The sequence below is a fragment of the Streptomyces sp. WM6378 genome (assembly GCF_001279695.1).
Lineage (GTDB): Bacteria > Actinomycetota > Actinomycetes > Streptomycetales > Streptomycetaceae > Streptomyces.
The window spans coordinates 170,694-228,364 of the sequence record NZ_LGDD01000328.1; the positions used below are offsets into that span (position 1 = coordinate 170,694).

The following is a 57,671-nucleotide window of genomic DNA, read 5'->3' on the forward strand; positions in this document are numbered from 1 at the left end:
GCCGACCTTGATCTGGTCGTAGACCGGGACGCTGAAGGGGTTCAGCGAGACGTTGGAGATCCGGGTCGAGTAGCCCGCGCTGCCGTTCTGGTACCAGAGCGGGATGGCCGCCATCTGGTCCCGTACGACGCCTTCGGCCTGCTGGAAGTCGGCGACCGCTTTCGCCTTGTCGGTGTCGGCGTTGGCCTGGTCGACCAGCTTGTCGAACTCGGCGTTGGACCACTTGCCGTCGTTGGAGGAGGCGCCGGTGTAGTACAGCGGCTGGAGGAAGTTCTGGATCAGCGGGTAGTCCATCTGCCAGCCCGCCCGGAAGGGGCCGGACATCTTGGACTGGGTGATCTGGCTGCGGAAGTCGGCGAAGGTGCCGACCGGCCCGCCGACGCACGCCTTGTCGTTGCCCAGCGCGTTGTTGATGCTGTTGCAGACGGCGTCGACCCATTCCTTGTGCGAGCCGGTGTCCGCGTTGTACGAGATCTTCAGCTGCCCGCCGGGGATGCCGCCGCCCTCGGTGATGAGCTTCTTGGCCTCGGTGGGGTTGTAGGTGCAGCCGTCCCCGCAGAGCCCGGCCTTGTAGCCGCCGGCGTCGCCGAGCACCGGCGAGGTCCAGTCGGTGGCGGGGGTGCGGGTCTTCTGGAAGATGGTGTCGGTGATCTGCTGCCGGTTGATCGCCATGGAGATGCCCTTGCGGACCTTGACCGCGTTCGGGGTGTTCCAGACGGCGTCGTAGTACGGGAAGGCGAGCGTCTGGATGATGCCGGCCGGGGTGTTGATGTACCGGTCGCCGAGGTCGGCCTTCACGTTCTTGAGCTGGGAGGCGGGCACGTCGTCGACGAGGTCGAGGTTGCCGGCCGTCAGGTCGGTGTAGGCGGTGTTGTTGTCGGTGTAGACCTTGAGGTCGATGCCGCCGTTCTGCGCCTTGTCCGCGCCCATGTACCCGGCCCACTTGCGCATCGACAGCTTGGAGCCCTTGGTGTACGAGTCCACCGTGTACGGGCCGTTGCCGACGGGCTTGGACAGCCAGGCCGCGTGGTTGTCGAAGAAGGCCCTGGGCAGCGGCGCGAACGCGGGATAGCCGAGGGTGTCGGGCCAGGTGGAGAACTTCTGGTTGAGCTTGACCGTGAAGGTCTTGTCGTCGACGACCTTCAGGCCGGACATGGTGTCGGCGGCCGGGGACCCGGTCTTGGGGTGGATCTGGGCGTACCCGTCGATGTAGGAGAACATCGACGCGTTCTTCTGATTGTTCTTCAGGTTGGCGCCGTAGTTCCAGGCGTCCACGAAGGACTTGGCGGTGACCTTCTCGCCGTTGGAGAACGTCCAGCCGTCCTTGAGGGTGACCTTGAAGTTCTCCGAGTCGGTCGTCTCGATCTTGTCGGCGAGCATGTCCTTGGCCTCGCCGGTCTTCGGGTCGTACCGCTTGAGACCGCGCATCAGCATGTCGAGGACCTTGCCGCCCTGCACCTCGTTGGTGTTGGCCGGCTCCAGCGGGTTCTGCGGGTCGCCCCAGGAGGAGCTGACGATCCCGGCCGCGCCACCACCGCCACCGCTCCCTCCGCCACCGCAGGCCGTCGCCGCGAGGGCGACGACCACCGCACCTGCGGCCCACTTGGCGTGCGTGGCTCCGCGCATGGAGTCCTCCTAGAGTCCCGCTTGAGTCCCAAGTCCCACTTAGGCCCAAATATCACCCCAGAAGCGCGGATACCGCACCTTCACCAGCGCCGTATGGGCGCACAAACGGGTGGGCCCGCGATTCCGAAGAGGAACCGCGGGCCCACCCGTATGTGAACCTGTCAGGCCGCGCCGACGACGTCCTTCTCCTCGGCGAAGTGGCAGGCCGACTCGTGCGCCACCGGGCTGTCCAGACCCTGGAAGCGCTCCGGGATCGCGAGCAGCGGGACCTCGGTCGAGCAGCGGTCCTCCGCCTTCCAGCAGCGGGTGCGGAAGCGGCAGCCCGACGGCGGGTTGGCGGGCGAGGGGACGTCACCGGTGAGGATGATCCGCTCGCGGTGCTCGCGCGCGTCCGGGTCGGGGACCGGGACGGCGGAGAGCAGCGCCTGGGTGTAGGGGTGCGTCGGGTGCTCGTAGATCTGCTGGTCGGTGCCGATCTCGGCCATCTTGCCGAGGTACATGACGCCGACCCGGTCGGAGATGTGCCGAACGATCGACAGGTCGTGCGCGATGAACACGTACGACAGGTTGAACTCGTTCTGCAGCTTCTCCATCAGGTTGATGACCTGGGCCTGGACGGACACGTCCAGGGCGGAGACCGGCTCGTCGCAGATGATGATCTCGGGGTTCAGCGCGAGGCCGCGGGCGATGCCGATGCGCTGGCGCTGACCGCCGGAGAACTGGTGCGGGTACCGGTTGATGTACTCCGGGTTCAGACCCACGACGTCCAGGAGCTCCTGGACCTTGCGCCGCCGGTCGCCCTTGGGAGCCACCTCGGGGTGGATCTCGTACGGCTCCCCGATGATGTCGCCGACCGTCATGCGCGGGTTCAGCGAGGTGTACGGGTCCTGGAACACCATCTGGATGTTGCGGCGCACGGCCTTCAGGGCGCGCCCGGACAGCTTGGTGATGTCCTGGCCCTTGTAGAAGACCTCGCCGGCGGTCGCCCGCTCCAGCGTCATCAGGAGCCTGGCGACGGTGGACTTGCCACAGCCGGACTCGCCGACGATGCCCAGGGTCTCGCCCTGGTACAGGTCGAAGGAGATCCCGTCGACGGCCTTGACCGCGCCGACCTGCTTGCGGAACAGGATGCCGCTGGTCAGCGGGAAGTGCTTGACCAGATTGCGGACCTGGAGGATCGGCTCGCCCCGGTCGACCGGAGCGTCGAGGATCGCCTCGACCTCGGTGGTCGTGGAGGCGTCCACCTTGACGACGTCGGTGACGTTGGGGGTGGCGTCCACGGCCTCGTCCTTCTTGTCGAGCTCAGCCATGGATCGTCTCCTTCCAGAAGTGGCAGGCGCTGCCGCGGCCGACCAGGTCGGTGCCGTCCTGCTCGGTGACCGGCAGCAGGGCCGGGACCTCGGTACGGCAGATGTCCTGCGCCTGGGGGCAGCGCGGGTTGAACGCGCAACCGGCCGGGATCTTCAGGAGGTTGGGCGGCAGGCCCTTGATCGCGTAGAGCTCCTGGCCCTTCTGGTCCAGGCGCGGGATCGAGGCGAGCAGTCCCTTGGTGTACGGGTGCGCGGGGCGCTTGTAGATCTCGTGCACCGGGGCCTGCTCGACGATCCGGCCCGCGTACATCACGGCGATCTTGTCCGCGACGTCGGCGACCACGCCGAGGTCGTGGGTGATCAGGATCAGGCCCATGTTGTACTCGCGCTGGAGCTCCGCGAGCAGGTCCATGACCTGGGCCTGGACGGTCACGTCGAGCGCGGTGGTCGGCTCGTCCGCGATGATCAGGTCCGGCTCCAGGGCGAGCGCCATGGCGATCATGATGCGCTGGCGCATGCCGCCGGAGAACTGGTGGGGGTAGTCGGTGACCCGGGCCTTGGCGGCCGGGATCTTGACCTTGTCCATCAGCTCGATGGCCTTGAGCTTGGCGTCCTTGCGGGACAGGCCCTGGTGCACCTGGAACATCTCGCCGAGCTGGTAGCCGACGTTGAGGACCGGGTTGAGCGCGGAGAGCGCGTCCTGGAAGATCATCGCGATCTTCTGGCCACGGATCTTGCGGCGCTCCTCGTTGGACATCTTGAGCATGTCCTGGCCGTGGAAGAGGATCTCGCCCTGCGGGATCCTCCCCGGCGGCATGTCGAGGATGCCCATGATGGCCTGGGCGGTCACGGACTTGCCGGAGCCGGACTCGCCGAGCACGGCGAGCGTCTCGCCCGCGTTCACCGAGTAGTTGACACCGTTGACCGCCTTGGCCACACCCTCCCGGGTGTGGAACTCCACGTGCAGGTCACGGACTTCGAGCAGCGCGCCGGACTCGTCCCCGGAGGGACGCTGTGCCGGGACGTTGAGGGTCTTGTCGATAGTGGTCACGTCGTACGCCCTCCTCAGCGCAGCTTGGGGTCGAGGGCGTCGCGCACCGCGTCGCCGAGCATGATGAACGCGAGAACGGTGAGGCTCAGCATGCCCGCGGGGAAGAACAGTGCGTGCGGGGCCGTGCGGATCACGCGCTGGGCCGACGAGATGTCGATGCCCCAGCTGATCGTCGGGTCCTGGAGACCGATGCCGAGGTAGCTCAGCGTCGCCTCGGCGCCGATGTAGCCGCCGAGCGCGATCGTGGCGACCACGATCACAGGGGCGACCGCGTTCGGCAGGATGTGCCGGAGCATGATCCGGAACGTGCCGGCGCCGAGCGCCCGGGCCGCGGTGACGTAGTCGGCGGCCTTGGCGGTGATGACGGCGCCGCGCATGACGCGGGTCATCTGCGTCCAGCCGAGCACCGCGAGGGCGAACACCACGGTCCACACGGTGCGGTTGGTGAACGCGTTGAGGATCACCAGCGAACCGAGCAGCAGCGGGATGCCGAAGAAGATGTCGGTGATGCGCGAGACCAGCGTGTCGACCCAGCCACCGAAGTAGCCGGCCACCATGCCGGTGATGCCGCCGACGATGGTGACCGCGGCGGTCACGCAGATGCCGACGGTGATCGAGGCCCGGGCGCCGTAGAGCGTACGGGCGTAGATGCTGCGGCCCTGACCGTCGTAGCCGAACCAGTCGGGCTGGAACAGGTGACCCCAGTTGGGGGTGGTCAGGTAGTGGTTGCGCAGGTCACCGGCGCGCGGGTCCACCGAGGTGAACAGGCTCGGCGCGATGGAGATCGCGATCAGCAGCACGATGAGCAGTGCCGAGAGGATGAAGACCGGGCGGCGGCGCAGGTCGCCCCATGCGTCCGACCAGAGGCTGCGCGGCTTGTCGACCTGGTCCACCGGGGCGTTTACGGCCGACGATCCGGGGGCGGAGGTCTTCTCGATGGTGTCAGGCATACCGGATCCTCGGGTCCAGGACCGCGTAGAGCAGGTCGACGATCAGGCTGGAGAGGAGGTAGACGACGACCAGGACGGTCACGAAACCGACCACCGTCGCACCTTCCTTGCCGTTGATGGCGCGGTAGAGCGCGTTTCCGACACCCTGCACGTTGAAGATTCCCTCGGTGACGATCGCGCCGCCCATCAGGGCGCCGAGGTCGGTTCCGAGGAAGGTCACCACCGGGATCAGCGAGTTGCGCAGCAGGTGGCGGGTGATGATGCGGCGCTTGGGCAGGCCCTTGGCGACGGCGGTGCGGATGTAGTCCGCGCGCAGGTTCTCGACGATCGAGGTGCGCGAGAGCCGCGCCACGTACGCGAGCGAAAGGGAGCCGAGCACGATGGCCGGCAGCATCAACTCGCCCAGGTTCATGGAGTCCTGGACCGTCGGCTTCACCCATCCGAGGCCGTCGGCGAAGATCGCCTGGCAGACGTAGGCCAGGACGAAGATCGGCACGGAGATCACCAGCAGGGTGATCACCAGGACGAGCTTGTCCATGAGCTTGTTGCGGCGCAGGCCCGAGAGGACACCGAGCAGCACGCCGAGGACGAGCTCGATGGAGAACGCCATGAGCGCGAGCCGGACGGTCACCGGCAGGGCCTCGCCCATCACGTCGGTGACCTTGCGGCCCGACATGGTCATGCCGAAGTCGAAGTGGGCCAGGTTGGAGATGTAGTCCCAGTACTGCTTCCACAGCGGCTGGTCCAGGCCCAGTTGGTGCTTGATGGCGGCGAGCTGGGCGGGGTCCGCCGCCTTGTCGCCCCACATGGCTCTGACGGGGTCGCCCGGCAGGGCGTACACCATCAGGAAGATGAGCAGGGTCGTCCCGAGGAATACCGGGATCATCTGGAGCAGTCGCCTCGCGACATAACGCCCCATGGTGCCTCCATAGATGGGTCGGCGCGACGGCGGCCGGACAGCTCCCCCCAAAGGTAGGGGGGAGCGTCCGGCCGCGTCTTCACTGTGCCTGCTCCGCGATCGCGGAGCTTGGGGGTGGGCCGGATGCCGACCTGGTTACTTCTTCTTGACCTCGACCTGCGTGAACACCGGGTCGCCGAAGGAGTCGTACTTGACGTTCTGGACGTTGTTCGACCAGCCCGCGTTGGTCTTGTAGTACCAGAGCGGGATGGACGGCATGTCCTTGGCGAGCACGCCCTCGGCCTGCTGGTACAGGGCCACGGTCTGGTCGACGCTGGTCGCCTTGTCGGCGGCCTGGGAGAACTTGTCGAACTCCGGGCTGGAGTAGACCGAGTCGTTCGCCGAGGCGCCGGTGCCGTAGATGTCCCGCAGGAAGTTGGCGTTCAGCGGGTAGTCCTGCTGCCACGCCGACCGCATGATGCTGGTGACCTTGTGACCGTCGATCAGGTCACGGGCGGTCTTGAAGTCGGGCTTCGGGTCGCCGGTGCACTCGACGCCGGTGGCCTGGCGGATGGAGTTGCAGACCGCGTCCACCCACTCCTTGTGACCACCGTCGGCGTTGTAGAGGATGGTGACCTTGTTGTTCGGGACGCCGTGGCCCTCGGCGATCAGCTGCTTGGCCTTGGCCGGGTTGTACGTGCAGGCCTCGCCACAGGCGCCCTGCTTGTAGCCGGCGACACCCGGGGCGACCCAGCTGTCGGCGGGCTGACGCGAACCCTGCAGCACCGTCTTGGTGATGGTGTCGCGGTCGATCGCCATCGACAGACCCTGGCGGACCTTGGCCTTCTCCGGGGCCTTCCAGTCCGGCGAGTACATGGCGAAGGCGATGGAGGTGATGCCACCCATCGGCTGGTCGACGGCACGGTCGCCGAGGTCCGCCTTGTACTTCGGGAGGTCGGTCGGGTCGACCTGGTCGAGCACGTCCAGGGTGTCCGAGGTGAGCTCCTTGTAGGCAGCCTCGGCCTGGGTGTAGTTCTTGAAGACGATGCCGCCGTTCTTCGGCTTGTCCTCGCCCTTGTAGTTGGCGTACGTCTTCAGCGTGACGGCCTTGTTGTGCTCCCAGCTGACGAACTGGTAAGGGCCGTTGCCGATGGGGGCCTCGCCGTACTTCTTCGGGTCGGTGAAGAAGACCTTCGGCAGCGGCGAGAAGGCGGTGTAGCCGAGCTTGTACGGGAAGTACGAAACCGGCGCGACCAGGTCGATCTGGATCGTCTTGTCGTCGATCGCCTTCAGACCGGACATCTTGTCGGTCGTCGGGTCGCCCTTGCCCTTCTCGGGGTGGACGTCGGTGTAACCGGCGATGTCCGAGAACCAGTTGGAGTTGACCTGGTTGTTCTTGGTGTTGGCCGACCAGTTCCACGAGTCCACGAAGGACGAGGCGGTCACCGGGGTGCCGTCGTGGAAGGTCCAGCCGGTCTTGATGGTGATCTTGTAGTGCTGGGAGTCAGTGGTCTCGATCTTCTCGGCCATCTGGTTCCGCAGCTTGCCCGTCGCCGGGTCGTAGTCCGTCAGCCCGCGGAACAGGTTCTTGACGATACGGCCGCCGCCGACCTCCATCGCATTGGCCGGCTGCAACGGGTGCTGCGGCTCGCTGCTCTGGTAGCTGTAGACGCCGTTGGCGTCCACCGCGGCCGATCCGGAGCCCTTGCTGCCGCCGCCACCGCAAGCGGTGACGCCCAGGGCGATGATTGCCGCTCCCGCGACCCACTTGGCGCTCGTAGCACCACGCATGGGTTTCCTCCTCATGAGTCCACTTGTCACTACAAGAGGGGTACTTCTACGCGCGCTGACACCCCTGACAGCGCTGTGACGTCAAGTACCCCGAGTGTGCTCGTGAGTCGGCACTCCCCACAGTGCGTGACCCATTGACCCGAGCTCAATGGAGCCAACTATTAAGTACGGCCGGGCTGTAAACCACACTTAAAGGGTCTCGTTTTGACAACATCGGTACCGGTCAACAGCCCGAAATCCGGACAAAATGAGCACAGACAGACACCCCCGAAACGGACCGTTAATACATCTTCCGGAGAGCGACGGTCGATATCCGAACAGCGTGCCCGTTAAAACAACTTGACCGTAGAGGGCCGCACCCGCCGTTCACGAGGCTCTTTGACAGTCCTTTGAACTTGATCGCCCGCGCGTGTGTACGCGGCCGTCCAAACCCGGCCGGCAACGCCGAAGGCCCGGCTCCGCGACCTGCGCGGAACCGGGCCTTCTGGACGTACGGGGTACGTCAGTTGCGCTTGGCGCGGGAGGCGGTGCGGCCGCGCTCCTTGGCGTCCAGGACGACCTTGCGGATGCGCACGGCCTCCGGGGTCACCTCGACGCACTCGTCGTCGCGGCAGAACTCCAGGGACTGCTCCAGGGAGAGCTTGCGCGCCGGCACCACGTTCTCGGTGTTGTCGGCGGAAGCGGCACGCATGTTGGTGAGCTTCTTCTCCTTGGTGATGTTCACGTCCATGTCGTCGGCGCGCGAGTTCTCACCGACGATCATGCCCTCGTAGACCTCGGTGCCGGGCTCGGTGAACAGCACACCGCGCTCCTGCAGGTTGATCATGGCGAAGGGGGTGACCGAACCGGCGCGGTCGGCGACAAGCGAGCCGTTGTTACGGGTCGTCAGCGTGCCGAACCACGGCTCGTGGCCCTCGTGGATCGAGTGGGCGATGCCGGTGCCGCGGGTGTTCGTCAGGAACTCCGTACGGAAGCCGATGAGGCCACGGGACGGGACGACGAACTCCATGCGGACCCAGCCGGAGCCGTGGTTGGACATGTTGTCCATGCGGCCCTTGCGGACGCCCATGAGCTGCGTGACCGCGCCCATGTGCTCCTCGGGGACGTCCACCGTGAGGCGCTCGACCGGCTCGTGCGTCTTGCCGTCGACCTGCTTGGTGACCACCTGCGGCTTGCCGATGGTCAGCTCGAAGCCCTCGCGGCGCATCTGCTCGACGAGGATCGCCAGCGCGAGCTCACCGCGGCCCTGGACCTCCCAGGCGTCGGGGCGCTCGGTGTCGAGGACGCGCAGCGAGACGTTGCCGATGAGCTCGCGGTCGAGGCGGTCCTTGACCTGACGAGCCGTCACCTTGCGGTCCTTGACGGTCGCCTTGGCGTCCGCGCCCTTGCCGGAACCACCGCGGCCGACCAGCGGCGAGGTGTTCGTGCCGATGGTCATGGAGATCGCCGGCTGGTCGACCGTGATCAGCGGGAGCGCGATCGGGTTCTCCGGATCGGCCAGGGTCTCGCCGATCATGATGTCGGGGATGCCCGCGACCGCGCAGATGTCACCGGGGCCGGCCACCTCGGCCGGCTTGCGGGTGAGCGCCTCGGTCATCATCAGCTCGGTGATGCGGACGTTGGAGATCGTGCCGTCCCGCTTGATCCACGCGACCGTCTGGCCCTTGCGCAGCTCGCCCTGCTCGACGCGGAGCAGCGCGATGCGGCCGAGGAAGTTGTCGGCGTCGAGGTTGGTGACGTGCGCCTGCAGCGGGGCGGCCTCGTCGTACTCGGGGGCCGGGACGTGGGAGAGGATCGTCGAGAAGAACGGCTCCAGGTTGTCGCTGTCGGCCGGGACCGTACCGTTCTCCGGCTTGGTCAGCGACGCGACACCGTCACGGGCGCAGGCGTAGACGATCGGGAACTCGATCTGGTCCTCGTCCGCGTCCAGGTCCAGGAACAGGTCGTACGTCTCGTTGACGACCTCGTCGATCCGGGAGTCCGGGCGGTCCGTCTTGTTGATGCAGAGGATGACGGGCATCCGGGCCTGCAGCGCCTTGCGGAGCACGAAGCGGGTCTGCGGCAGCGGGCCCTCGGACGCGTCCACGAGCAGGACGACCGCGTCCACCATCGACAGACCGCGCTCGACCTCGCCACCGAAGTCGGCGTGGCCCGGGGTGTCGATGATGTTGATGGTGATGACGTCGCCGCCATCCTTGGGGTGGTACTTGACGGCCGTGTTCTTGGCCAGGATCGTGATGCCCTTCTCACGCTCCAGGTCGTTGCTGTCCATCATGCGGTCGTCGAGCGACTCGGCGGCGTGCGCGGCGAAGGCACCGGCCTGCTTGAGCATGGCGTCGACCAGGGTGGTCTTGCCGTGGTCGACGTGGGCGACGATGGCGACGTTACGAATGTCGTGGCGCGTGGGCATGCTGGCTAGCGCTTCTCTCGATCGTGGGATCAGGCGTCTGACGCGGTCGAGTCCTCGTCCGCCCGCCGGGCAGACAGGCCACGGCTGCCTCCCATGGTACGGGGCCGCCGCGCCGACGGCCTCCCGGGCCGATTCTGCCGATCTTGAGCAGGGAGCTTCGTCGTGATTGAGCCTGGGTCAGGGGCGTACACGACCTTGCCCGCCGGCGGGGCCGGCGGGCAAGTGACTTGAGCAGGTTCTGAGCTTGGGGCCGTTTGACGCCTCCGGCTCTGACCTGCTGGTTTTCCCTTCTACTTCTTACTGTTCTTCGATGCGTTGGGTGCCGTTTCCGGCTTCTTGAACCCGATGTCCTGGAAGTGCGGGGCGCCGAAGCCGAAAGCGCCTGCGTTGGCCACGTTCGGCTTCACGGCGACCAGCTGCGGACGCTGGTAGAGGGGAATCGAGCCGGCCGCCGCCCAGATCCTGGCGTCGGCCTTCTGGACGAGGTCGCGGGCCTCGTCCTCGTCCAGCTCACCGGCCGCCTGCTCGAAGAGCTGGTCGATGTGGTCGGTGCCGACCCGGCTGTAGTTCTGTTCGACGAGCAGCGAGCCGTCGGAGGCGGGCTCCGGCTTGGCGAAGATCGGCCGGTCGTCGGTGGCCGGATAGGCGGTGCCGGGCCACGAGTACAGGGCCAGGTCGAAGTCGCCGGACGCGACGTGGTCCTTGAAGTAGCTGTCGTCGGCGACCTTGACGATCTCGGTGTTGATGCCGACGGCCTTCAGCTCGGCCGCGACCTTGTCGCCGACGCCGCGCAGCGCCTGCGAGCCGGGGCCCGAGGGCAGCACGAAGCGCAGGGTGAGCGGCTTGCCGTCCTTGCCGAGCGGGCCGCCCTGCGGCGCCGGGGCGGCGGTCCCCTTCGGGGCGTACGCGCCGGGGGCGCCGCCCTTGGGCCGGGCCTCGGTCTTGGTGTTCTTGTCGGCGGCCTGCTTGCCCTGCTCGGCCGGCTCGGTGTCGAAGACGCGGGCCTGCTTGAGCAGCGCGGCCTGCTGGACGGCGGCGGCGCGGGCCGGGGTCAGCCCGTACGAGCCGGGTCCGGCGCTGCCGGGCTTGTCGTCGCCGACGATGTAGGTGCCCTCGTCGTTGGGGTGGTTGCCGGTGGTGGGGCGGGTCCCGGTCGCCAGGCGCTTGCCGTCGTCGGAGTCCTCGCCGTCGGCCTCGCTGCCCGCCTTGGCCGGCGCCTGCTTCGGTTTCATCCGGGCGCCGTCGGTCGTCCACCCGGCGTCGGCGAGCAGCGCCCGCGCCTCCTTCGTGTCCTGGCTGCCGAGCGCGTCACTGCTGTCGGTGTACGCGTCCTGGCCGGCCAGCGCGAGGTGGCTGCCGGGGGGCTGGGCGGGCAGCCCGAGCGGCTTGAGGACCTCTTCGGCGATCTCCCGGCGGTTCAGCGCGCGGGCCACCGCGCGCCGGACCCGCTCGTCGGCCAGCGGCCCGGAAGCGCCGTTGAGGGCGAGCTGGGTGTACGCGGGCTCCAGGGTCTTGCGGATCTCGAAGCCGCGCAGCCCGGCCTGCTCCCCGGCGTACTTCTCGATGGCGGCCCGGCTCTCCTTGCGGGCCTCCTGCTCCGCCTCGGCCTTGTCGTCCTCGCCGCTGTGGGCGATGGCCCAGGAGCGCAGCGCGGAGGCGGGCGTGATCGCGGCGGCCGGGCCGTGGGTGACGGCCTGGCCCTTGTCGCGTTCGGCGAGCGTGATGCGGTCGGCGTCCGCCCGGTCGATCTCGGCCATGTCGACGGTGCCCGCGGCGAGCGCCGCGGCCCTCTTGTCGCGCGGCACCGCCTGCAGGACCAGGGTGTCGAGTTTGGCCGGGTGGCCCCACCAGCGCGGGTTGCGCTCCAGGGTGACGACGCCCTTGGCGCGGTCGGCCTCCTTGAGCCGGAAGGCCCCCGCGGTCGCCTTCAGCTTCGTACGGGCGCCGTCGTTGAAGGCGTCGGGGGTGCCCGTGACGTCCTTCGGGTAGAGCGGGCTGAACAAGGAGCGCCAGTCGGCGTACGGCTTGGCGAAGGTGACCTTGACCTCCAGGTCGTTGGCGCCCTTCTCGATCTTCTCGATGCGCTCGTACCCGGCGTTGCGGGCGGTCCAGTACGCCGAGTCCTTGCCGCTGAGCGCGCGCCACTGGGCGACGAAGTCGGGGGCGCCGATCTCGCGGCCGTCGCTCCACACCGCCTTCTGGTTCAGCTTGTAGAGCACGACCTGCTTGGGCTCGCGATTGACCACCTCGGCGGACTCCAGGTAGTCGGCGTTGCGCTGCGGCCGGCCCCGCTCGTCCAGCGTGAACAGCGCGGGCAGCACGGCCTGGGCTACCCGCTGGGTCGCGGTGTCGGCATCGGCCTGGAAGGTGTTGAGCGTCTCGGGCATCGCGTCGACGGCCCACTTCAGGGTGCCCCCGTCGGCGACTTGCGGCCGCTCTGCGACCCCGATGTCCTGGGGCGCGGCTCCGGCCGTGGTCCCGCTGTCGGCGGAGCCGCAGCCGGTCAGCAGCACGGGGAGCACGAGCACCCCGGTGGTCAGGAGCGCGACGGAGCGCGACCGGACGGAGGCCGCGGTCCGGATCGCCGTGACGATCCGGGGCGCCCTCCCGTTCGGGTCACCGACGTGGGACATGGCTTGTACCTCTTCGTCAGATTTGTGGGACTTGATGCCATTTCGCGATGATCACACCTATCCCAGCCACTGAAGAGGACGGTTCCGCCGCCCGGGCGGCGACACGGCGCAGCGAGCCCCGAACCCCACCCGTGCGGCCGAACGCACCCGCGAAGACAGCCGCTCCGCTCGCGACACCTCATAGGGGGCGCGCCCCGATTCCGCAACCCCACAACGTCGTGCACGCACCTTCACAACCGCGCATGTGAGGCGCGACACTCTCAGGCGCATGAACATTGCCACCCGCTCCGGCGAAAGGCAGGCAAGTCATGTCCCTGCAGGACGAGTTGACGGCGGCTCAGCGCTGCCTGGACGACCTCGTGAAGTGCGTCGGACGACTGGAGAAACAGGTCGGGCACGGCCTGGAGATCAGGCGGGTGAAGACCGACGCCGACCATCTGCGCGAGAGCCTCGCACTGCTCCGCGAGACGGCCCCCGGCGCCACGGCGGCCCGGCCCGACCTGGTCACCATTCCCGACACCCCGTACGACACCTCGCTCTGGACCGATGCGGACGACGAAGGGCTCGGGAGCACCCGGTCCCGCGGCCGACGCGCCCCCTGACCTCCACTGGAGCCACTCTTGGCCACAGGCACGGAACCCTCTCCCCCGGCGGGGACCGGCACCGGCGTCCACGACGCCTCGCGCGCCGCCATCGCGCCCCGCCATCTGCGCACCGACCGCTGGTGGCTGGCGCCGGCCGTGACCGCCGCGGGACTGCTCGCCTTCATCGCCTACTCGACCTGGCGGGCGTTCGCGAACGCGGACTACTACCACGCGCCCTACGTCTCGCCGTTCTACTCCCCGTGCCTCGCCGACAACTGCGCACCCATGCGGCACGGCCCGAACGCGGACGTCTTCGGCAGCTGGTGGGGCCTGTCCCCCGCGCTGCTCATCCTGATCTTCCCGCTCGGCTTCCGGCTGACCTGCTACTACTACCGCAAGGCGTACTACCGGGGCTTCTGGGCCTCGCCGCCCGCCTGCGCGGTGGCCGAGCCGCACGAGAAGTACTCCGGCGAGACCCGCTTCCCGCTCATCCTGCAGAACGTTCACCGGTACTTCTTCTACTTCGCGGTCCTGGTCGCCGGCGTCCTGACGTACGACACGGCGCTCTCGTTCCGCGACGAGCACTACCGGTGGGGCCACATGGGGCTCGGCAGCCTGGTGTTCCTGGTCAACATCGCGCTGATCTGGACGTACACCCTGTCCTGCCACTCCTGCCGGCACATCATCGGCGGCCGGCTTCGGCACTTCTCCAAGCATCCGGTGCGCTACCGGCTCTGGGGCTGGGTCGGAAAGCTGAATGAGCGTCACATGCTGCTCGCCTGGGCGTCACTGATCAGCGTCGCGCTCGCCGACTTCTATGTGTATCTGCTCGCCACCGGGGCGTTCGACGATCCGAGGTTCTTCTAGACATGACACAACTCGAACGGCAGCAGTGGGACGTCGTCGTGGTGGGCGCGGGCGGGGCGGGCCTGCGGGCCGCCATCGAGGCGCGGGAGCGGGGCGCCCGTACCGCGGTGATCTGCAAGTCCCTCTTCGGCAAGGCGCACACCGTCATGGCCGAGGGCGGCATCGCCGCCTCCATGGGCAACGTCAACTCCGGCGACAACTGGCAGGTGCACTTCCGCGACACCATGCGCGGCGGCAAGTTCCTCAACCAGTGGCGGATGGCGGAGCTGCACGCGCGTGAAGCGCCCGAGCGGGTATGGGAGTTGGAGACCTGGGGTGCCCTGTTCGACCGCACCGCCGACGGCCGGATCTCGCAGCGCAACTTCGGCGGCCACGAGTACCCGCGCCTCGCCCACGTCGGCGACCGTACGGGCCTCGAACTCATCCGCACCCTCCAGCAGAAGATCGTCAGTCTTCAGCAGGAGGACAAGAAGGAGTTCGGGGACTACGAGGCACGGCTGAAGGTCTTTCAGGAGTGCACGGTCACACGGGTGTTGAAGGAGGAGGACCGGGTCTCGGGCGCCTTCTGCTACGAGCGCGAGAGCGGCCGCTTCTTCGTCCTGGAGGCCCCAGCGGTCGTGCTCGCGACCGGCGGCATCGGCAAGTCCTTCAAGGTGACGTCCAACTCGTGGGAGTACACCGGCGACGGGCACGCGCTCGCGCTGCTCGCCGGGGCGCCGCTCCTGAACATGGAGTTCGTGCAGTTCCACCCCACGGGCATGGTCTGGCCGCCGTCGGTCAAGGGGATCCTGGTCACCGAGTCGGTGCGGGGCGACGGCGGGGTGCTCAGGAACTCCGACGGCAAGCGCTTCATGTTCGACTACGTGCCGGACGTCTTCAAGGAGAAGTACGCGGAGTCGGAGGAGGAGGGCGACCGCTGGTACGAGGACCCGGACCACAACCGCCGCCCGCCCGAGCTGCTCCCGCGTGACGAGGTCGCCCGGGCCATCAACGCCGAGGTCAAGGCGGGCCGCGGGACCCCGCACGGCGGCGTCTTCCTTGACGTGTCCACGCGAATGCCCGCCGAGGTGATCCGGCGTCGGCTGCCGTCCATGTACCACCAGTTCAAGGAGCTGGCGGACGTGGACATCACGGCCGAGGCGATGGAGGTCGGGCCCACCTGTCACTACGTGATGGGCGGCATCGCGGTCGAGTCCGACACCGCGGCGGCCCGCGGCGTGCCGGGACTGTTCGCGGCCGGTGAGGTCGCGGGCGGCATGCACGGCTCCAACCGGCTGGGCGGCAACTCGCTCTCCGACCTGCTGGTCTTCGGCCGGCGGGCCGGGCTGCACGCCGCCGAGTACGCGGCCTCGCTCGCCGCGCGCCCCGCCGTGGACGAGATCCAGGTCGACACGGCGGCCGCGGAGGCCCTGCGCCCGTTCAGCGCGGAGGCCCCCGAGGACGGCTCGCCCGTCGAGAACCCGTACACCCTGCACCAGGAGCTCCAGCAGGCCATGAACGACCTGGTCGGCATCATCCGCCGGGAGGGCGAGATGGACCAGGCGCTGCGCAAGCTCGCCGAGCTGCGCATGCGGGCGCGGCGCGCCGGGGTCGAGGGGCACCGCCAGTTCAACCCGGGCTGGCACCTCTCGCTCGACCTGCGCAACATGCTGCTGGTCAGCGAGTGCGTGGCGCGGGCGGCCCTGGAGCGCACCGAGAGCCGCGGCGGGCACACCCGCGAGGACTGGCCCGGGATGGACCGCACCTGGCGCCGGGTGAACCTGCTGTGCCACCTCGCCGACCCGACCGAGGGCCTGGCGCCGCCCGACTCCGAGCGCGGCCAGATCAGGCTGGTGCGCGAGGAGACCGACCCCATCCGTGCCGATCTGCTCTCCCTCTTCGAGAAGGAGGAGCTGGTCAAGTACCTCGCCGAAGAGGAGCTCAAGAGTTGAGTACGTACGATGCGAGCTTCCGGGTCTGGCGGGGCGACACCGGCGGCGGTGAGCTCACCGACTTCACGGTCGAGGTGAACGACGGCGAGGTGGTCCTCGACATCATCCACCGCCTCCAGGCCACCCAGGCCCCCGACCTCGCGGTCCGCTGGAACTGCAAGGCGGGCAAGTGCGGTTCGTGCAGCGCGGAGATCAACGGGCGGCCGCGGCTGATGTGCATGACGCGGATGTCGGTGTTCGACCCCGGGGACGTCATCACGGTGACTCCCCTGCGGGCGTTCCCGGTTGTGCGCGACCTGGTCACCGACGTGTCCTTCAACTACGCCAAGGCGCGGGAGGTGCCGGCGTTCGTGCCGCCCAAGGGGGTGGCGCCGGGCGAGTACCGGATGCAGCAGATCGACGTGGAGCGCTCGCAGGAGTTCCGCAAGTGCATCGAGTGCTTCCTGTGCCAGGACACCTGCCATGTGGTGCGCGACCACGAGGAGAACAAGGGGGCCTTCGCGGGCCCGCGCTTCCTGATGCGCGTCGCCGAGCTCGACATGCACCCGCTGGACGCGGCGTCCGAGGCGGGCCTGGACCGCAAGACGACCGCCCAGGACGAGCACGGGCTCGGCTATTGCAACATCACCAAGTGCTGTACGGAGGTCTGCCCCGAGCACATCAAGATCACCGACAATGCGCTGATCCCGCTGAAGGAGCGGGCGGCGGACCGCAAGTACGACCCACTGGTGTGGCTGGGGAGCCGGATCCGGCGCCGCGATTCCTGACGATACGTCAACTCTGCGGAGGGCTCCAGCCCTTGCGATAGGCGGCCCAGTCCTCATCACGCTCGGCGAAGTCGACGTACAGGGCGACGCCGAAGTGCTGGCGGTGGCGGTCGGTGCGGGCCAGGCCCAGGCGGGCGCCGCGCACGGCCGCCTCGACCGTCTCGGCGGAGCCGTGGTGGGACATGCTCTCGTCCTCGTAGAACGGAAGCCCCATCAGCAAGTCGGTCTGTTTCGGGGTGACTTGGAGGGCGAGGGCGGTCTGGCGGGCGACGTAGCCGCCGTACAGGCTCTGCACGGGCATCGCCGTGTCGTACGACATCACGGCGATCTGGTCGACGCGGCGGGCCACCTGTCCGAAGTAGGCCTGCGCCCACCACTTGCCGTGGCCGGTGAGGCCTTCGGCCGCCGAGTGCAGTGCGGGCAGCGGGTCTATCTGGTGCGCGGCCACCGAGAGCAGGGCGCCGCGGGGCTTGGTGAGCGCGTGCAGCGAGTCCAGCAGGGCGAGGTAGTTCTTGTCGCCCGAGGGCAGCGGCTCCAGGTCGAAGTGGACGCCGTCGAAGTGTGCGCCGTCCAGGACCTGGCGGGCGGTGGTGACGACCGCCGTGCGGGTCACGGGGTTGTTCAGGCGCAGCCCGACGGGGCCCTCGCTGGCCAACTGGTCACCCAGCCAGGCCTGTACGCGCACGTCCGGCAGCCTGCGGTGCACGCCCTCCACCAGCCAGCGGGCCTTGGGATAGCGGGTGGCGGGCAGGGTGCCGTCGTGGTCGAGCGGGCCGGTGTGCACGAAGAGGTCCTTTATGCCGCTGCCGCGCAGTTTGGCCGCGAAGGCGTCGAGGTCCTTGTCGTTCTTGCGGCCGTCGACCCAGGCGTGGCCGAGCCAGTACGCGTCCCGGCCGCGGGTGCGGGTGTCCTGGCCGGGGGCGCCGGCGTACTGGGCGCGGAGCGCCACTCCGGCGGCGGCGACGGTGACGGCGACGACCAGCACGGCCGCGAGCAGGGTGCGTCGCGTCCAGCGCCCTCCGCGGCCGGTCCACCAGCTACGTATCCCGCCCACGCGCACGTCTCCCCCTCCGAAACCCTGCGCCCCAGATTAGCTGGCCCCCTGCTCAAGGGGTCCCACCCCTGGACGCCGGCCCCTCCAGACGCCCGAGGGGCGCAGAGGGGCTTTCCGGTCGCCAGGGTTCTGTTCCAGCCATACGCTCGGAGCGTGACGCCGCCCGTCGGAAGAGCTCGGCGGCGTGCCGCCCGGGGCACGCTCGCCGCTCTGTGCTGGAGTCTGATCCCCGCCACCCCCGCCCTCGCCAACAGCACGCACGACTCCGGGAGTTCGGCCAGCGATCTGGTGCTGCCCGTCGTTGTGATCGTCGTGGCGGGCGTGTCGGCGGCGTACGCGTACCTCAAGAGAAGGCGCCGGACCCACACCCGCACCACCCCCGGCCAGGGTCGGCCACCGCCCCGGACACCGCCGGCGCCCTAGGGGCGCGGTCAGAACATGCTCAGGAGTTGCTCCTCCGTCAGTTCCGGCGGGGCCGACTCCCCGTCCGGCAGGGCGAGTTCGAACCAGACCGTCTTGCCGCGCGGGGTGCGGCGGGCGCCCCAGGCCGCGCTCAGGAGGCCCACCAGCTGGAGGCCGCGGCCGCCCTCGTCCGTGTCGCGGGCGCGGCGGCGCCGGGGCTGGACCAGGCCCGCGTCCCACACCTCGCACACGAGCGTGCGGTCGCGCAGCAGGCGGAGCCGGATCTCGCCGTCGCCGTAGCGCAGCGCGTTGGTGACCAGCTCGCTGACCAGGAGCTCGGTGGTGTCGACGAGGTCGTCGAGGTCCCAGGCGAGCAGCTGGGTGCGGGCGAGCTCGCGGGCGCGGCCCACCGAGCGGGGTTCGCGCGGGAGCCGCCAGTCGCCGACCGCGTCCGCGGGCAGGCCCTGGATGCGGGCGAGGAGCAGCGCGATGTCGTCCTCGCCGTGCCGGGTGTCGAGGGAGCCGAGGACCTGGTCGCAGACGTCCTCAAGGGGACGGTCCGGGTCGGTGAGGGTCTTGCGGAAGGCGTTGAGGCCCTCGTCGAGCGGATGGTCCCGGGACTCGACGAGGCCGTCGGTGTAGAGGGCGAGCAGCGCGCCCTCGGGCAGGTCGACCTCCACCTCCTCGAAGGGCTCGCCGCCGACGCCGAGCGGCAGCCCGGGTGGCACGTCCAGGAGCATGGCGGGCTCGCCCGGGTCGTCGCCGGGTTCGACCAGGACGGGCGGCAGGTGCCCGGCGTTGGCGAACGTACAGCGCCGGGTGACCGGGTCGTAGACCGCGTACACACAGGTCGCGAGGTACACCTCGGAGAGGTCGGCGTCGCGGGACTTGTGGGCGACGCGGGAGGCCTGCTGGCTGCCGCCGGGCGCGCCGAGCCCGCGGGCGATCTCGTCGAGGTGGGAGAGGACCTCGGCCGGTTCGAGGTCGAGCAGCGCCAACGTCCGCACCGCGGTGCGCAGTTCACCCATGGCAACGGCGGCGCGCAGGCCGCGGCCCATCACGTCGCCGATGACGAGCGCGGTGCGGTGGCCGGGCAGCTCGATGACGTCGAACCAGTCGCCGCCGACCTCGGACTCGGCGCTGCCCGGCAGGTAGCGGCAGGCGATGTCGAGCCCGGCGGCCTCGGGGTCGCCGGGTGGGAGCAGGGAGCGCTGGAGGATCAGCGCGCGCTCGTGCTCCCTTCGGTAGAGGCGGGCGTTGTCGATGCAGACGGCGGCGCGCGAGGCGAGCTCGGTGGCGAGCGCCCGGTCGCGCTCGCCGAACGGTTCGCTGCCCTTGGCGCGGGCGAACTGCACCAGGCCGACGACGGTGTCGTGGGCGACCATCGGGACGGCGAGGATGGTGTGCACGAGGCCCCCGTCGGCGCCCCGCACGGTGTGCACGCGGGCGGTGCGCAGCGCGCTCGCGTACGGCGAGTGGAACCGGTAGCGGTGCACGTCGCCCACGCCCACCTCCCGTTCGCCGCCCTCACTTCCTTCGGCGCCTTCGCCGCCGGCCAGCGGGCCGTCGGAGACGGCGCTCGCGAAGGCGACCCGGCGCAGTTCTCCGCGCCCGTCGGAGGACCCGGAGGCGGGGTCGTCGCCGGCGAGCAGGGCCTGGTAGAGGTCGACGGAGGCGAGGTCGCAGAAGCCGGGGACGGTGATGTCGAGGAGTTCGCGGGCGGTGGTCTCCAGGTCGAGGGAGTTGCCCATGCGGGCGCCCGCCTCGTTCAGGAGGGCGAGGTTACGGCGGGCGTCGGCGGCCTCGCGGGCCGCGTTGTGACGGCGGGTCACATCGATGCCGAGGCCCGCGACGCCGATCGGGCGCCCGGTGCCGCTGTGCACCCGGTACAGGTTGATGGACCAGTGCCTGCGGTCCGCGCCGCCGGGCGCCGAGCCCACTATCTGCAGGTCGGTGACGGACTCCCCGGTGTCCAGGACCCGTTGCAGCGCGGCGGACATCCGGTCGGCCTCGGGGCGGGAGAGGTAGTCGTGGACGGTGTGGCCGCGGTGTTCCTCCGGGGCCCCTCCGAAGACGGTGGCGAAGCGCCGGTTGGCGCGCAGCACGGTGAGATCCGTACCGAACAGCAGGAAGCCATAGGGAGATTGACCAAATATGGCCTGCGAGGCGGCCAGGTCGGTCTCGATGCCGCGCAGGGCGCGTACGTCGACGACGATACAGAGGGCGGCCCGTTCGTCGGCCGCCGTTCGGCTCGGCATGACGTAGAGCTCGGCGAGTCCCTGGGCGCGCTCGCCCCCGTCGGGCGACGGCATGCGGAAGGGGACGACGCCGGTCCATTCCTTGCCGTCCAGGATCTCGGCGACCCGGCGGTGGCCGCGCGCGCGCAGCTCGGGGGGCATGAACGCCTCGACGGGGTCGCGGCCGATCACAGTGGCCGCGGCCAGGCCGAACTGCTCCTCGGCCCGCAGGCTCCACTGCTCGATCAGCCCGTCGGGCCCGATCGAGAACGAGGCGACGCGGATGTAGTCATAGATCGAGCCAGGCGGGCTGCTCTGCCACACGACATCGCCAGCCGTCTCAGGTATCTCGCTCACGCGACCGTCCCCTCCAGCTCACCGCACCGGACCGGCCTTGACCGCAGTATTCAGCACTACGGCCCCAGCCGACACGGCGTTCACGATCACATCCCGGTCTCGTTCTTTTCCAGCCGTTGTCGGCCGGTTCTCAACCGGGGCTTGTGATCGTCCGTCCCTCCCTCCTTCTAACCATGCAGAGCCAGCTCGAACCACACGGTCTTGCCTGTTCTGCCGTGGCGCGTTCCCCAGCGCCGGGCGGAACAGGCCACGAGCTGCATGCCCCGGCCCCCTTCGTCGTCGATTCCGGCTGTACGTTCGACCGGCGGATCCGGAAGCGGATCGGACACCTCCACCAGCAGGGTGGTGATGTCGAGCCGGTCGAGCCGGACTCCGATGGGCCCTTCGGCGTACCGCAGGGAGTTGGTCACCAGCTCGCTGACCAGGAGCACTGCCACGTCCACGGTCCCGTGGTCGAGGGCCCAGCCGCTCAGGGCGTCCCGGACGGCATGCCTGGCGGTCCGTACGGCTCCTGGTTCAGCAGGGAAGGTCCACTCGGCGCACTCGCCCGAGGTGTCGATCACGCCGATCACCCGCATCCGATGGTTCGGGGGGTTTAGAAACGATTAATAGGCACATACCCGATATTTGGTACGGCCTATCCCCAAGTGGGGCGTATGGCGGCACGAAAGCGCTCCCCGGGGAGGGCGGGCCCCGCTCAGCGGCTCAAGGCTCCCAGGATGCGCATCGCTTCCGCCACCGCCGGGCGGTCCTGGGGGAGCCAGTCGACGGCGTCGGCCTCTTCGGGGGCCAGCCACCGGAGTTCGTCGTGGTCCTGGAGCGGGCGGGGCTCGCCGTCGAGGAGTCGCGCGGTCCAGGCGTGCAGGACCAGGCCGGGCTTGAGGGGCCACTCACCCGCGATGCGTTCCAGCGGCTCGGTCTCGATGCCGAGTTCCTCGCGGAGTTCGCGCACGAGGGCCTGCTGCGGGCTCTCGCCCTGTTCCACCTTGCCGCCGGGCAGTTCCCAGCGGCCGGCCAGCTCGGGCGGGGCGCTGCGGCGGGCGGCGAGCAGGCGCCCGCGGTCGTACACGGCTCCGGCCACCACCACGGTCTCGTTCATGCGCCGGAGCGTAACGCGCCCCCTCCGGCCGTCCCGCATCCTGCCTGGCGGGGGGTTACTGCTGGGCGGGGGTGCCGATCCGCTCGACCCAGTAGAGCTGCTTGTGCCCCCGGACGTCGAGGCGGTCCGCTATCTGCTCGGCCTCGGCGCGCGTGGCGTACTTGCCGACGCGGTACTGGTTGCCGTTGTCGTCCTGGCGGATCACCTGCCAGGCGAGCACAGCCCCACTGTCGTTCATCGCACCTCTCCCGGCGTCGGCGTGCAGGTCAGTAAGCATCCCCAGGAAACCGCAATCCGCATATGCCCGAGCCTACGCCTGACCTTTACTCAGCGGATACGGGTTTTCACAAAGAGATACGAATTCGGTCATCGGCGGCACACGCCGAAGGGGGCGCACCAGCTGGGTGCGCCCCCTTCTCCCCTGTGATCGGGGCTGCTATTTCACGGGCAGGTGGTACGCGATCCGGTAACGGTCGGCCGGGACGACGACGTCGGCCGTCTCGACCGCGAGCCCCGAGGCGTAGTACGTCCGCTCGATGACGAGGACGACATGGCCGGGGACCCCGCCGAGCGCCAGGAGCTCCTCCGCGAGCCCCGGGCGGGCGCCGACCTCCTCGACCACGTTGTCCACCACGACGTCGATCGCGCCCATCCGCTCGACCACCCCGCAGCCGCCGAGCGGCCCCTCCTCGGGCAGCATCACCGGCGTGCGGCCGGTGACGGAAAGGGGCTCCCACGACGTGGACAGCATCATCTGCTCGCCCGCGTCGCGGAACACGTACCGCGTGCGCATGACGCGGTCGCCGGGACGGATGCCGAGCCGCTTGGCGATCTCCGCGGTCGCCTCCTCCTGTTCGCTGCGGGACTCCCACGTCCCGCGCGCCGCCTCCTCGGCCTGCTCCTGGCGGAAGGGGCTGGCGCCCTTCGTGGGCCGGTAGCCGGAGCGGGCGACCCGGCGGGGCACCGGGCGCTCGCGCACGTACGTCCCCGACCCGGAGCGGCCCTCGACCAGGCCCTCGGCCATCAGGACCTTGCGGGCTTCGAGCGCCACGGTGTCCGAGACCCCGTACTCCTCGCGGATCCTGGCCTGCGAGGGGAGCCGGGTGTGCGGCGGCAGCGAACCGTCCACGATCTTCTGCCTCAGATCGCCGGCTACGCGCAGATAGGCGGGCTGCTCACCGAATGTCACGGGCCACTCCCATCAGGTTGACAGACTGCAACAGCGTGGCAACCGTGGGTTGGCGACCGCAAGCAAAGGCCAGACATTCACTCGAAGTGATGAAGCGCCTCTGCCCAAGGCGTACCCGCGGTACAGCGGGTACGTTCTGCCCTCCCCGAGACCGTCTCAGACGCTTTTGGAACCACCGGTTCCGGAACCGGTCCCGCTGCCGCCGCCGCTTCCGCCGCTGCCGCCGCCGGAGTGGCCGTCGTCGGTCGACGGCGGGGTCGTCGCGAGGCCGAGGGCGCCGCGCGCCGCGATCTCGTCGGCCTGCTTCATCGCCTTGTCCGCCGCCCCGGAGTGCAGGTAGAACGCGTTCGCGTCGGAGGCGCCCGCCGCTCGCACCCACTCGTCCTGCGCGGCCTTCATGCCGTTGATGTACGCCTGCACGGACGCGAGCTTCCCCGCCGCCCAGGTGTGCGCGCTCAAGTCCTCGGCGTCCAGGCCCAGTGAGCCGGTCATCTCCCCCGCCCACTTCTTGAACCCGGGCAGGTCGTCCTCGACCCGGTCCTCGTCGGGGGCCTTGGCCAGGGTGCGCTCCACGTCGTTGGCGGCCTTCAGGAACGCGAGCTGGTCGGCGTCGAGGGTGGCCGCGTCATTGCGCACCGACCCTTCGAGCTTGCCGCCCTCCGAAGCGAACGCGCAGGTGACGGTGTGGTCGCCGAGCCCCCAGCTCTTCGGGCTCGGGGTGTAGTAGTACGGCCCCGCGCCCGCCGGGAGCTTCCAGCTGTCCATGGCGTACGCCTGCTCCACGTCCCAGCACCGCGCGTCGGCCTGGGTCGAGATGGCGTCCGCGCCCGGATAGGCACCGCTGTCGGCCAGCACGAACGAGCCGGAGACCTCGGCGTCGTGCTTGCCCTTGCACGGCACGACCCGCACGGAGACGACCTCGCGCTCCAGCTTGCCGCCGGGCACGTCGAAGCAGTCGCCCTTGCGCAGGTCCAGGGTGTTGCGCGTGGAGGTGGAGCTGTTCCAGCCGTCCTTGAAGTTCTGCCAGCCGCCGGAGATTCCGCCCGTCGCGATGGAGACGATCAGCAGGAGCGTGCCGATCGTCGAGAACACGATCCCGGTGACGGCCATGCCCTTGCCGCGCTGCCCCTTCTTCTTGATCTGCCCGAGCGCGACGGCGCCCAGGATCAGGCCGAGCGGAGGTATGCAGCACAGGATGCCGGTGATGAGGGAGCCGACGGCCAGACCGCTCACGGGCGGCAGCTGCGGCGCCTGCGGATACGGATACCAGGGCCCGCCGTTCATCGGCTGCCCCGGGTACGGGACCGGGGCCGGACCCGGGTAAGGACCCGAATGTCCCCCCGGCGCCCGAGGCGGCGCCGGCCAGCCGTACCCCTGCCCCGGTTGCGGCTGCTGGGGCTGCCCGGGTGCGGGCGGCGGCGGTATCTCCACGGGTACGGTGCTCCTCGTAAGGCTGGGGCGAACTGTTGCGCGAATGCGCATCGTACGCGGGCGCGTACGGGGGGATGAGGAGCGGGATGGCATCCAGGGCTGCCGCGATCGAAGCGGCCAACGCGCTGACTGCACGGTGGGGAAGCATCCACGCGGGCACGGCCGGCACCGTTTTCTCCGCGGCCGGCGTCTGGCCGCTGCTCGCCCTCCTCGCGGCGGGTGCGCACGGCCCGGCGCGCGGCGAGCTGGCGGACGCCGTGGGCCTGCGGCCCGAGGACGCGGCCGGCTGCGCCCGCGAGTTCCTGGCCCACGTCGGCGCGATCGGCGGCGTGCACGCGGCGACCGGGCTGTGGACCAAGCGGACGCTGCCGCTGCGCCCCGAGTGGTCGGCCGAACTGCCGCCGGGCACGCGCGGGGTGCTCACCTCGGATCCCGTGACGGACCGCAAGGCCCTGGACGCCTGGGCCGCGGAGCACACGGGCGGTCTGATCGAGGCCATGCCGGTCGCGGTGGACCACGACACCGAGCTGATCCTCGCGGCGGCCCAGGCGGTACGGACGCAGTGGCTCCAGCCCTTCCGGGAGTTCCCCCTGGAGCCCGTGTCCGGACCCTGGGCCGGTCGCGCACTGGCCGGCCTGTCCCGCAGCACCTCGCTTCTGGACCGGGTGGCGGTGGCGGAGACCGCGAACGGCCCGCTGACCGTGCTCAAGGTGCTCGGCGACACCGGCGTCGACGTCCATCTCCTGCTCGGGGAACAGGAGTTGACGGCGGGTCAGGTGCTGGCGGGCGGCGTCGACGTCCTCGCGGGGCGCTGCCCGGTCGTGCCCGGCGACCGCCTGGTGCAGGGCGCGGTGGGCCCGGGCCTCACCGTGGGGAACGTGCGCAGCCGCAGCCGCGATCCCCAACTCGACGTCACCACCGTGCCGTTCGACCTATCCGCCGAGCACGACCTGCTGGCATCGGCGCGGCTGTTCGGCCTGGAAGCGGCGAGCGACCTGACGGGCGGCCACTTCGACGGCATCAGCGCGGACCCGCTGGCCATCGGCTCGGCGCGGCAGGCGGCCAGGGCGACCTTCGGTGAACTCGGCTTCCGCGCCGGCACGGTGACCGCCGTCGCGATGTACGCGGGCAGCGCCCCGCTTCCCCCGTCCTACCTCGTGAGGCGGATAGAGGCGGCCTTCGACCGCCCCTTCGGCTTCCTGGCGGTGCACCGCACCTCACGCCTGGTCCTCACCGCGGGCTGGGTGGCGGAGCCCACCCCGTGGGTCGACTGAGCCGTTGGCCCGTCCAGTACGGCACTTCACCAGCGGGTTACCGGGCTGGAGCCGTTCCCAGGACCGTGCGCGGCTCGGCCCCCGTGTCGTGCAGGTCGCGCAGCATCGGCTCCGCCTCGCGGGCCGCGCGCAGATGTTCCGGGAGCAGGTCGGCGAAGACGAGTTCCTCGTCCGTGGGGCCGGCCTCGGCGACGACGCGCCCGTCGGGACCCCACACCGCGCTGCTCCCGCAGGCGCGCCAGCCCCCGGTCACACCGACGTGGTTGGCGAGCACCGCGTACACGGTGTTGTCGAAGGCCCGGGCCGGGAACCAGATCCGGGACTCGTGGTAGCCACTGCCCTCGCCGAACAGGGCGCCCACGACGTACGCGTGGCAGCCGTCGAGCGCGGCGGCGCGGGCGTGCTCGGGAAACCCGGAGTCGTAGCAGACCCCCAACCCGAGCCGCCAGCCGCCCACTTGGAGGGTGGCTCCGGCGCGGCCCTGGCGGTAGAGCGTCCGCTCGTGCTTGAACAGGGTCTGCTTGTCGTAGCGGCCGACGACGCCGGTCGCGTCGATGGCGAGGGCGGACACGTACAGTTCCCCGCCGTCCCGCACGGCGGCCCCGACCACGGCGGTGACCCCGCTCGCCCGGCAGGCCTCGGCGAGCGGGGCGAGCCGGGGGTCGTCGGGCCGTACGGCACAGCGCTCGGGGTCGGCGCGGATCAGCTCCATCTCGTATCCGCTGAGGAACTTCTCGGGGAGGACGACCACGCGCGCGCCGCCGTCCCCGGCGCCTCGCACCAGCCGCGCCACGGCGGCCACGTTGGCCTCGACCTCCCCGGGAACGGCCTGCGCCTGCGCGGCGGCGATACGGAGAGGGGCATCGGGAAGCTCGAATTCGATCACGGACCTCGACCCTACCGCGCGCGCCCATGCCCGAGCACTGTCCGTAACCGCTGGACATGCGTGGAATGTCCCTCCGTGCCACGCTGGTCGAGGCCCGGGGGAGCCGCGGGAACGGCCCCGGCTCCTCGCCCCTCACACCCCAGTAGGAGTGAACCCAGATGGGCAGCATGAAGGACCAGTTCGACGACAAGTCGCAGGAGCTCAAGAACAAGGCCAAGCAGGCGACGGGCGCCAAGAAGGACCAGGCGCAGGAGCAGGCTCGCCAGGCCCAGCAGAAGGGCCGGAGCGAGACGGACCGCGCCCAGCAGGAGGCTCAGGACCGCTTCGACCAGGACTACGACATCTGACGTGAAGCGCTCGGCCCAGCGAGAGCGGCGCACCCGCGGCACCGGGTGCGCCGCTTTCGCACGCCTGCGCCGCCGCGGGGTGTCAGCCCCCTGTCAGCCGCCCGCCGGATCATGGACCGCGCGTATGCGGAGCCATGCCGCACGGGTCTTGGGGGCAACAAATGGTCTGGATACAACGCGTCGCGCCTCAGCCGTTCGCGGCGCGGCGAGTGGTCTGTTTCCCGCATGCCGGGGGATCGCCGTATTTCTTCCGGGGCTGGGGCAAGGCGCTCGGAGATTTCGACGTCCGTGCGGTGTGCTATCCCGGGCGGGCGGAGCGGATTGCCGAGAAGCCCGCCGATGAGTTGATCCCCATGGCGCGGGAAATCGCCCGGGAAGCGGTTCAGTTGATGGGTGAGGATGGGCGGCCCACGGTGTTCTTCGGACACAGCATGGGGGCCATCGTCGCGTACGAAGCCGCTGTGGAAATGGCGAGCCGGGGGTTCGAGCTCGATCATTTCTTTGCCTCGGGGGCGCAGGCCCCGCATCTGATGCGGCCCGATCCCGGTGCGCGGTGGGACGACGAATCCATCGCGGCCACTCTGGTGGAACTCGGCGGCACCGATGCGGAGCTTCTGCGCAATCCCGCTTTCGTCGAACTCGTCATGCCCTATATCGGGGCCGATTTCCGCATGCTTGCCTCGTACGACGCGCCGCCGCGCACCCCGCTGGACTGCGCCGTGACCGCCCTGGTCGGGGCCGACGACCCCCGGGTGACCCTCCAACAGGCGGCCGCCTGGCGGGAGTCGACCCGGGGTGCGTTCGACGTGCGGGCGCTGCCCGGGGACCACTTCTATCTGGCCCAGAACCCGCCGTTCGACATCATCGAAGGCTCCGCGGCCGGGCGTTGACCCGGCCGCGCTCGCGGTACATCCGGGCCAGTTGGAAGGCGAGGTCCAGGGACTGGGTGTGGTTGAGCCGGGGATCGCACGCCGTCTCGTAGCGGTGGTGCAGCTCCTCGGCGAGGACCGCGTTGCCGCCACCCACGCACTCGGTGACGTCGTCGCCGGTCAGCTCCACGTGGATGCCGCCCGGGTGGCTGCCCAGCGCGTCGTGCACCTCGACGAAGCCGCGCACCTCGTCCAGGATCGCGTCGAACCGGCGGGTCTTGTGCCCGCTCGCGGCGGTGATCGTGTTGCCGTGCATCGGGTCGCTGACCCAGCAGACCTGGGCCCCCTCCGCGTTGACCTTCTCCACCAGCGTGGGCAACAGGTCGCGGATGCGCTCGGCGCCGGCCCGGACCACGAAGGTCAGCCGGCCCGGATCGCGGTCCGGGTCGAGCCGGTCGAGCAGCCCGAGGACGGTGTCGGGGCTGGTGGTCGGGCCGAGCTTGACCGCGATCGGGTTGTCGATGCGCGAGAAGTACTCGACGTGCGCCCCGTCCAGGTCCCGGGTCCGCTCGCCGATCCACAGCAGGTGGGCGCTGGTGGCGTACGAACGGCCGGACTCGGCTTCGGTGCGGGTCAGGGCCGCCTCGTAGTCGAGGAGCAGGCCCTCGTGGCCGACGAAGAACTCGGCGGTGCCCAGCTCGCGGGTGTCCACCCCGCACGCCTTCATGAAGGCGAGGCTGCGGTCGATCTCGTCGGCGAGCTCCTCGTACTGCTCACCCACGTGCGAGTCGGCCACGAACCCCCGGTTCCAGGCGTGCACTTGGCTGAGGTCCGCGAAGCCGCCGGTGGTCAGGGCCCGCACGAGATTGAGGGTGGTGGTCGAGGCCTCGTACATCGTGCGCAGCCGCCGCGGGTCCGGGCGGCGGGAGGCGGCGGTGAACTCCAGGCCGTTGACCGCGTCACCCCGGTAGGACGGCAGGGTCACGCCGTCGCGGTGCTCCTGTTTCTGGGAGCGCGGCTTGGCGTACTGGCCGGCCATCCGGCCGATCTTGACGACCGGCAGGGCCGCGGCGTGGGTGAGCACGGCGGCCATCTGAAGGAGCGTCTTGAGCTTGCCGTGGATGCCGTCGGTGGTCGTGCCCGCGAACGTCTCGGCGCAGTCGCCGCCCTGCAGCAGTACGGCCTCGCCCCGGGCGACCGCGGCCATGCGCCGGCGCAGCAGATCGCACTCGGCGGCGAAGACCAGGGGCGGCGACTTCTCCAGCCCCGCGGTGACGGAGCGCAGTTCGTCCGTGTCCGGCCACTCGGGTTGCTGGGCGGCGGGACGGGCGCGCCAGGATTCGGCCGCGCTTTCGGTGGAAGTGTTCACTTCGTTGTCCCAGATGCTGTTTCTCATTACTGCCTCCGGTACGGCTGGCGGGGAGGAAGAGCGGCGTAGCAAAAGTGGGGCGGGGAGAAAAGTGTTCGGGGCGGTCCGTGACAGGCCTGCGCCGGACCGGGCCGGTAACAGATCAGCCCAATCGGGCCTTCGAGGTCAAGCGAATCGCGAGTGGTCCGTATCGGGGGCAGCGGATTGGTCTGGCACCGATGGCGCCTCCGCTGATTTGCTTCGCATGGCCGAGTGGTCCGCGTCGGCAGAAATTCCCAACCGTCCTTCATGTACGAGGAGTTCACCATGCCGGGAATCAGCACGATCGGTGTGCGGGTCACCGATACGGCGCTGCCGCACCACGATCCTCTCGATTTGTACGTCCGGCTGCGTGAAAGCCTCGCCGCCGACGACGTATTCCTTTTCGAAAGCGTGGACGGCGCCGACCAGGACCGCCGCTGGGCCGTCGTCGGATTCGGCCGGCTCGCCGAGATCCGGGTCCACGAGGGGCACCTGGAGATCGACGGCGCCGCGCGGATCGCCGAGGCGCTGGCTGCCCGGGCCGGTGCGGCCGGCCTCGCCGACCACACGGTCGAGGCCGGGGTGCACCGGCTGACGTTCGGCGATGCCGGGCAGATGTGGGACGTACTGGCCGGGGCGCAGGCCCTGTTCGACGTGGCCACCGACATCCCGTCGACGGCGTACGCCTTCGGGTTCCTGACGACGTTCGCGTACGAGTCCGCCTGGCACATGGAACGCTTGCCCCGGCGCACCAAAGCGCCGAACGGCCCGGACATCACGCTCACGCTCTTCCGCGACACCGTCTGGTACGACCTCGTCGACGGCGGGGTGCGTCAACTCAGCTCGGAGAGCCCGGCGTTCGCGGACCGGCCGAGGGTCGCGGACGCGGTCCTGGCCGCCGGGGTCGCCTGGGGCGCGGTCAAGGACGAGCCGGTGCCCGAGGCGCCGGCGCCGCTCTCGGTGCGCGACAGCGTGAGCCGGGAGACGTTCCTCGGCTGGGCCGACCGGTGCCTGGAACACATCCGGGTCGGCGACATCTACCAGATCCAGATCGGCCACCGAATCGACGTGCGGACCGAGTTGGAGCCGGTCGACGTCTACCGGAGGCTGCGCGGGCGCAACCCGTCGCCGTACATGTACCTGATGCCGCGCGCCGGTCGGACCCTGATCGGGGCCAGCCCCGAGCTGTTCTACCGGATCGAGGGCGACGAGATCACGATGCGGCCGATCGCGGGCACCGCCCGCCGCTGCGCGGACGCGGAGGAGAACGAGCGCCGCGTCAAGGAGATGCGCGAGAGCACCAAGGAGCAGGCCGAGCACATCATGCTGGTCGACCTGTGCCGCAACGACATCGGGCGGGTGACCCGGCCGAGCACCCAGCCGGTGGAACGGCTTATGGCGGTGGAGACGTACTCGCACGTCTTCCATCTCGTCTCGACGGTCTCGGGCCGCCTGGAGCCGGAGGTCGACACCTGGCGGGCGCTGCGCGCGACCTTCCCGGCGGGCACGATGACGGGCGCGCCCAAGGTCCGCGCCATGGAGATCATCGACACCCTGGAGCAGGAGCGGCGCGGCAGCTACGCGGGCGCGGTGGGCCTGGTCGACGTACGCGGCTGGAGCGAGCTGGCGCTGACCATCCGCACCATCGAGTACGACGGCGAGACGTACTCCACGCAGAGCTCGGCGGGCATGGTGGCGCAGTCGGAACCCGAGTCCGAGTGGCGCGAGACGCTGGCGAAGATGGGGGCCGCCTACTGGGCGCTCACCGGTCAGGAGCTGTCGTCGTGACGGGAGCGGAACAGGACGGGCGAGCGAAGGACGTGGCGGGCATGAAGGTGCTGCTGATCGACGCGTACGACAGTTTCGTGCACATCATCGACCAGTATCTGCGCACCCTCGGGGCGCGGACCGAGGTCGTACGGTCCCACACGCTCACCCCCGGCGAGCTCGCCGCGCGGGAGCCCGACGCGGTGGTGCTCGGGCCCGGGCCCGGACATCCCGCGCGGTCCGGCCACGTGGAGCTGGTGCACGAGTTCGCCGGGCGGGTGCCGCTGCTCGGCGTGTGCCTGGGGCACCAGGCGATCGCGCTCGCGCACGGCGGGCGGGTCGAGGTGGCGGACCAGGCGATGCACGGGCGGACCAGCACGGTGCGGCACGACGGGGCCGGGCTCTTCGAGGGGCTCGGGCACACCCTGGAGGTGACCCGGTACCACTCGCTGATCGTCGCCGAGCCGCTGCCCGAGGAGCTGGTGTCCACGGCGGTCGCCGTCGACCACGGCTACCTGATGGGGCTGCGCCACCGGACCCTGCCGATCGAGGGCGTGCAGTTCCACCCGGAGAGCATCACCACCACGGGCGGGCTGACGATGCTGGACAACTTCCTTGGTGCTGCTGGCAGTTGGCGCTCGACTGCGGGGCTCTCCCGGGTCTGATTCACCCGTGGGCGGCCGCGGCCAGCTGCCGGACGGCCTCGCCGACGCCGGAGCGCGGCAGGTGGGCGTGGCCGACCACCAGGGCCGGGGCGGCGCGTCCCGGCCCCGCGTGGAAGGCGGCCGCGCCGCGCAGCAGGACGGAGCGGCGCAGCGCCCGGGCGACCAGGGCCGCCTCGTCGGTGCCCCGGGGCAGCTGGAGGTAGGCGTGCAGACCGGCGCCCCGGCCGAGCACCGAGGCCCCGGGCAGCCGGCGGCGTACCGCCTCCTCCAGGGACTCCCGGCGGCTGCGGGCAAGGGAGTTGAGCCGGCGCAGATGGCGGTCGAAGAGGCCGGTGCGCAGGAGTTCGGCGAAGGTCAGCTGGGTGAGGGTCTCGGTGCCGAGGTCCTGGCGGGCGCGGGCCCGCATCAGGAGGTCGAGCATGGGCGCGGGCGCGGCCAGCCAGCCGAGCCGCAGGCCGGGGGCGAGGGACTTGCTCGCGGTGCCGGCGTAGACGACCCGCTCGGGGTCGGTGCGCTGCAACGCGAGCGGCCTGGCCCCGCGTTCGTACCACAGGCCGCCGTCGTAGTCGTCCTCGATGATCCAGCCGTCGACGTCGCGGGCCCAGCGGGCCAGCGCCTCGCGGCGGCGCGGTGAGAGCGTGACCCCCGTCGGGAACTGGTGGCCGGGCGTGACGAGGGCCGCGCGGGTGCCGGAGGCGGCCAGCGCCTCGACGTCGATGCCCTCCGCGTCGACCGGGACCGGCACGGCCCGCAGCCCGCTCTCCCGCACGAACTGCCGCTGGCCGGGGTGGCCCGGGTCCTCGATGGCGAGCGCGTCGATGCCGATCCGCGGCAGGACCGCGCACATCAGGCCCAGCGTCTGGGCGAACCCGGCCACCACCATCAGCTCCGCGGGCGAGGTGCGCACCCCTCTCAACCTCCCGAGATAGCGGGCGAGTTCGAGCCGCAGGTCCGGCTCGCCCGCGAGCGACGGGTAGTCGTGGTCCCCGGAATCCGCCTGGTACAGGACCCGCTGGTAGCAGCTGAGCCACTCGCGGCGCGGGAACGCCGGGAGGTTGCCGCCACCCGGCCGCAGGTCCCAGCGGACCGGTGCGGGCGGCGCGTCGAGCGGATCGGCCGCCTCCTGGTCGTCGAGGAGCGCCGGCACCACGCACTGCTCGTCCCCGAGATGGCGTACGACCCTGGTGCCCGCGCCCTGGACCGCCTCCAGGTAGCCCTCGGCGACGAGTTGGCCGTACGCCTCCACGACCACGCTGCGTGACACGTCGAGGTCGTCGGCGAGCCGCCGGCTGGACGGCAGCCGGGTGCCCGGATGCAGAATTCCCTCGGCTATCTCCCGCTTGATGAAATTCTGGATCTGCGAGGTCAGGGAATTCGAGGAGTCCCTGACCACCTCCACCGCCATATGCAGGGCCACTGGTCCCGCCCCCCCCTTTACGAATTGGACCGTACATCTCGCCGGACAGTGGTCTGGAGGGCGCTTTGCGCGCCTCACAGAATGGGTTGCGCATACTTCCGATGGCGCCGTTCAAGGAGATTCCCCGTGACTGCCGAGCCGCAGGGTCGTACCTGGCCGGAATTGCTGAACTCGCTTCTGGACCGAAGGGACCTCACCACCGAGGAATCCGCCTGGGCGATGGATCAGGTGATGTCGGGCGGGGTCACCCCGGCCCGCCTGGCCGCCTTCGTGGTGGCCCTGCGCGCCAAGGGCGAGACCGTCGACGAGATCGAGGGCCTGGTGGGCGCCATGCGCCGGCACGCGGTGCCGCTGCGGGTGTCCGGGCCCGCCCTCGACATCGTCGGGACCGGCGGCGACGGCTCCAACAGCGTCAACGTGTCCACCATGTCGGCGGTCGTGGCGGCCGCGGCGGGCGCCCGGGTGGTCAAGCACGGCAACCGCTCGGCGTCCTCGGCCTGCGGCTCCGCCGACGTCCTCGAAGAGCTGGGCGTGGCCCTCGACCTGGAGCCGGAGGTGGTCGCGACGGTCGCCGAGGAGACCGGCATCACCTTCGCGTTCGCCTCGGTGTTCCACCCCTCGATGCGGCACGCTGCCGCGCCGCGCCGCGAACTCGGCGTCCGCACCGTCTTCAACGCGCTCGGCCCGATCGCCAATCCGGCCGACCCCACCGCGCAGGCGGTCGGCGTCGCGGACCCGCGGCTCGCGCCGCTGCTCGCCGAGGTGCTCGCCCGCCGCGAGGTGTCGGCGCTGGTCTTCCGGGGCGACGACGGAATGGACGAACTGACGGTCACCACTACCTCCACGGTCTGGTCGGTCGTCGGGGGCGGGGTGCGGACCGAGTCGTTCGACCCGCGCGACATCGGCATCGACTACGCATCCCCCGACGCCCTGCGCGGCGGGGACCGGGCGCACAACGCGCGGGTGGCCCGGGAGACCTTCGCCGGGGCGCGCGGCCCGGTCAGGGACGCCGTGCTGCTCTCGGCGGCGGCGGGTCTCGCGGCCCTGAACCCGAGCGGGCGGCCCATCGCGGAACGGCTCGCCGAGGGCGTGGCCCGGGCCGGCGAGGCGATCGACTCGGGGGCCGCGGCCGCCGTCCTGGAACGCTGGACGACGGTCACCGCCAAGTACGCGGCCCAGGGCGGCTGAACACGCTCAGGCCGAGGCGGGCGCGCTGCGGCCCGCCTCGACCAGGGCGGCGACGGCGGCCGTCGGGCTGCCGCCGGTCACCACCGCCTCGCCGACCAGTACGGCGTCGGCTCCGTGGGCGGCGTACGCGATGACGTCGTCGGGGCCGCGCACCCCGGACTCGGCGATGCGCACCACGTCCTTCGGGATTCCGGGGGCCAGGCGCGCGAAGGTGGCGCGGTCGACTTCGAGGGTGCGCAGGTCGCGGGCGTTGACCCCGACGACGCGGGCCCCTGCCCGCAGCGCCCGCTCCACCTCTTCCTCGTCGTGCGTCTCGACGAGCGGGGTGAGCCCGATCCCGACGGCCAGCGCGTGCAGATCGGCAAGCAGCGACTGTTCGAGCGCCGCGACGATGAGCAGCACGAGCTCCGCGCCGTGCGCCCGGGCCTCCCACACCTGGTAGGGGTCGACGACGAAGTCCTTGCGCAGCAGTGGCACTTCGACCCGGGCCGCCACCGCGTCCAGGTCGGCGAGCGAGCCGCCGAACCGACGCCGCTCGGTGAGCACGCTGATCGCGGCGGCGCCCCCGGCCTGGTAGGCGGCGGCGAGCGCGGCCGGGTCGGCGATCTCGGCGAACGCGCCCTTGGAGGGGCTGGCCCGCTTCACCTCCGCGATGACCTTCACGCCACCGGTGCCGCGCAGCAGCTCCGCGCAGTCCCGCGCGGGCCGGACGGCCTCCGCGTGCTCCTTCAACTCGGCCTGCGTCACGTCCTGTCGGCGTACGGCCAGGTCCGCGCGGGCTCCCTCGACGAGCTGGTCGAGCGTGTTCATGTGGGCGTCCTCCCCGGTTCGGACGCCGGATGCCTCAGAGTCGGTCGGGGCAGGTGACCGGTGGGTGGCGCCACTGACCCAGAACGCTAGGAAGAAGCGAATACCGGGGCCATGTCCTTAAGACTTGGCTGAAAGTCACAGGTGGGACTCGGGTGGGACTTCCACTCTTCGGCCCGGCCTTTCAAACCGGTTAGTAGGTTTTTTGAGGCCATACCATTCGTGTCCGCGGCCGAGGGGGAAGTGATATTTCCCCGGTCGCGGCGGCGTGGTCAAGAGTGGCTCCGACAGTTGCTGATAACGGGGGTTACTGCTGTGGAAATCAAGGTCCTGGGTGAGCTCTCTCTGTCCTGCGGGGACCAGCAGTCCCCCGTCGCCTCGAAGCGCGCGAGCACCGTACTGACGCTGCTCGCCATGACTCCCCAGGTTCCGGTCCCCTTCGACCAGATCGTCGACGAGCTGTGGGCGGACCAGCTGATGACCAACCCCCGCAACGCCCTGCAGGCGATCGTCAGCCGGCTGCGCAAGCTGCTGGAGTCGGTCACCGGTCTGAAGGGGGACGAGATCGTCCGCACCGGCAGCAACGGATACCTCCTCGACGTCCCGGCCGAGACCGTGGACGCCCACCGCTTCCTCGCCCTCGCCGAGGCCGGCGCCGATCTGGTGCAGCGCGACCCGGCCGAAGCCATAGCCAAGCTGGAGCGGGCCCTCGACCTGTGGCGCGGGCCCGCCCTGATGGACGCCCGGGACGGCATGCGCTGCCAGATCCACTCGGTGGACCTCGAAGAGCGCCGGATCACCGCGTTCGAGGACCTGACCGTGGCCAAGCTGGCAGTCGACGCCGAGCGCGTCTCCATGTCCGAGCTGCGCCAGCTGGCCGCCGAGCACTCCGAGCGGGAGCGGCTGAGCGAACTTCTGATGCTCGCCCTCTACCGCGACGGCCGCCAGACCGAAGCCCTTGAGGTCTTCCACGGCGCTCGCCGCCGCCTCGCCAGTGACCTGGCCCTGGAGCCGGGCCCCGCCCTGCACCACGCGTACGAGGCGATCCTCAACCAGGACGTGGTCCTCGGCCGCCCGCGGCGAGCCCTGCTCAGCTCGGGCCGGCCGCTCTGAGCACGGCCGGCTCCTGGACGTGCGGACGTCCCTGCCGCGCCGGCTGTCCGGCACGGCGACCCGACGGCGCCGGCTCCCCGGCGCGCGGCCGCACATCCGCCCACTCCCGGCTCCGCCGGACACCCACTCGCGTCCGGCGCGCGCCGGACAACCACCAGGAAGGCAAGGCCAGTGACGGCTAGGCAGAGCGGACCCGGAGACCGACCAGAGGCGCGGCCGTCCGAAGCGGAGGCCCTGCTGTTCTGGCGGGACGTCCTCACCGGCAGCCGCTTCACTCCCCTGCCGGGCTGGTGCGCCGAGGCACCCCCGCAGGACCGCGTCGCGGAGCGCCGCACCCTGCTGTCCCTCGGCACCTCGGCCGCCCTCCTCGATCTCGCGGGGAGCAGCGCCGTCCCGCTCGACGCGCTCCTGGTCACCGCCGTCGCGCGCGTCCTTGCCACCGTGACGGGGGACGCGACGGTCGTCACCGGTTACCTGCCGCACAGCGACCCCGGCACGGACGCGGAACCGCTGCCCTGCCCCGTGTACGCAGGCGAGGGCACCTGGCGGGAACTCCTCGGCGAGGCCGCCGCCGCGCGGGCCGCCGCCGAGCGGCACCGGGTCGTCTCCCTCGACCGGATACGGGGCGAACTCGGCCGTACGGAAGCCCTGTTCGACACCGTCGTGGTCGGCGGGCGGGCGCCAGGGGCCGCCGACCTCACCGACGACACCGCGCTCGCCATGGGCCTCGTACCGCGGGGAGACCGGATCGAGCTGGTGCTGAACCACCGCTTCAGCGTCCTCGACGCGGACGCGGCCGGGCGGATCGCCGGGTATCTGCTCGCGGCGCTCGAAGAGCTCGGCGCCCGTCCGGAGGCTGAGCAGCACCTGTGGCATCCCGTGCCGGAGGCCGAGGCGGCCTTCCAGCGGGAGCACCTGGCCGGGCCCCGGCGCCCGCTGCCCGACCGGCGGGTGCACGAACTCTTCGAGGAGCAGGCGCGGTTGCGGCCGGACGCGGTGGCCGCCGTGCACGAGGGCCGGTCCCTGACCTACCGGGAGCTGAACGGCCACGCCAACCGGGTCGCCCACGCCCTTCGCCGGGGCGGCCTGCGCGACGAGGACGTGGTGGCGGTCGTCACCGAGCGGGACCTGGAGTGGCTGACGGCGGTGCTCGCCGTGTTCAAGGCGGGCGGGGTGTACCTCCCCGTCGAGCCGCAGTTCCCGGCCGACCGGATCACCGCGATGCTGTCCCGCAGCGGCTGCCGCCGGGTGCTCACCCAGGCCGGCGTGAGCCCGGGTCTTGACGCGGCGCTGGCCGAACTCGACGCGGTTCGGGCCGACTTCATCGCGGACGTACGCGACGACGAGGCCCACTCCGACGCGGATCCCGGTCTGCCGGTGGGCGCGGACCAGCTCGCGTACATCTACTTCACCTCCGGCTCCACGGGCCTGCCCAAGGGCGCGATGTGCGAGCACGAGGGGTTCCTCAACCACCTCCTGGCCAAGATCGAGGACCTCGGTGTCGAGGCCGGCACAGTGGTGGCGCAGACCGCGCCGCAGTGCTTCGACATCTCGCTGTGGCAGCTCGTCGCGGCCCTCGCCATGGGAGGCCGCACGCTGATCGTCGGGCAGCGGGACATTCTCGAAGTCCCGCGCTTCGTGGCGCTGATCGCCGAGAGCGAGGTGGAGGTGGCCCAACTCGTCCCCTCCTACCTGGAAGTGGTCCTCGACCACCTGCGCCGCCGGCCGCGCCCCTTACCCCACCTGCGCTGCGTGTCGGCGACAGGCGAGGCGCTCAAGAAGGAGCTGACGCAGCGTTGGTTCGCCACGCTGCCGGACATCACGCTGGTCAACGCCTACGGCCTGACCGAGACGTCGGACGACACCAACCACGAGGTGCTGCGCCGTCCCCCGGCCGGGGCCTCGGTGCCGCTCGGCCGGCCGGTCCGCAATGTGCGTGTGTCCGTACTCGACGAGCGGCTGAGGCCGGTGCCGCTGGGCTCGCCCGGTGAGCTGGTCTTCTCGGGGGTCTGCGTCGGCCGCGGCTACGTCAACGACGAGGAGCGCACCCGCGCCGCCTACCTCCCCGACCCGGACCGGCCCGGCGGACGCCGCTACCGCTCGGGCGACTTCGGGCGGTGGCAGCCGGACGGGCGCCTCGAATTCCTCGGCCGTCGCGACGCCCAGGTCAAGATCCGGGGCTTCCGGATCGAGATCGGCGAGGTGGAGAACCAGCTCCTGAAGGTGGACGGGGTGCGCGACGCGGCCGTCGTGGTCGTGGGCGCGGGCGACGCCCGCCGGCTGGTCGCCTTCTACGCGGCGGCGGAGCCGGTCCCGGCCGGGGAGTTGCGTACGGCGCTCGCCCGGTCGCTGCCCGAGTACATGCTGCCGGGCCGCTTCCACCAGCTGAAGGAGCTGCCGCTCACCCCGAACGGCAAGATCGACCGCAAGCTGCTCGCCCAGCGGGCCGAGGCGGCTCCCGAAGCGGCATCCGATGCGCCCGAACCCCTGCGCACACCGACCGAGCACCGGCTCGCCGAACTGTGGGCCAAGGCGCTCAAGGTGCCCGCCGAGAGCATCGGCCGCACGACCGACTTCTTCGCGGCGGGCGGGAGTTCCATCGCCCTGCTGCGGGTGGTGATCGCCCTGGACCAGGTGGTGACGGCGCCGGAGCTGGCCAAGGCGCCGGTGCTCGGCGAGGCGGCGGCCCTGATCGACGCGAGGTCAAACCGGGCGGCCTGAGCGGCGCGGTTCAGCGCGGCGCGACTTCGGCGGACCGCCTGAGCCGGCCCCTGCGCATTTCGTAATTCCGTACCCGGCCCGGCCTCACCTCCCCGTGTGGCCGGGCCGATCCACATGCCGATCCACATAGGGAGACAGTCCGATGACAACGGTCAATGACCCGGGGAGCCCCGCGGCCCTCCCGGACGGATGGCGCCTCACGCTCGAAGAGGGCCGCACGCCGATCCTCCATCTGCCCGCCCCTGATTCGCTGCCCGGCCCGCAGGTGCGCGCGCTGGTCGACCGGCACGGCGCGGTCCTGCTCCGCGGTCTGGGGCTGGCCTCGCCGGCCGATCTGTCAGTGGCGGCGCGGGAGTTGGGCGTGACCGGCATGGCCGAGCGCGAAAGCTTCACCACCCGGCAGGCCTACCCCGACGGCGTCTACTCCACCTCGGAGTGGGCCCCCGAAGACCAGCTCTGCATGCATCACGAGCTGAGTTACGCCGCGGTCGTGCCCTCGATCGCGCTGTTCGGCTGCCTCGTGGCGCCGGAGCGCGGCGGCACGACCACGGTGGCCGACGGGGAGCGCGTCCTGGACCTGCTGCCAAACGCGCTGGTCGCCCGCTTCGAGCGGGACGGCTGGGAACTGACCCGCAACTACTACGAGTTCGGGCTGACCTGGTCCGATGCCTTCGGCACTGACGACCGGGCCCTGGTCGAGGAGTACTGCGCCTCGCACGCCCTCGACTGCACCTGGACCGACAGCGGTGGCCTGCGTACGCGCCAGCGCCGCCCGGCCCTGCTGCGCCACCCCGTGACCGGCCGCCGCGGCTGGTTCAACCAGGCGGCGTTCCTGCACGAGTCGGCCCTTGATCCGCTGATCCGCGAGTACCTGGAATCCCTGTACGGCCCGGAGGGGCTGCCCTTCCGTACGACGTACGGCAACGGCGATCCCATCTCGACGGACGTGGTGGACGCCATCAACTCGGCGTACCAGCAGGCCTGTTGGAGCGAGCCATGGCAGGCGGGAGACCTCCTGGTCCTGGACAACCTGCGCATGGCGCACGGCCGGGACCCGTACGAGGGCACCCGCGAGGTGGTGGCCCTGTTCGGCGCTCCTGTCCGCGTTTCGCCTGCGACACCCCGCTGACTTTCGACCCCGCCGGGTCCCGGGGCGCCTCCGGCTCGCCCGGCGGGCTCCGCCGCCCGTCCACCTGCGGCCCGGTGGGGGCTGGTCGCGCACCCGAACAAGGCCCGACGGGGGTCTGGGGCGCAGCCCCGGGGCTCAGGGTTCCCGGCGGGACCCGGAATACACCCCTCCCATTCCCCAATCCCTCCATTACGGACAATGTCGGGGCATTCACGAATTCGCTTGCCCCGAGCCCGACACGATGGCTAAATGTTGAGCAGTTGGCGCGATACTCTGCTACGCGGGGACGGGTGAGGAATGGAAAGGAAGCCGCACCAATGGGGGGATGAGCGAGCACCGCAGGTAGGTATTGCCGTTCCGGCAGCTCCCACGCACGGGTCGGACCAGTAATTCCGGACCCGTGATTCAGGGAGAAAAGGGCGCCCGGACCGCGGGCGCCACCGGCATCGAGCCACGCCAGGGCCGCGCCAATGGCATCACAAGATAGCGGGAATATGGATCTGGAACTGAGACACGCACGGGCTGTTTCAATTATCGCAGAGGCCGGGAGCATTTCCAAGGCGGCAGTCCGGCTCAATCTTCCGCAGCCCAGCCTCACCGCCCAATTACGCAGGATAGAGAAAATGCTCGGCGGAGATCTTTTCGTCCGGTCGAGTTCGGGAATAGTGCCGACGTCACGGGGAAAGCGCCTCATTCCGATGCTGGCCGAACTCGTGCAGCAGGCGGACGAGGTGATCAGCGAGGCCGCCGCGAGCTCCACGATCACGCTGCGTTTCGGCAACACCGAGTGGACGCCGCCGACCCTGCTCGGCGCGATCCAGGCGGCGGTGCCCACCGTGGACGTGGAGACCGAGACGCTCGCCCCGGCGGCCGCCGTCGACGCGGTGCACCGAGGTGCGCTCACCGTCGCCATGGTCCCCGCCTCGGCGACGGACATGCCTGACTCGCTGCTCCAGCCCGGTCTGGAGACCAAGGTCATCGTCCGGGAGCCGATCTGGCTGGCGGTGCCGCGGGGGCATCCGCTGGTCGGCCGCGCCTTCGTGGACGGCTCCCACCTCGCCGCCCTCCGTTGGGTCCACTATTCGCGGGACCACTGGTTCCACGAGATCGAGAAGAAGCTGCTCGCCAGGCTGAACCACACCGCCCTCGGCGCGGTGCACTACGCGGACGGCCACCACGAGGCGATGAGCTGGGTCAGGGACGCGGACGCCGCCGCCCTCACCACGGCCACCGGCGCCACCGGTGACGTACGCCTGGTGCCGATAAGGGAGACGCAGTCCATCGCGCAGCTGCTCGTGTGGCGGCGGGACACGGTCGCCAGGGACACCCTGCGCCGGCTCGTGGACACCGTACGGCGGTACTACTGCGAGTACGCCCGGTCCATCCCCCGCTATCTGTCCTGGATCATCGAACACCCGGCGGAGTTCCCCGAGTTGAGCCGCTTCCTCCCGCTGCGGGCGCACCCCGGGTGAGCATCTGTCAGTTCGGTGTCAGGGCCCTTCGACAGCATCGCCAGCATGACTACAGCGAAGCACGTGGACGCCGAGGGCCGTGCCACGATCAAGGGCATCATCTGCGACATCCTTGAGATCGACGAGGACGAGATGACCGACACGAGCCGCTTCAAGGAGGACCACGAGGCGGACTCGATGGGCGCCATCGAGATCCTCTCCCAGCTCGAGCGCGCCTTCGGGATCGACATCGACCAGGCCGAACTGGCCCGGATGGTCAATCTCGAAGGCGTCGTCACGGTGGTCGACGAGGCCGTCGCGGCCAAGGCGGCCGCGGCCCTCTAGGCACCGGGACCGAGTGAGGGGAGCGCAGGTTGTACGACAACGACGAGCGGCCGCGCCGGGTCGTGATCACCGGACTCGGCACGGTCACCAGCATCGGCCTGGGCGTCGAGGCCTTCCTGGAGGGGCTGCGGGCCGGGCGCAGCGGCGCCAAGCCGATCACCGCCTTCGACACGACGGGCTTCGCGCACGCCAACGGATGCGAGGTCGACGACTTCGATCCCGCCGAGTGGATCCACCAGGTGGACCCCGAGGAGCTGGGACGGGCCACCCAGTTCTCGGTCGCCGCCGCCAACCTGGCGGTGGCGGACTCGGGCCTCACTCTCGAAGAACTCAGACGGCGCAGGGCCTTGGTCTCGGTGGGCACCACCGACGCCGAGTCCCGCGACCTCGACACCCTGATGGGCGTCCAACTGGAGTACGGGCCCGACCAGTTGGCGCCCAAGGTGGCCCGCCGGGCACAGGCCGGACGGCTGTCCACCGGCATCATCCGCGAGCTGGGCCTGGTCGACGTCGAGGCGCTCACCATCCCCACCGCCTGCGCGGCCGGCAACTACGCCATCGGCAGCGGCTTCGACGCCATTCGCGACGGAGAGGTGGACGTGGCGCTGTGCGGCGGCGCGGACGCCGTGTGCCGCAAGACGTTCGCCGGGTTCTACCGGCTCGGCACCATCGCCCCCGAGGTGTGCCAGCCCTTCGACAAGGACCGCAAGGGCATCCTCACCGGCGAGGGCGCGGGGATCCTGCTGATGGAGAGCCTGGACTCGGCGCTGGCCCGCGGCGCCCGCATCCACGCCGAGGTGCTCGGCTACGGGCTCAACTGCGACGCGCACCACCCCGTCGCACCCGACCGGGACAGCCTGGCCCGGTGCATGGAGATCGCGCACCGCAACGCCGGCGTGAAGCCCGAGGACATCGACTTCATCTCCGCGCACGGCACCGGCACCCGGGCCAACGACGTGACCGAGGCCGGAGCCATCCGGCAGGTGTTCGCCACGCCGCCGCCCACCATCTCCATCAAGTCGATGATCGGCCACTCGATGGGCGCCGCGAGCGCGCTGGCCTCGGCGGCCTGCGCGCTCGCCCTGACCGAGGGCTTCATCCCGCCCACGATCAACCACCGCGAGACCGACCCGGAGTGCGGCCTGGACTGCGTGCCCAACGAGGCGCGGCCCGCCGAGCTCAACGTGGTCCAGAACAACGCGCTCGCGTTCGCGGGCAACAACGCCGTGCTCATCCTGGGCCGGTACCGGGAGGCTGAGTGATGTCCGAACTGGTCCTCTCCGCCTGGTCGGTGGTCTCCCCGTACGGCGTGGGCAGCGCTCCCTTCAGCGCCGGGATCAGTGCCGGCGCGAGCGCGGTCGGCGAGCTCGACCGGGACGCCTGGCCCGGCCCCTTCGACCGGTGCGGCCTGGTGCCCGACTTCACCGCCGCCGAGTACGTGGGCAAGAAGGGCACCCGCACCATGGACCGGGTGACGGCGATCGCGGTCACCGCCGTCGGCCGGCTCCTCGCCTCGTGCGGCGACGAGCTGACCGCGCACCCCGAGCAGATCGGCCTGGTGCTCGGCACCGGCTCGGGCAGCGTCCAGAGCATCATGGACTTCACCCGGGACTCCCTCGTGGGTGAGCGCCCGTACCACGTCGACCCGGCCCGCTTCCCGAACACCGTGATGAACCGGGCGGCCGGCCAGAGCGCGATCTGGCACGGCATCAAGGGCCCCAACACCACGGTCGCGGGCGGCTGGCTGACCGGCCTGCTCGCCCTGAGCTACGCGGTGCGCCTGCACCGCGGCGGCCACTGCGCGCGGGTCCTGTGCGGGGCGGCCGAGGAGTACTCCACCCAGCGCGCCTGGCTGGAGTGGCACGGCCGCGGTTTCGAGGAGCGCGAGTCGCCGCTGGGCGAGGGCGGCGCCGTCTTCCTGATGGAGACCGCGTCCGACGCCCACGCGGCGGGCCGCACCCCGCTCGCCCGCGTCCTGACCACCCGCTTCCGGGCGTACGCCGAACGGGCCGACGCCCAGAAGGCGCTGGCCGAATGCGTGGGCAGCGCCCTGGAGAAGGCCGAGGTCGCTCCCGAGGACATCCGCCTGGTGGCACCGCTCGGCGCGAGCGCCGAGCTGGCCGCGCCGGAGGAGGCCGGCATCAGGGACGCGCTCGGCACGGCCCGGCCTCAGTGGATCCGCTGCCGGCCGCTGCTCGGCGACACCTCCGCCGCCTCCACCAGCCTCCAGCTGGCCGCGGTGCTCGCCACCGCGGGCGGGTCGGGGCTCGGCCCCGGCGAGGCGGCCCTGGTCACCGGCATCGACCGCGACGGAACCGTCGGCTGCGCGGTGCTCGGCGGCCCGGCCCGCGCCTGAGGGACCACGACAGGCAGAGGTGCGGCACGGCAACCCGTGCCGCACCTCTCGCAAGTGAGCCCGACTCCCGTACTTCGTACGCCACTTGAGCCGTATCCATGGAGAGGAAACGCGCATGTCCGCAAGCGAACGACGCGTCGCGCTGGTCACCGGGGGCTCCCGGGGGATCGGCCGCCACGTCGTGACCCGGCTCGCCGACGACGGCTACGACGTGGCCTTCTGCTACCAGTCCAACAAGGAGGCCGCCGACGCCGTGGCCACCGAGGCCACCGCCGCCGGGGCCCGCGTGTACGCGGCCCAGGTCGACGTCGCAGGACACGGCGCCGTGCGCGACTTCGTGCGCGACAGCGAGAGGGCGCTCGGCCCGCTGCACACGGTGGTCTCCTGCGCGGGCATCGTGCGCGACAACCCGCTGGTGATGCTGGCCGAGGCGGACTGGGACGCCGTGCTGCGGGTCAACCTCGACGGCACGTACAACGTGTGCAAGGCGGCGGTCTTCTCGATGATGAAGCGCCGCGCCGGATCCGTGGTCACGCTGTCCTCCGTCGCGGGCGTGTACGGCAACGCCACGCAGACCAACTACTCGGCGACCAAGGCCGGGATCATCGGCTTCACCAAGGCGCTGGCCAAGGAGTCCGGGCGCTACGGCATCCGCGCCAACGCGGTCGCGCCGGGCTTCATCGAGACCGACATGCTCTCCGCGCTGACCGAGGAACACACCCGCAAGATGACGGAGCGGATCCCGCTCGGGCGCCTCGGGCGCCCCGACGAGGTCGCCGACCTGGTGTCGTTCCTCGCCTCCGACCGCGCCTCGTACGTCACGGGCCAGGTCTTCGGCGTCGACGGCGGCCTCGTCGTCTGAGCCACTCCGCACCACGAGTCCCCGAGAGACAGGAGCGCATCACCCATGCCCGCAGCCGCCAAGAAGAACAAGACGCCGCGGTTCTACTTCAGCCTGCGCAGCCCCTACTCCTGGCTCGCCTACCGCGAGCTGATGAGCCGGCACCGGGACCTGGTCGGACAGCTGGAGTGGCTGCCGTTCTTCGAGCCGGACCCGGAGAGCAGCCGCGAACTCGCCGAGCAGGGCGGCCAGTTCCCCTACTCGGAGATGTCGCGCGAGAAGAACCGGTACGTCCTTCAGGACGTCGGCCGGCTCGCCAAGGCCAGGGGTCTCACGGTGAACTGGCCGGTCGACCGCCATCCGGTGTGGGAGGTCCCGCACCTGGGCTACCTGGTCGCCCAGGAGCACGGCCTGGCGCACGAGTACATCGCGGCCGTGTACGAGGCCCGGTTCGGCCGGGGCCTCGACATCTGCGACCGCGCGGTGATCGCGGACATCGGCGAGGAGCTCGGCATCGACCGGGGCCTGATCGCGGACGCGAGCGACGACGCGGACCTGCGCGCCGAGGGCGTGCGGATCCTGCTCGACGTGTGCAAGGACGGCGTGTTCGGCGTGCCCTTCTTCGTGCACGGCTACACCCGCTTCTGGGGCCTCGACCGGCTCGACGCGTTCGTCGAGCACCTGCGCTCCAAGACCGCTCCGGCCGCCGCACTCGCGGAGCCCTCCGGCGCGGTGGCCCTTGGCCGCTCGGTCGAGGACGCGCACGCGGGCGGCTGCGGCTGAGCTGTCCGACACGGCCAGGACCCATTCGCATGCAGGTACAACTTGCCTGCCGAACAAGGAAGTTGAGAGTCAGCCCGCTGTCAGCGGCTTTCTCGATGATCGACGCTGTGCACTCGGTGACCTTCGCTAGGGGATTGCTATGACTGACGTTCAGACGGGCGGCCTGCCCCTCACGGCTGGCCAGAAGGACATCTGGTTCGACGAGAAGCTCTCCGGCGGAGGCGCGACGTACAACACCGCCATCTACTGGGACATCCGCGGACCGCTGGACCAGCGCGTGTTCCGGGCCGCGCTCGCGCGCTTGGTGGAGGAGTCCGAGTGCCTGCGGGCCCGGTTCGCCGAAGTGGACGGCGAGCCCTGGCAGTTCGTCGAGCCGGTGGCCGAGCTGCCGCTGACGGTCACCGACGTCAGCGGCGCCGACGACCCGGCCGCGGCGGCGCTCGCGGCGATCCACGCCGATCTGCGGGTCCCCCTGCCCGTGACCGCCGTCCCGCACGTGCCGCTGTTCCGGCTGAGCGTGTTCACCCTCGGCGGTGACCGCACCTTCTTCTGCCTGCTCAACCACCACCTCGTCTCGGACGGGTTCAGCTACGTCATCTACTGGCAGCGGCTCTCCGCGATCTACGAGGCGCTGCTCGCGGGCACCTCCCTGGACGAGAACCGCTTCCCGCCGCTCAGCACCTTGATCGAGGCCGAGGCGGCCTACGCGGACTCGCCGCGCATGGAACGCGACCGGGCCTACTGGGAGAAGGAGCTCGCCGACCGGCCCGAGCCGCTCAGCCTCGCCACCCGCGACGCGGAGCCGGCCCAGACCTTCCTGCGCGAGGCGACCGTGCTTGAGGAGTCGATCGCCGAGCGACTGCGCTCGGTGGGCTGGGACGCCCGGGTGACCTGGCAGACCGTCCTGGTCGCGGCCCTCGGCTCGTACTCCGGACGCCTGGCCGGCACCGACGACGTGCTGCTTTCGCTGCCCGTGACAGCGCGGGTGGGCGGCACCATGCAGTACATCCCCGGCATGGTGGTCAACTACCTGCCGCTGCGGCTCTCCCTGCGGCCCGGCATGACCCGAGGCGAGCTCCTCGCCACCACGTACAAGGCGTTCTCGCAGGGGCTCAAGCACCAGCGCTACCGGGTCAGCAGGATCCGGCGTGCGATGGGGCTGCCGAGCGACGACCGCAGGCCGTTCGGCCCGTTCATCAACATGATGCCGCAGGTCGAGGAGTTGAGCATCGGGCCTTGCGCGGCGACGATCTGCAGCCCCTCCACGGGGCTCGTCGACGACCTGGAGTTCACCGTCGCCGACAAGGGCGCCGACGGGATCGGCGTCGACCTCAGCGGCAACGAGGCCCGCTACTCCCCGGAGGACGTACGCGGCCACCTGGCCCGGTTCGTCGCCTTCCTCGACCGCTTCCTGGACGCGGGCGCGGACGAACCGCTGAGCGCCCTGGACCTGTTCTCGCCCGACGAGGCGGCCGAACTGGCCGCCGCCCTGACCGGCCCGTGCGGCCAGGAGCCGTATCTGGGTGTCGTGGAGCGGGTGCGGGCGCACGCCGCCGAGCGGCCGGACGCGGTGGCGGTCACCGACGACGGCGGAAGCCTGACGTACGCCGAGCTCGTCGGACGGGCCAGCGCCGCGTCCCGGCGGGTGGCGGTCGACGGGCCGGTGGCCGTACTGACCGAGCCCGGGCGGGACTTCGTGACCGCCGAGCTCGCCGTGCTCGGGGCCGGCGGCGCCTTCCTGCCACTCGACCCGCGCGCGCCGCTGAGTCGCCTGACCTCCCTGTTGAAGGACAGCGGGGCGGTCCAGATCCTGGCCGACACCACGCACCGCGCCCTCGCCGAACGCGCGGCGGGCGCGCTTCCCGTGCACGTGCTGGACGGCGCGCGGGACGACGCCGGCGACCTCGCGCCCGTCGTCGGCGGCCCCCTCGACCTGGCCTACGTGATCTACACCTCGGGCTCCACCGGCAAGCCCAAGGGCGCGATGGTGCAGCGCGGCGGCATGGTCAACCACCTGCTCGCCAAGGTGGAGGAGCTGTCGCTCACCGACACCGACGCGCTCGTACACAACGCGCCCGTCACCTTCGACGTGTCCGTCTGGCAGTCGCTCACCACGCTCCTCGTCGGCGGCCGCATCCGCGCGATCGCCCGGGCCGAAGCCGCCGATCCGGAGGCCCTGTTCGGCGTCATCGCGGCCGAGCGGCTCACCGTCCTCGAAGTCGTGCCCTCCCTGCTGCGCGCCACGCTCGACGTGTGGGACGCGGCGGGCGGCGGCCCCGAGCTGTCCGCGCTGCGCTGGATGATCTCCAACGGCGAGGCGCTGCCGACCGAGCTGTGCGCCCGCTGGTTCGCCCGCCACCCCGGCATCGCGCTGGCCAACGTGTACGGCCCCACCGAGTGCTCGGACGACGTCACCCACGGGTACGCCCGCTCCGCGGCCGAGGTGACCGGCGCCTCCATGCCGATCGGCCGGCCGCTGCGCGACACCCGTCTGTACGTCCTGGGCGACGACCTGCGGCCGGTGCCGCGCGGCGTGCCCGGCGAACTGCACATCGCGGGCGCGGGCGTGGGCCGCGGCTACCTCGGCGACCCGGCGCGCACGGCCGCCACCTTCGTGCCCGACCCGTTCGCGGGCGACGGCTCCCGCATGTACCGCACCGGCGACCAGGTGGTGCTGCTCGCCGACGGGCAGCTCGTCTTCACCGGCCGCCGCGACCACCAGGTCAAGATCCGCGGCCAGCGCATCGAGCTCGGCGAGGTCGAAGCCGCGCTGCGCGACCTGCCCGGCGTCGCGGACGCGGTGGCCGCCGCCGTCGCCGACCCGGCGGGCAACCAGCGCCTGATCGGCTACGTGGTGCCGGAGTCCGGCAGCTGCGACCCGGTCGGCCTGCGCGAACGCCTTTCGGCGGCGCTGCCCGAGCAGATGGTGCCCGCCGTACTGTTGCCCCTGGAGCGGATGCCGCTCACCGCGCACGGCAAGGTGGACCGCAAGGCGCTGCCCACCCCCGAGTTCGCGGTCACGGCCACCGGCCGCGCGGCCCGCACCCCGCAGGAGGAGACCCTCTGCGCGGTGCTCGCCGAGGTGCTCGGGGTGCCCGGCATCGGCGTCGACGACAACTTCTTCGCACTGGGCGGCGACAGCATCAGCGCCATCCAGGTGGTGGGCCGGGCCCGCGCCGCCGGTCTCGTCGTCACCTCCCGCGACGTCTTCCAGCACCGCACGGCGGCAGCGATCGCCGCGGTGGCCAAGCGGGTGGACGGGACGGCGGACGCCGCCGCGGAGCTGGCGGCGGACGGCATCGGCGAGCTCGAACTCACCCCGGTCGTAGACCAGTTGAGGGAGGACCTGGCCGCGCACCCCACCGCGGGCGCGGCCTTCGCCCAGTACGTCACGGTCGCTCTGCCCGCGGCCGCGCACGCCGACCCGGCCCGCCTGGAGCGCGCTCTGCAGGCCGTCCTCGACCGGCACGACGCGCTGCGCACCAAGCTCACGGAGCCGGTGCCGGGCCTGTGGTCCCTGGAGACGCTGCCCCAGGGTGCGATCTCCGTCTCCGACGTACTCAGCAAGGCCGGGTCCGGGACCGGCGCGGACCGCGACGCGGTGCTCGCCGAGCAGATCGCGGCGGCCGGGGCGCGGCTCTGCCCGACGGACGGCCTGCTCGTCCAGGCCGTGATCGTCGACGAGGACCGCCTCCTCCTCGTGATCCATCACCTCGCCGTGGACGGCGTCTCGTGGCGGATCCTGCTGCCCGACCTGGAAGCGGCCTGGAACGGCACGGATCCGGCCCCGGTGGGCACCTCCTTCCGGCGCTGGGCGAAGACCCTGTCCGAGCAGGCCCGCACCCCGCACCGTGCGGCCGAACTCCCGCTGTGGGCCGAGCAGTTGGGCGGCGAGTCGATCGAGCTCGGCGACCGGCCGCTCGACCCGGCCCGCGACGTGTACGCCACGGCCGGCCGCCTGCGGTTCGAACTGCCCGCCGAGCAGACCGCCGCCGTGCTCGGCCGCGTGCCCGCGGCCTTCCACGCCGAGGTCAACGAGGTGCTGCTGACCGGCTTCGCGCTGGCGCTCGCCAACCGGGGCACGGGATCGCGCGCCCTGGTCGAGCTGGAGGGCCACGGCCGCGAGCAGCTCGCCGAGGGCCTGGACACGTCCCGTACGGTCGGCTGGTTCACCAGCGTCTTCCCCGTCGGCCTCGATGTCGGCGAGCCGGACTGGGACCAGGTCTGGAACGGCGGCGCGTCCTGCGGCACCGCACTCAAGCGCGTCAAGGAGAGCCTGCGGGCTTTGCCGGACCACGGCATCGGATACGGGCTCCTTCGCCACCTCAACCCGCAGACCGCCGCCGTCCTGGCCCGCTCGGCCACCCCCCGGATCGGCTTCAACTACCTGGGCCGGTTCGCCACCGACCACGCGGCCGGCGACTGGTCGATGCAGGCCGGGGCGTTCGGCCTCACGGCCGCGCCCGAGACCCCGCTGCGGCACGCCCTGGAACTGATCGCGACGACAGAGGACCGCGCCGAGGGCCCGGTGCTCGTCGCCGAGTGGGTCTGGGCGGGTGAACTCCTCGCGGAGGCCGACGTCCGGGCGCTCGCCGCCGACTGGTTCCGCGCCCTTGAGGCGCTCGCCGCACACGCCGAGCGGCCCGGAGCCGGCGGGCGCACCCCGTCCGACTTCCCGCTGGTGACGATCACCCAGGCGGAGATCGAGGCGTACGAGCGCGACATCCCGGGGCTCGTCGACATCCTGCCGCTCTCTCCGCTCCAGCGCGGCCTGCTCTTCCAGGCCGAGTTCGACCAGCAGGGCATGGACGCGTACACGCTCCAGGTGACGATGGACGTGGACGGGCCGCTCGACCGCGACCGGCTGCGCGCGGCGGCGACGGCGCTGCTCGACCGCAATCCGAGCCTGCGGGCCTGCTTCCGCGAGCGCGACGCGGGTGATCCGGTCCAACTGGTGTCGTCCGACGTTGAGTTGACGTGGGCCGAGGTGGACCTCCGGGAGTTCGCCGAGGGCCGCACGGAGGCCGAGGCCGACGCGGAGGTCCGGCGGCGGACCGAGGCGGAGTGGCTCGACCGGTTCGACGTCACCCGCGCGCCGCTGACCCGGTTCACCGTCTACCGGGTCTCCGACGACCGGCACCGCGTGGTGTGGACCGCGCACCACATGCTGGTGGACGGCTGGTCGCTGTCGGCGGTCCTCGCCGAAGAGCTGGTCACCCTGTGGTCCAACGGCGGTGACACCTCGGCGCTCGCGCCTGTCGTCCCGCTGCGCGGCTACCTGGAGTGGTCGGCCGCGCAGGACAAGGCGGCCGCGCGTGAGGCCTGGCAGAAGGAGCTGGCCGGCATCGACGAGCCCACCCGGCTCGGCCCGGCCGACCGGCCGCGCGTCTCGGTCCTTCCCGGCTCACTCGACCTGGAGCTGCCCGAGGCGCTGACCGGGGCGGTCACGTCCTGGGCGACCTCGCGCGGCCTGACGACGAGCACCGTCATGCAGGGCGCCTGGGCGCTCGCGCTCGGCCGGCTGACCGGCCGCCGGGACGTGACGTTCGGCGCGGTCGTCTCGGGCCGGGCCGAGGAGGTCCCCGGCATCGAGGGGACCGTCGGCTCCTTCCTCAGCACCCTGCCGGTGCGCGTCGCGCTCGCCCCCGCGCTGAGCTTCGAGGAGATGCTGGCCACGCTCCAGGAGCGTCAGCTCGACCTGGAGCCGCACCACCACCTGGGCCTCGCCGAGGTCCAGCAGGGCGCCGGGATCGGCGAGCTCTTCGACACCGTGGTCTCCTTCCACAACTACCCGACCGGCGTCCTGGACCGCATCGGCGAGCACGTCCCCGGGCTGAGCATGCGCGCCTGGGAGGCCCGGGTCATCGCCGAATACCCCTTCGCGCTCAACGTGTTCCCGGGCGACCGGATGCGTCTTGAGGCGCAGTACCGGCCCGACATCTTCACGCCGGGCGAGGTCGACGAGATCCTGCGCCGCTTCGTGCGCGTACTGGAGCGGCTGGCCGCGGCACCCGGCACCTCGCTCGGCCGCCTCGACGCGCTCGGCGACGACGAGCGCGCCCAGCTGCTCGGCGACTGGTCCGGCGCGGGCAGCGCGAAGGCGGCGTCCGGCGAGCTCACCACCGAGGTCTTCGAGGCCCGCGCCGCCCGCACCCCGGGCAAGACGGCGGTCGTCTTCGGCACCGAGGAAGTGGACTACGCCGAACTCGACGCCCGCGCCAACCGGTTGGCCCGCCTTCTCGTCGAGCGCGGCATCGGCCCCGAGCAGACCGTCGCGGTGATGCTGCCGCGCTCCCCCGAGGTGGTCGTGGCGGCGCTCGCGGTCCTGAAGGCCGGTGCCGCGTACCTGCCGGTGGACTCGGCGTACCCCGTCGACCGCATCTCCTACATGCTGGCGGACGCCCGCCCGACGGCGGTCATCACCGACGCCGCGACCGGTCAACGACTCGATGGCATAACGGAGTTGGAGACAGGCCCTCTGGTCCTGAACGCGCCTGAAACCGTGGAGCACCTGGCCGCCCTGCCCGGCTCGGACCTCACCGACGCCGACCGCACCGCCCCGCTGCGTCCGGAGCATCCGGCGTACGTCATCTACACCTCCGGCTCCACGGGCCGGCCCAAGGGTGTCGTGGTGGCCCACACCGGATTGCTTTCGATGGTGGACAGCCTCGTCGAGCGCTTCGGCCTCGACGACGACACCCGGGTGCTCCAGTTCGCGTCGTTCAGCTTCGACGCGTCCGTCTGGGAGATCACGCTCGCGCTGCTCACCGGCGGCACGCTGGTCATCGCGGACGAGGAGTGCCGGGCGCCGGGGCAGCCCCTGGTCGACCTGATCAACAACGCCCGGGTCAACCTGGCCGGACTGCCGCCCGTCGTGGTCGGCGGCCTGCCCGAGGGCAGCACGCTCCCCGCCGACCTGCGCCTGGCGGTGGCCGGCGAGGCCGTCCCGGCGAGCGTCGTCGAGCGCTGGTCCTCGGCCGTGCGGCTCTACAACGGATACGGCCCGACCGAGGCCGTGGTGAGCTCCACCGTCGGCGGTCCGCTCACCGACGCGGGCCGCCCGCCGATCGGCCGCCCCACCAACGCGCACCGCACCTACGTCCTCGACCACCACCTGCGGCCCACGCCGCGCGGCGTGGTCGGCGAGCTGTACGTCGGCGGCGGCCTGGCCCGCGGCTACCTCGGCCGCCCGGACCTGACCGCCCAGCGCTTCGTGGCCGACCCCTACGGTCCGGCGGGCGCCCGGATGTACCGCACCGGCGACCTGGTGCGGTGGCTGCCGGACGGCCAGCTGGACTACATCGGCCGCGCCGACGACCAGGTGCAGCTGCGCGGGTTCCGTATCGAACTCGGCGAGATCTCGGCCGCGTTGCTCGCACAGGCGGGCGTGGAGCAGGCCGCCGTGATCGTGTCCGAGAGCGAGGACGGCGACCGCCGTCTGGTGGCGTACGTCGTGGCGTCCGAGCCCGCGGTCGCCGACGGCCTGCGCGAGCAGCTCGGCCGGTCGATGCCCGAGTACATGGTGCCCTCCGCCGTCGTCGCGCTCGACGCGCTGCCGCTCACCGCGCAGGGCAAGCTCGACCGCAAGGCACTGCCCGCGCCGGATCTCGGGCACACCCTGAAGGGGCGGGCGCCGCGCACCCCGGCCGAGGAGATCCTCTGCGGCCTGTTCGCGGACATCCTCGGGGTGGCCCAGGTCTCCATCGACGACGACTTCTTCGAGATCGGCGGCCACTCGCTGCTCGCGACGCGCCTGGTCAGCCGGGCCCGTACCGCCCTTGGGGTGGAGCTTCCGATCCGCGCGCTCTTCGAGGCGCGGACGGTGGCCGCGCTCGCCGGTCACGTCGCGGCGGCCGACCGGGCCAGGCCCGCACTGGCCCCGGCGCCGAAGGACGCGCCGCCGCAGCTGTCGTTCGCCCAGCAGCAGCAGTGGTTCATCAACCGGAGCCAGGAGAAGGCCGACGGCACGTACAACACCCCGATGGCCTTCCGGCTCACCGGAAGCCTCAACGAGGTTGCTCTGCAAGGGGCGTTGACCGATCTGGCCGAGCGCCACGAAGTTTTGCGGACGGTACTGCCGGAGACCGACGGGGTGCCGTCGGTGCGGGTGCTCGATGCCGCGACGGGCGGGCCGGTGCTGCGGACCCGTACGGTGTCGGCGGCGAAGCTGGAGGCCGCACTCGTCGCCGAGGGCGACCAGGGCTTCGACCTGCGGTCCGAACCTCCGCTGCGGGCACGGCTCTTCGCGGTCGGCGTCGACGAGTGGGTGCTGGTGCTCGTCTTCCACCACATCGCCTTCGACGGCTGGTCGATCGCGCCCATGCTGACCGACCTGGCCGCCTCCTACCGGGCCCGCTGCGACGGGCGGGCGGCGAACCGGGCCCCGCTGCCGGTGCAGTACTCCGACTTCGCCGGCTGGCAGCGCGAGCTGCTCGGCTCGGCGGACGACCCCGACAGCCTGGCCGCCGAGCAGGTCGCCTTCTGGCGGGACGCGCTCGCGGGCGCGCCGGAGGAGCTGCCGCTGCCCACCGACTTCCCGCGCCCCGACGCGGGCACGTCCTCGGGCGACATGGTGATGTTCGAGCTGGAGTCCGGCCTGCACACCAGCCTGATCGAGCTGGCCCGCGGGACCGGCACCACCGAGTTCATCGTCTTCCAGGCCGCGCTGTGCGCCCTGCTGACCCGGCTCGGCGCGGGCACCGACATCCCCGTCGGCTCCCCCATCGCCGGCCGCACCGACGAGGCGCTGAGCGACCTGGTCGGCATGTTCATCAACTCCCTGGTGCTGCGCGGCGACACCAGCGGCGACCCGACGTTCCGCGAGCTCCTGGAGCGGATCCGGGAGACCAACCTGGCGGCCTACTCCCACCAGGACATCCCCTTCGACCAGGTGGTGGAGGCGCTCAGGCCGGCCCGCTCGCGGGGCCTGCACCCGCTGTTCCAGGTAATGCTGAGCGTGCAGAACCAGGGCAACCTACCGCTTGAGATGCCCGGCCTCACCGTCCAGCCCGAGTACGTGGGCTCCGACCGGGCCAAGCTCGACCTGATGCTGGAGCTGCTTCCGTGGCCCGGCGGGGGCGGCATCCGGGGGCTGCTCAGCTTCAGCACCGACCTGTTCACGCGGGCCACCGCCGAGCGCCTGGCCGAGCAGTTCCAGCGGGTGCTCCAGGCGGTGGCCGCCGATCCCGAGCTGCGCCTGAGCAGCCTCGATCTGCTCACCGGCGACGAGCGCGAGCGGGTGCTGCACGGCTGGAACGACACCGCGCACGAGCTGCCCGCGGCGACGCTGGTCGACCTGTTCGCCGAGCGGGTGGCGCAGACCCCGGACGCACCCGCCGCCGGAACCGGGGCCAAGGCCCTCACGTACGCCCGACTCGACGCCCTCTCCAACCGGTTGGCGCGCCGCCTGATCGCGGAGGGCGCCGGTCCCGACCGGGTCGTGGCCCTCGCGGTGCCGCGCGCCGCGGACCGGACGATCGCGGTGCTCGCGGTGCTGAAGTCCGGGGCGGCGTATGTGCCGGTCGCCGCGGACGAGCCGGTCGCCCGCGTCAAGGCGCTGTTCGCCGACACCGACCCGCTGTGCGTCCTGACGACGGCGGGCCTGGTCAGCAGGGTGCGCAGCACGGGCGTGAACACGGTGCTGCTCGACGGCCCCGAGCTGCACGGCGGTTCGACCGAGCCGGTCACCGACGCGGCCCGGACCGCCCCGCTGCGGCCCGGCCACGCCGCCTATGTCATCCGCGCGGACGACGCGACGGGCCGCCCCCGCGGCACCGTCGTCGAACACCGGGCGGCCGCGAACCATCTCGTCTGGGCGCTCGCGTCCGGGAATCTCGCGGAGACCGGCCTGTTCGGGCCGCTGCTCTCCGGAGCCGGGGTGCCGGCCGCCGAGCCGCTGCCGCAGGACTGGGCGACCCCTCGCACGTACACGCCGGGCAGGGCGGTGTGGAACACGCGGGTCTACGTCCTCGACGAGTGGCTCGCGCCCGTTCCGCCGGGTGTGGTCGGCGAGTTGTACGTCGCGGGCGCAGCCCTTCCCCGTGGGTTCGCGGGCCTCGCCCGCCCGACCGCCGAGCTGTTCGTGGCCGACCCGTACGGCCCAGCCGGCTCCCGGCTGCTGCGTACCGGCGAGCGCGCCAAGTGGGACGCGGCGGGGAACCTGCTCGCCCCCGGCGCGGCGCCAGTGACCGAAGAGCCCGAGGAGACGTCCGTACGCCCGGAGTCGGCTCCGCCGACTCCCGTCGAGGCGACGCTCTGCGCGATCGTCGCCTCGATCCTGGGCCGGGACGGGTTCGACGTCGAGGAGAACTTCTTCGAGACGTCGATGACCAGCATGAAGTCGCTGCGCCTGGTGGCCCTGGCCCGCAAGGCCGGGCTCGAATTCAGCATCGCGGACGTCTTCGAGCACCAGACGGTCCGGGCCCTGGCGGCCGTCGCCCGGGAGGCCGGACCCGCCGGACCCGCCCGCCGGCAGAGCACGCAGATCCTGGCGGACGCCATCGACGAGGCCGGCGGCCTGGACTTCGCCGACCCGTACAGCCCGCTCCTGTGCATGAAGCCGACGGGCAGCCGCCCACCGGTGTTCTGCCTGCACAGCGGCGTCGGGTTCGCCCTGTCGTACATGCCGCTCATCCGCCACCTCGGCGCCGAGCGCCCCGTCTACGGCATCCAGGCCCCCTACGTCGTCGAGGGCGCGCCGCTGCCCACGAGCATCGAGGAGACCGCGGCCGAGTACATCCGACTGATCAAGAAGGTGCGGCCCGAGGGGCCCTACCACCTGCTCGGCTGGTCGCTCGGCGGGCTGCTCGCCTACGAGATCGCCGTCCAGCTGCGCGCGGCGGGTGAGGAGGTCGGCCTGCTCGCCAACCTGGACTCCTACCCGCGCACCGAGGAGACCGAGGCCCAAGAGCTTCCGGACCAACAGGCCATGCTCGCCTGGCTGTTGGAGGGCATCGGGCACGACCGCTCGGAGTTCGGCGAACGGCCGCTGGGCGTCGGCGACATCATCGACACGCTGCGGCGCGACAACAGCCCGCTGGCCCAGATGGGTGAGGAACGCATGGCACGCATGGTCGACCTGATGGCCAACCACCAAGTACTGCACGCCCGTTGGACACCACGGGACTACGACGGGACCATGCGGCTCTACGTCGCCGGGCAGTCGGAGGAGGCCGCGAGCGGGACCGACCCGGCCCGGTGCTGGAAGCCGTACTTCAGCGGCCCGCTCGACGTCCACGTCATCGACTCCAACCACGACGACCTGCTCAACCCCGGCCCGCTGGAAGAGATCGGCCCGGACCTCGCCGCCGAGCTCGACCGGCTGCACCGCGACCAGGACGGGCGTGCCCAGCGATGACCGCCATGACGAATGCCACGGCCCTGGACACGGGTCTGCCGAGCGCCCCGGGCGGTCTTCGCTCGGCCCTCATCGAACTGTTCGCGATCACCGGCCGGCGCCTGCTCCACCTGCGCCGGGCGCCGGGCCGGGTGCTCGGCGTGGCGATGAGCCCGCTGGTGTCGATGGTCATGGTCGGCTACCTGTTCCGTGACGCCATCACGCTTCCGGCGGGCGGGGACTACGGCGAGTACGTCTTCGCGGGCGGCGCGGTCCAGGTGGCGCTCGCCTGCGTCGGGCCGACCGCCGTGTCGGTGGCGATGGACCTCCAGGGCGGGCTCGTCGACCGGTTCCGGTCGCTGCCCATCAGCCGGTCCGCGGTGCTCTTCGCGCACACCTT

41 protein-coding genes and 1 pseudogene (2 of these 42 cut by a window edge) are annotated in these 57,671 nt (G+C 71.3%); 23 read left to right on the forward strand and 19 right to left on the reverse strand.

The features are described from left to right. The 8 genes from ADK54_RS35845 to ADK54_RS35880 form a co-directional block, all read right to left on the reverse strand. Nucleotides 1-1,626, reverse strand: the 5' portion of a protein-coding gene (locus ADK54_RS35845; protein WP_053729980.1) for a peptide ABC transporter substrate-binding protein. Its footprint begins 3 nt before the window's first position; 1,626 of the gene's 1,629 nt are visible here — the first part of the coding sequence; its start codon is at nucleotides 1,624-1,626; its stop codon lies off the left edge, out of view. 161 nt (nucleotides 1,627-1,787) lie between these two features. Beyond that, nucleotides 1,788-2,936 carry an ABC transporter ATP-binding protein gene (locus ADK54_RS35850; protein ID WP_053729981.1) on the reverse strand — a complete coding sequence of 383 codons (1,149 nt, stop codon included), beginning with the start codon at nucleotides 2,934-2,936 and terminating at the stop codon, nucleotides 1,788-1,790. Then, a complete protein-coding gene (locus ADK54_RS35855; RefSeq protein WP_053729982.1) occupies nucleotides 2,929-3,987 on the reverse strand; it encodes an ABC transporter ATP-binding protein in 1,059 nt (352 codons plus the stop codon). Before ADK54_RS35855 ends, ADK54_RS35850 begins: the two co-directional genes overlap by 8 nt. 14 nt (nucleotides 3,988-4,001) lie before the next feature. Next, nucleotides 4,002-4,937, reverse strand: a complete 936-nt coding sequence (locus ADK54_RS35860; RefSeq protein WP_053729983.1) for an ABC transporter permease — start codon at nucleotides 4,935-4,937, stop codon at nucleotides 4,002-4,004. Beyond that, the gene (locus ADK54_RS35865) at nucleotides 4,930-5,856 is read right to left on the reverse strand and encodes an ABC transporter permease (RefSeq protein WP_053729984.1); all 927 of its coding nucleotides are present in this window, start codon (nucleotides 5,854-5,856) and stop codon (nucleotides 4,930-4,932) included. The genes ADK54_RS35860 and ADK54_RS35865 overlap by 8 nt, the downstream gene beginning before the upstream one ends. A 135-nt stretch (nucleotides 5,857-5,991) precedes the next feature. Further along, nucleotides 5,992-7,626 carry a peptide ABC transporter substrate-binding protein gene (locus ADK54_RS35870; protein ID WP_053729985.1) on the reverse strand — a complete coding sequence of 545 codons (1,635 nt, stop codon included), beginning with the start codon at nucleotides 7,624-7,626 and terminating at the stop codon, nucleotides 5,992-5,994. Between the two features lie 502 nt (nucleotides 7,627-8,128). Then, nucleotides 8,129-10,036 carry a translational GTPase TypA gene (typA, locus tag ADK54_RS35875; protein WP_053729986.1) on the reverse strand — a complete coding sequence of 636 codons (1,908 nt, stop codon included), beginning with the start codon at nucleotides 10,034-10,036 and terminating at the stop codon, nucleotides 8,129-8,131. A 290-nt stretch (nucleotides 10,037-10,326) separates the two neighbouring features. Then, entirely contained in the window at nucleotides 10,327-12,669 is a 2,343-nt protein-coding gene (locus tag ADK54_RS35880) for an ABC transporter family substrate-binding protein (protein WP_053729987.1), read from the reverse strand. Between the two features lie 308 nt (nucleotides 12,670-12,977). Between ADK54_RS35880 and ADK54_RS35885 the strand changes: the two genes are divergently transcribed. The 4 genes from ADK54_RS35885 to ADK54_RS35900 are packed head-to-tail and all read left to right on the forward strand — an operon-like array spanning nucleotide 12,978 to nucleotide 16,818. Further along, a complete protein-coding gene (locus ADK54_RS35885; protein WP_053729988.1) occupies nucleotides 12,978-13,271 on the forward strand; it encodes a hypothetical protein in 294 nt (97 codons plus the stop codon). An 18-nt stretch (nucleotides 13,272-13,289) separates the two neighbouring features. Then, the gene (locus ADK54_RS35890) at nucleotides 13,290-14,120 is read left to right on the forward strand and encodes a hypothetical protein (RefSeq protein WP_053729989.1); all 831 of its coding nucleotides are present in this window, start codon (nucleotides 13,290-13,292) and stop codon (nucleotides 14,118-14,120) included. A 2-nt stretch (nucleotides 14,121-14,122) separates the two neighbouring features. Further along, nucleotides 14,123-16,051 (forward strand): fumarate reductase/succinate dehydrogenase flavoprotein subunit, encoded by a 1,929-nt coding sequence (locus tag ADK54_RS35895; RefSeq protein ID WP_053729990.1) that lies wholly within the window; start codon nucleotides 14,123-14,125, stop codon nucleotides 16,049-16,051. Continuing rightward, nucleotides 16,048-16,818 carry a succinate dehydrogenase/fumarate reductase iron-sulfur subunit gene (locus ADK54_RS35900; RefSeq protein ID WP_053729991.1) on the forward strand — a complete coding sequence of 257 codons (771 nt, stop codon included), beginning with the start codon at nucleotides 16,048-16,050 and terminating at the stop codon, nucleotides 16,816-16,818. The genes ADK54_RS35895 and ADK54_RS35900 overlap by 4 nt, the downstream gene beginning before the upstream one ends. A gap of 7 nt (nucleotides 16,819-16,825) precedes the next feature. On the opposite strand, the gene ADK54_RS35905 is transcribed toward ADK54_RS35900, so the two are convergent. Continuing rightward, entirely contained in the window at nucleotides 16,826-17,863 is a 1,038-nt protein-coding gene (locus ADK54_RS35905; protein ID WP_053730043.1) for a glycosyl hydrolase family 18 protein, read from the reverse strand. Nucleotides 17,864-18,025: 162 nt separating this feature from the next. On the opposite strand from ADK54_RS35905, the gene ADK54_RS45345 reads away from it, so the two are divergent. Further along, nucleotides 18,026-18,295, forward strand: coding sequence for a hypothetical protein (locus tag ADK54_RS45345; RefSeq protein WP_107090693.1), 270 nt, complete (start codon nucleotides 18,026-18,028; stop codon nucleotides 18,293-18,295). An 8-nt stretch (nucleotides 18,296-18,303) separates the two neighbouring features. Here the strand turns inward: ADK54_RS45345 and ADK54_RS35910 are convergent, their stop codons facing one another. The 6 genes from ADK54_RS35910 to ADK54_RS35935 all read right to left on the reverse strand — a co-directional run bounded on the left by ADK54_RS35910 (nucleotide 18,304) and on the right by ADK54_RS35935 (nucleotide 24,440). Next, complete coding sequence (locus tag ADK54_RS35910) at nucleotides 18,304-20,868, reverse strand: SpoIIE family protein phosphatase (protein ID WP_053729992.1); 2,565 nt, start codon at nucleotides 20,866-20,868, stop codon at nucleotides 18,304-18,306. 167 nt (nucleotides 20,869-21,035) lie between these two features. Continuing rightward, on the reverse strand, nucleotides 21,036-21,440 hold the full coding sequence (locus tag ADK54_RS35915; RefSeq protein WP_053730044.1) for an ATP-binding protein: 405 nt from the start codon (nucleotides 21,438-21,440) through the stop codon (nucleotides 21,036-21,038). Nucleotides 21,441-21,565: 125 nt separating this feature from the next. Then, a complete protein-coding gene (locus tag ADK54_RS35920) occupies nucleotides 21,566-21,967 on the reverse strand; it encodes a (deoxy)nucleoside triphosphate pyrophosphohydrolase (protein ID WP_053729993.1) in 402 nt (133 codons plus the stop codon). A gap of 55 nt (nucleotides 21,968-22,022) precedes the next feature. Beyond that, on the reverse strand, nucleotides 22,023-22,205 hold the full coding sequence (locus tag ADK54_RS35925) for a hypothetical protein (protein WP_053729994.1): 183 nt from the start codon (nucleotides 22,203-22,205) through the stop codon (nucleotides 22,023-22,025). A 198-nt stretch (nucleotides 22,206-22,403) separates the two neighbouring features. Continuing rightward, entirely contained in the window at nucleotides 22,404-23,156 is a 753-nt protein-coding gene (locus ADK54_RS35930; protein ID WP_053729995.1) for a GntR family transcriptional regulator, read from the reverse strand. A gap of 156 nt (nucleotides 23,157-23,312) precedes the next feature. Continuing rightward, nucleotides 23,313-24,440, reverse strand: a complete 1,128-nt coding sequence (locus ADK54_RS35935) for a DUF4190 domain-containing protein (RefSeq protein WP_053729996.1) — start codon at nucleotides 24,438-24,440, stop codon at nucleotides 23,313-23,315. Between the two features lie 233 nt (nucleotides 24,441-24,673). Here ADK54_RS35935 and ADK54_RS35940 point away from each other — a divergent pair, with 233 nt between their 5' ends. Further along, nucleotides 24,674-25,861, forward strand: a complete 1,188-nt coding sequence (locus tag ADK54_RS35940) for a serpin family protein (protein WP_053729997.1) — start codon at nucleotides 24,674-24,676, stop codon at nucleotides 25,859-25,861. Between the two features lie 37 nt (nucleotides 25,862-25,898). On the opposite strand, the gene ADK54_RS35945 is transcribed toward ADK54_RS35940, so the two are convergent. Beyond that, nucleotides 25,899-26,747 carry a carbon-nitrogen hydrolase family protein gene (locus tag ADK54_RS35945; RefSeq protein ID WP_107090694.1) on the reverse strand — a complete coding sequence of 283 codons (849 nt, stop codon included), beginning with the start codon at nucleotides 26,745-26,747 and terminating at the stop codon, nucleotides 25,899-25,901. 158 nt (nucleotides 26,748-26,905) lie between these two features. Between ADK54_RS35945 and ADK54_RS35950 the strand changes: the two genes are divergently transcribed. Together ADK54_RS35950 and ADK54_RS35955 are read left to right on the forward strand one after the other, a co-directional pair. Beyond that, nucleotides 26,906-27,094 carry a hypothetical protein gene (locus ADK54_RS35950; protein WP_053729998.1) on the forward strand — a complete coding sequence of 63 codons (189 nt, stop codon included), beginning with the start codon at nucleotides 26,906-26,908 and terminating at the stop codon, nucleotides 27,092-27,094. Between the two features lie 161 nt (nucleotides 27,095-27,255). Next, a complete protein-coding gene (locus ADK54_RS35955; protein WP_053729999.1) occupies nucleotides 27,256-27,984 on the forward strand; it encodes a thioesterase II family protein in 729 nt (242 codons plus the stop codon). Here ADK54_RS35955 and ADK54_RS35960 read toward each other — a convergent pair. Next, nucleotides 27,956-29,359: a class II 3-deoxy-7-phosphoheptulonate synthase gene (locus ADK54_RS35960; RefSeq protein WP_053730000.1), complete on the reverse strand. Its 1,404-nt coding sequence runs from the start codon at nucleotides 29,357-29,359 to the stop codon at nucleotides 27,956-27,958. The two genes, ADK54_RS35955 and ADK54_RS35960, sit on opposite strands and share 29 nt — an antisense overlap. Nucleotides 29,360-29,638: 279 nt before the next feature. Between ADK54_RS35960 and ADK54_RS35965 the strand changes: the two genes are divergently transcribed. Continuing rightward, nucleotides 29,639-31,141 (forward strand): anthranilate synthase component I family protein, encoded by a 1,503-nt coding sequence (locus ADK54_RS35965; protein WP_078966886.1) that lies wholly within the window; start codon nucleotides 29,639-29,641, stop codon nucleotides 31,139-31,141. A gap of 41 nt (nucleotides 31,142-31,182) precedes the next feature. After that, complete coding sequence (locus ADK54_RS35970) at nucleotides 31,183-31,785, forward strand: anthranilate synthase component II (RefSeq protein WP_053730046.1); 603 nt, start codon at nucleotides 31,183-31,185, stop codon at nucleotides 31,783-31,785. Between the two features lies 1 nt (nucleotide 31,786). Here ADK54_RS35970 and ADK54_RS35975 read toward each other — a convergent pair whose 3' ends face one another. Continuing rightward, nucleotides 31,787-33,202: a PLP-dependent aminotransferase family protein gene (locus ADK54_RS35975; protein WP_053730002.1), complete on the reverse strand. Its 1,416-nt coding sequence runs from the start codon at nucleotides 33,200-33,202 to the stop codon at nucleotides 31,787-31,789. Between the two features lie 126 nt (nucleotides 33,203-33,328). Between ADK54_RS35975 and trpD the strand changes: the two genes are divergently transcribed. After that, complete coding sequence (gene trpD / locus ADK54_RS35980) at nucleotides 33,329-34,390, forward strand: anthranilate phosphoribosyltransferase (protein ID WP_053730003.1); 1,062 nt, start codon at nucleotides 33,329-33,331, stop codon at nucleotides 34,388-34,390. Nucleotides 34,391-34,396: 6 nt separating this feature from the next. Here trpD and trpC read toward each other — a convergent pair whose 3' ends face one another. Next, entirely contained in the window at nucleotides 34,397-35,200 is an 804-nt protein-coding gene (gene trpC / locus ADK54_RS35985; RefSeq protein ID WP_053730004.1) for an indole-3-glycerol phosphate synthase TrpC, read from the reverse strand. A gap of 312 nt (nucleotides 35,201-35,512) precedes the next feature. On the opposite strand from trpC, the gene ADK54_RS35990 reads away from it, so the two are divergent. From ADK54_RS35990 to ADK54_RS36040, 12 genes and pseudogenes are all read left to right on the forward strand, one after another. Beyond that, nucleotides 35,513-36,310, forward strand: a complete 798-nt coding sequence (locus tag ADK54_RS35990; RefSeq protein WP_078966877.1) for an AfsR/SARP family transcriptional regulator — start codon at nucleotides 35,513-35,515, stop codon at nucleotides 36,308-36,310. A 171-nt stretch (nucleotides 36,311-36,481) separates the two neighbouring features. After that, the gene (locus ADK54_RS35995) at nucleotides 36,482-39,031 is read left to right on the forward strand and encodes a non-ribosomal peptide synthetase (protein ID WP_234392348.1); all 2,550 of its coding nucleotides are present in this window, start codon (nucleotides 36,482-36,484) and stop codon (nucleotides 39,029-39,031) included. Between the two features lie 142 nt (nucleotides 39,032-39,173). Continuing rightward, nucleotides 39,174-40,160, forward strand: a complete 987-nt coding sequence (locus tag ADK54_RS36000) for a TauD/TfdA family dioxygenase (protein ID WP_063802121.1) — start codon at nucleotides 39,174-39,176, stop codon at nucleotides 40,158-40,160. A gap of 494 nt (nucleotides 40,161-40,654) precedes the next feature. Further along, nucleotides 40,655-40,834, forward strand: a pseudogene (locus tag ADK54_RS47970) (helix-turn-helix domain-containing protein); the annotation flags it as partial. Nucleotides 40,835-40,858: 24 nt separating this feature from the next. Further along, nucleotides 40,859-41,632 carry a LysR substrate-binding domain-containing protein gene (locus ADK54_RS36005; RefSeq protein WP_234392350.1) on the forward strand — a complete coding sequence of 258 codons (774 nt, stop codon included), beginning with the start codon at nucleotides 40,859-40,861 and terminating at the stop codon, nucleotides 41,630-41,632. A 45-nt stretch (nucleotides 41,633-41,677) separates the two neighbouring features. Next, nucleotides 41,678-41,956 (forward strand): acyl carrier protein, encoded by a 279-nt coding sequence (locus ADK54_RS36010; protein ID WP_053730050.1) that lies wholly within the window; start codon nucleotides 41,678-41,680, stop codon nucleotides 41,954-41,956. 29 nt (nucleotides 41,957-41,985) lie between these two features. Then, nucleotides 41,986-43,218 carry a beta-ketoacyl-[acyl-carrier-protein] synthase family protein gene (locus ADK54_RS36015; RefSeq protein ID WP_053730006.1) on the forward strand — a complete coding sequence of 411 codons (1,233 nt, stop codon included), beginning with the start codon at nucleotides 41,986-41,988 and terminating at the stop codon, nucleotides 43,216-43,218. Further along, nucleotides 43,218-44,312 carry a beta-ketoacyl synthase N-terminal-like domain-containing protein gene (locus ADK54_RS36020; protein ID WP_053730007.1) on the forward strand — a complete coding sequence of 365 codons (1,095 nt, stop codon included), beginning with the start codon at nucleotides 43,218-43,220 and terminating at the stop codon, nucleotides 44,310-44,312. The genes ADK54_RS36015 and ADK54_RS36020 overlap by 1 nt, the downstream gene beginning before the upstream one ends. A 115-nt stretch (nucleotides 44,313-44,427) precedes the next feature. After that, on the forward strand, nucleotides 44,428-45,174 hold the full coding sequence (gene fabG / locus ADK54_RS36025; protein WP_053730008.1) for a 3-oxoacyl-ACP reductase FabG: 747 nt from the start codon (nucleotides 44,428-44,430) through the stop codon (nucleotides 45,172-45,174). Between the two features lie 45 nt (nucleotides 45,175-45,219). Next, entirely contained in the window at nucleotides 45,220-45,936 is a 717-nt protein-coding gene (locus ADK54_RS36030; protein WP_053730009.1) for a 2-hydroxychromene-2-carboxylate isomerase, read from the forward strand. Nucleotides 45,937-46,075: 139 nt separating this feature from the next. Continuing rightward, complete coding sequence (locus ADK54_RS36035) at nucleotides 46,076-57,292, forward strand: amino acid adenylation domain-containing protein (RefSeq protein WP_053730010.1); 11,217 nt, start codon at nucleotides 46,076-46,078, stop codon at nucleotides 57,290-57,292. A 5-nt stretch (nucleotides 57,293-57,297) separates the two neighbouring features. Next, nucleotides 57,298-57,671 carry the beginning of an ABC transporter permease gene (locus ADK54_RS36040; RefSeq protein ID WP_063802124.1) on the forward strand. The gene runs 463 nt beyond the window's last position, so the window shows 374 of its 837 coding nt (coding positions 1-374); the start codon lies at nucleotides 57,298-57,300; the stop codon falls past the right edge of the window.

Excerpts from the sequence above, each read along its gene's own strand:
- ADK54_RS35850 (WP_053729981.1), bottom strand. The coding sequence starts at position 2,936 with ATGGCTGAGCTCGACAAGAAGGACGAGGCCGTGGACGCCACCCCCAAC.
- ADK54_RS35860 (WP_053729983.1), bottom strand. The coding sequence starts at position 4,937 with ATGCCTGACACCATCGAGAAGACCTCCGCCCCCGGATCGTCGGCCGTA.
- ADK54_RS35865 (WP_053729984.1), bottom strand. The coding sequence starts at position 5,856 with ATGGGGCGTTATGTCGCGAGGCGACTGCTCCAGATGATCCCGGTATTC.
- ADK54_RS35870 (WP_053729985.1), bottom strand. The coding sequence starts at position 7,626 with ATGCGTGGTGCTACGAGCGCCAAGTGGGTCGCGGGAGCGGCAATCATC.
- typA (WP_053729986.1), bottom strand. The coding sequence starts at position 10,036 with ATGCCCACGCGCCACGACATTCGTAACGTCGCCATCGTCGCCCACGTC.
- ADK54_RS35880 (WP_053729987.1), bottom strand. The coding sequence starts at position 12,669 with ATGTCCCACGTCGGTGACCCGAACGGGAGGGCGCCCCGGATCGTCACG.
- ADK54_RS35885 (WP_053729988.1), top strand. The coding sequence starts at position 12,978 with ATGTCCCTGCAGGACGAGTTGACGGCGGCTCAGCGCTGCCTGGACGAC.
- ADK54_RS35895 (WP_053729990.1), top strand. The coding sequence starts at position 14,123 with ATGACACAACTCGAACGGCAGCAGTGGGACGTCGTCGTGGTGGGCGCG.
- ADK54_RS35920 (WP_053729993.1), bottom strand. The coding sequence starts at position 21,967 with ATGAACGAGACCGTGGTGGTGGCCGGAGCCGTGTACGACCGCGGGCGC.
- ADK54_RS35925 (WP_053729994.1), bottom strand. The coding sequence starts at position 22,205 with ATGAACGACAGTGGGGCTGTGCTCGCCTGGCAGGTGATCCGCCAGGAC.
- ADK54_RS35935 (WP_053729996.1), bottom strand. The coding sequence starts at position 24,440 with ATGAACGGCGGGCCCTGGTATCCGTATCCGCAGGCGCCGCAGCTGCCG.
- ADK54_RS35940 (WP_053729997.1), top strand. The coding sequence starts at position 24,674 with ATGGCATCCAGGGCTGCCGCGATCGAAGCGGCCAACGCGCTGACTGCA.
- ADK54_RS35950 (WP_053729998.1), top strand. The coding sequence starts at position 26,906 with ATGGGCAGCATGAAGGACCAGTTCGACGACAAGTCGCAGGAGCTCAAG.
- ADK54_RS35955 (WP_053729999.1), top strand. The coding sequence starts at position 27,256 with ATGGTCTGGATACAACGCGTCGCGCCTCAGCCGTTCGCGGCGCGGCGA.
- ADK54_RS35960 (WP_053730000.1), bottom strand. The coding sequence starts at position 29,359 with ATGAGAAACAGCATCTGGGACAACGAAGTGAACACTTCCACCGAAAGC.
- ADK54_RS35965 (WP_078966886.1), top strand. The coding sequence starts at position 29,639 with ATGCCGGGAATCAGCACGATCGGTGTGCGGGTCACCGATACGGCGCTG.
- ADK54_RS35970 (WP_053730046.1), top strand. The coding sequence starts at position 31,183 with ATGAAGGTGCTGCTGATCGACGCGTACGACAGTTTCGTGCACATCATC.
- trpC (WP_053730004.1), bottom strand. The coding sequence starts at position 35,200 with ATGAACACGCTCGACCAGCTCGTCGAGGGAGCCCGCGCGGACCTGGCC.
- ADK54_RS36000 (WP_063802121.1), top strand. The coding sequence starts at position 39,174 with ATGACAACGGTCAATGACCCGGGGAGCCCCGCGGCCCTCCCGGACGGA.
- ADK54_RS36005 (WP_234392350.1), top strand. The coding sequence starts at position 40,859 with ATGCTGGCCGAACTCGTGCAGCAGGCGGACGAGGTGATCAGCGAGGCC.
- ADK54_RS36010 (WP_053730050.1), top strand. The coding sequence starts at position 41,678 with ATGACTACAGCGAAGCACGTGGACGCCGAGGGCCGTGCCACGATCAAG.
- ADK54_RS36020 (WP_053730007.1), top strand. The coding sequence starts at position 43,218 with ATGTCCGAACTGGTCCTCTCCGCCTGGTCGGTGGTCTCCCCGTACGGC.
- fabG (WP_053730008.1), top strand. The coding sequence starts at position 44,428 with ATGTCCGCAAGCGAACGACGCGTCGCGCTGGTCACCGGGGGCTCCCGG.
- ADK54_RS36030 (WP_053730009.1), top strand. The coding sequence starts at position 45,220 with ATGCCCGCAGCCGCCAAGAAGAACAAGACGCCGCGGTTCTACTTCAGC.
- ADK54_RS36035 (WP_053730010.1), top strand. The coding sequence starts at position 46,076 with ATGACTGACGTTCAGACGGGCGGCCTGCCCCTCACGGCTGGCCAGAAG.